Below are 57,338 nucleotides of genomic sequence, written 5' to 3'. Positions count from 1 at the left end.
CACGCCCATCTCGGGGCGCGACTGCTCGCGGCCGCGGAACAGGATCATGGCCTTGACCTTGTCGCCCTGCGAGAGGAAGCCGATAGCGCGCTTCGTCTTCGTCTCGTAGTCGTGCTTGTCGATCTTCAGGCGGAACCGGACCTCCTTGAGCACCGTGTTCGCCTGATTGCGACGGGCCTCCTTCTGCTTCTGGGCGGCCTCGTACTTGTACTTGCCGAAGTCCATGATCTTGGCCACGGGCGGCTTCGAGTTCGGGGCAACCTCGACGAGATCGAGATCGGCGTCTGCCGCCAGGCGCAGCGCGGTCTCGATCGGCACGACACCGACCTGCTCGCCACTGGGTCCTACCAGTCGCACCTCGGGGACGCGGATTCTGTCATTCGTACGGGGATCGCTGATCGCTGGCTCCTCTGATCTCGTGCGGTGGGCGCTCGCCGAGCGACGGAGGGAGATCAGGGCCGCGCAGGCCCGCACCCTTGCAGCTGCCGCGTGAGCGACGGGGTGCCAACGACCCGGTAACCTAGAAGGCGGTGCCGGGTGGGAGTATCTCCTCTTCCGCATCCCGGCAAGTCGCCGAGAACCACAGACAATCCTAGCACACGTACGATTCTCACAGTCAGGACAGCATGAGCGAGAGCCCGCAGCACGACGCATCGATCCCCGGGGCGGATACCGCCGCCCGGGCCGCGCGAGACATCGCCGAGGTTCCGGCGGTCGAGATCATCACCGCCGCCGCCGTGAACCTGCTCAGCGCCGCGGCCGTCAAGTGCGGCCTCTCCGACGATCCCGAGACCGAGACCGACCTCGACGAGGCGCGCAAGCTCATCAACGCGCTCGCCGGCCTCATCACGGCCGGCGCCCCCGAGATCAGCGACTCGCACGCGCGGCCCCTGCGCGACGGCCTGCGATCCGTGCAGCTGGCCTTCCGCGAGGCGTCCCTCATCCCCGACGCCCCGGGGCAGGGGCCGGGCGAGAAGTACACCGGTTCAGTGATCTGATCGGCCCCGCGCTCACCCGAGCAGGGGTACTTCGCCGCCGAGACGGGCGTCGCGCCACAGGTCGACCTGCGCGTCCACGGGCGAGAGCAGCTCATCGATCGCGGCCAGCTCGTCGGCCGAGAAGTCGAGGCGCTCGAGCGCCCGCCAGTTCTCGTCGAGCTGCGAGAGCCGGCTCGCGCCCACCACGAGACTGGTGACCCGCTCATCGCGCAGCGCCCACGCGAGCGCCAGCTGCGCGAGGCTCTGCCCGCGCGCGGCGGCGGCCTGCGCGAGCCCGCGCAGGCTCTCGCGCAGCTCCTCGGTGAGCGCCGACGAGGAGAAACTGCCCGGGCTCGCCGCGCGCGATCCCTCGGGCACCCCGTCAAGGTACTTGTCGGTGAGCATGCCCTGGGCGAGCGCCGTGAAGCCGATCACGCCGAAGCCCTGCTCCGCGGCGGCTTCGAGCAGACCCTCGGTCTCGATCCAGCGGTTCAGCATGCTGTAGGAGGGCTGGTGGATCGCGACGGGCGTGCCGAGCTCCCGCAGCAGTCCCGCCAGCTCGCGGGCGGCGGCGGCGGAGTACGACGACATGCCGACGTAGTGGGCGCGGCCGGAGCGCACGACGAAGTCGAGGGCGGCGGCGGTCTCCTCGAGCGGGGTGCGCGGGTCAGGGCGGTGCGTGTAGAAGAGATCGACGCGGTCGAGCCCGAGCCGCTCGAGCGAGCGGTCGAGGCTCGACACGAGGTGCTTGCGGCTCGCGCCTGCGCCGTGCGGGCCCGGCCACATGTCCCAGCCCGCCTTCGTCGAGATGACGAGCTCGTCGCGGTGCGCCGCGAGGTCGCGCCGCAGGATCCGCCCAAAGTTGCGCTCCGCCGCCCCGTAGGGCGGACCGTAGTTGTTGGCGAGGTCGAAGTGGAAGATGCCTCGCTCGAACGCTCCGAGCACCAGCTCGCGCTGGGTGTCGTGAGGCCGGTCGTCGCCGAAGTTCTGCCACAGCCCGAGCGACAGGAGCGGCAGGTGCAGGCCGCTCCGGCCGACCCGGCGCACGGGGGTGCGATCGTAGCGGGAGGTGCGCTCATCGAGGTCCATGACCCCGATGATACGGCAGGATGGACGCATGCCCGCTCCCGCCCAGCCCGCCCCCGAGCCCCCGGAGGGACAGGCGCGCGCGGGCCTCGCAGACTCTCTCGGCGTCGGGATCGGGATCTTTCCGCTCGGCGTGGCGCTCGGCATGCTCGTGATGCAGGCCGGGCTGCCGTGGTGGCTCGCCCCCGCCCTCTCGATCGGGATCTTCGCGGGGTCGGTGGAACTGCTCATGGTGAGCATGCTGGCGTCGGCGGCGCCCCTCGTCACGATCGCGGCGACCGTGTTCGCCCTCAACTTCCGGCACGTCTTCTACGCCTTCTCGTTCCCCCTGGGGCGCGTGCGCAGGGGACTCCCCCGCGCCTACTCCGTATACGCGCTCATCGACGAGGCCTACGCCACCTACGCGCTGCTCCCCGCCGAGAAGCTGAGCTCGGCGCGGATCGTGACCGGCCAGCTCGCCATGCAGGCGTACTGGGTCGGCGGCGGGCTCCTGGGTGTGGCGATCGCGGCCGCGCTCCCCGAGCCCATCGAGGGCTTCGAGTTCGCGCTGTACGCGCTCTTCATCGTCATGACCCTCGACGCCGCGCGCAGCCGCAGGGAGATCCCGTCGATCGCGCTCGCGGGCCTCGCCATGACCGCCGCGATCCTCCTCGCCCCCGGCTCGGCGCTGCTGGTCGGCCTCGCGCTCTTCACCGCGCTGCTCGTACTCAGGCACCTGCTCGAGAGGTCGAGGCGATGACCGGCCCCTCCGCCTGGTACCTGATCGCGGCGATCGCCATCGGCGGGGTCATCACCCTCGGCCTGCGCGCGATCCCCTTCGCGATGCTCAAGCCGCTGCGCAGGTCGAGGCTCGTGCAGCGGCTCGGAGCCTGGATGCCCGCGGGGCTGCTGCTGATCCTCGTCATCGCGGTGCTGCGCGACGAGATCATGGCCCGGCCGGGCGAGATCTGGGCCATCGCGGCGGCGTCGGCGGTCACGGTCGCGGTGCACCTCGCCTGCAAGCGGCGCGCGCTGCTCAGCATCGCCGCCGGTACCGCCTGCTACGTGCTGCTGCTCAACCTGCTCTGAGGCCGCGGGCAGAGCAGCGCGACGAGGGTGCGTGCCGAGGCACCGCCCCGGCGAGGCCCTCAGCGCAGGCGCACCCGGAGGGAGTCGACGCGCTCGGCGATGACCTCGCTCGCGGCCCAGCGGCGCTGAGCGGCGGCGACGAGCCGCTGCAGCGCGTCGCGGTCGAGGCCGGGGGCGAGGTGCAGGGTCGCGTCGGTCTCGGCGGCGAGCAGCCGCCCCTCGGGGTCGCCCGGCCCGAGGACGACGTCCACGATGCGGCGGTCCTCCGCGGTCGAGGCGCGGAACGCCGCGAGCACCTCGGGATCCGCCCAGGCCGGGACGACCCGCAGCCCCAGCGCCACGGCCTGGAGCTGGGTGCGCCGCACGCCGAACTCCCGGGCCGGAGTTCCCGGGTCGACGATGATGAGATCGGTGCGCTCCTGGGCCGCGGCGAGCGCGGCCTGCGGGGCGGGCACCGGGATCGGCCTGGCCTCCGCGTTCCAGGCGCGCATCGCGTCGACCGAGCTGAACACCGGCATCACGCGGCGGCCATCGGGCGCCGCGACGGTGACGATGGAGAGCTCCTGCGACTTGTCCACGACCCGCCCCTCGGGGGTGAGCCCGGTGTCGCCCGCCTCGGCGACCAGCGGGATGAGCAGGCGCACCCGGGAGAGCGCCAGGATCGCCTCCGCGTGAGCCGCCGCCAGTCGGGCGAGCGGCTCACCGCCGCCGGGAGACAGGCGCGCAGCCGCCTCCCGCACGGCCGCCACAGCGGAGGCGAGCTCCGCCGGCGTCGCGCCGTCGTCGTCGGCGAAGTCGGTGCCGTGGTGCTCGAAATCGCGCCCCTCCCACGGGAAGCCGGCCGAGTCCGCCGCGCCGCCGGGGACGAGGCTCTCGGGCGCCCCCGTCGAGCGCGGGGCGTCACCGGTGGACGGCAGGCGTTTGATGGCCACGGACCCTGGTCAGCGCCCCGCCACGTCGAGGGCGGCGGGCAGGGTGAACGCGCCGTCGTAGAGCGCCTTGCCCACGATCGCGCCCTCGACGCCGAGCGGCACGATCTCCCGCAGAGCGGCCAGGTCGTCGAGGCTCGACACGCCGCCCGACGCGACGACGGGCCGGGTCGTGCGGGCGCACACGCCCCTGAGCAGCTCGATGTTGGGGCCCCGCAGCGTGCCGTCCTTCGTCACATCGGTGACCACGTAGCGCGGGCAGTTCGCGTCCTCGAGGCGCTCGAGCACCTCCCAGATGTTGCCGCCCTCCTCGGTCCACCCGCGGGCGGCGAGGGTTTCGCCGCGCACGTCCAGGCCGACGGCGATCTGCTCGCCGTAGCGGGCGATCACCGCTCGGGTCCACTCGGGGTTCTCGAGCGCCGCCGTGCCGAGATTGACTCGGCGGGCGCCCATCTCGAGAGCGGCCTCGAGGCTCGCGTCGTCGCGGATGCCTCCGGAGAACTCGATGTTCACGTCTCCGGCGCGCTTGACGATCTTGCGCGCCACCGCGACGTTGCTGCCCCTGCCGAAGGCCGCGTCGAGGTCGACGAGGTGGATCCACTCGGCGCCCTGCGCGATCCAGTCGAGCGCGGCGTCCACCGGACTGCCGTAGCTGGTCTCGGTGCCCGCCTCGCCCTGGGTGAGGCGAACGGCTTTGCCGTCGACCATGTCGATGGCCGGCAGCAGCTGCAGTTTGGGGCCGTGCGCGAGCTCGCTCATGAGGGAATGTCTCCTTGGTGGGGTCGGAGGTTCAGAGTGCGGAGATCCAGTTGCGCAGCAGCTGGATGCCCGCGTCGCCCGATTTCTCGGGGTGGAACTGGGTGGCGCTCAGCGGGCCGTTCTCGACGGCGGCGACGAAGCGCTCGCCGTGCTCGGCCCAGGTGACGAGGGGGCGAGCGGCCCCCGGTGCGATGGCGGCGGCACCCGAGCGGAAGCGCTCCGCGTCTGCGTCCGATCGGCCGCCGCGCCCCTCGAGCGTCCACTTGGTGGCGGCGTAGCTGTGCACGAAGTAGAAGCGCTCGTCGGCTATGCCGCGGAAGAGCAGCGACCCCTCCGGCGCCTCGACGGTGTTCCAGCCCATGTGCGGCAGCACGGGGGCGCGAAGCTCGCGCACCGTGCCGGGCCACTGGCCGAGCCCCGCGGTCTCGACGCCGCGCTCCACGCCGCGCTCGAACATCACCTGCTCGCCGACGCAGATGCCGAGTACGGGGCGCCCGCCCGCGAGCCGGCGATCGATCAGCTCGTCGCCGCGCACCGCGCGCAGCTGCCGCATCACGGCGTCGAAGGCTCCCACGCCGGGCACGAGCAGTCCGTCGGCCGCGGCGACGGCCTCAGGATCCCGCGTCAGATCGACCTCGGCGCCCGCCTGCGCCAGCGCCTTCACGGCGGAGTGCACGTTGCCCGACCCGTAGTCGAGCACCGCGACGCGGGGCTTGGCCCGCCCGGCACCGTCGAGAGCGACGACCCGCTTCGCGGTCACAGCGCTCCCTTGGTCGAGGGCACGCCCGCGACGAGCGGATCCTTCGCCTTCGCCCGGCGGAACGCGCGCGCGAACGCCTTGAACTCGGCCTCGGCGATGTGGTGCGGATCCCGGCCCTCGATGAGCCTGAGGTGCACGGTGAGGCGCGCGTTGAGCGTGAGCGCCTCGAAGAAGTGCCGCACCATGGAGCCGGTGAAGTGCCCGCCGATGAGGTGGAACTCGTAGCCCGCGGGCTCGCCGGAGTGCACGAGGTACGGCCGGCCGGAGACGTCGACGACGGCCTGCGCGAGCGCCTCGTCGAGCGGCACGAGCGCGTCGCCGTACCGGGAGATGCCGCTCTTGTCGCCGAGCGCCTCGAGAATCGCCTGGCCCAGCAGGATCCCCGTGTCCTCGACCGTGTGGTGCACGTCGATGTGGACGTCGCCCCGGGCGCGCACCGTGAGGTCGGTGAGCGAGTGCCGCGCGAACGCCGTGAGCATGTGATCGAAGAAGGGCACCCCGGTGTCGATGTCGGAGGCGCCCGTGCCGTCGAGATCGAGGCTCAGGCCGATCTGCGACTCGCTCGTGGCGCGTTCGAGCGAGGCGGTGCGTGCGGAAGCGGTCATGTGCTCGATTCTACCGGGGTGAGCGCCGCGATCGCCTCGACGACGGCGGTCGTCTCCGCCTCCGTTCCCGCGGTGATGCGCAGGTGGCCGGGGATCCCGAGGTTGCGCACGAGGATGCCCTGCGCGCGCAGGGCCTCGAACACGGCGGCGGGGTCGGCGAAGCCTCCGACCAGCAGGAAATTCGCGCCCGAGGGGTGCACCTCGTATCCCAGCCCCGCGAGCGCCTCGGCGAGGCGATCCCGCTGGGCCCGGATGTCTGCGACCGTGGCGAGCATCGTCTCCGAGTGCCGGATCGCGGCCGTCGCCGCCGCCTGGGTGAGCGCCGAGAGGTGGTACGGCAGCCGCACGAGGCGCAGGGCGTCGATCACGGCGGGATCGGCCGCGAGGTATCCGAGGCGCACGCCGGCGAAGGCGAAGGCCTTGCTCATCGTGCGCGACACCAGCAGGCGGTGGCGCCCGGCGAGCAGCGCCACGGCGCTCTCGCGCTCGGCGTCGAACTCCTGGTAGGCCTCGTCGACGATGAGGATGCCGTCGAAGGCGTCGTAGGCGGCGAGGACCGCCTCGCGGTCGAGCGGCGTGCCGGTCGGGTTGTTGGGACCGCACAGGATCGCGACGTCGGGCCGGTGCTCGCGCAGCGCGGCCACGACGAGCTCCGGCGTGAGCGCGTAGTCGTCGGGGCGGGGCACCTCGATCCACCCGGTGTCCGTGCCCGACGCGAGCAGCGGGTACATCGAGTAGGTGGGGGTGAAGCTCAGCAGCGAGCGCCCCGGGCCCCCGAAGGCCTGCAGCACCTGCTGCAGCACCTCGTTCGATCCGTTGGCGGCCCAGAGCTGCTCGGGCGCGAGCCCGTGGCCGAGGTAGCCGGCGAGCGCGGCGCGCAGTTCGGCGAAATCGCGGTCGGGGTACCGGTTGGCGCCCCGCACCGCGCGCTCGAGCGAGTCGACGATGTCCGCGACCACGCTCTCGGGGATCGGGTGCGTGTTCTCGTTGACGTTGAGACGCACCGGCACGACATCCTGAGGAGCCCCGTACGGCCGTTTGCCGACGAGGTTCGCGCGGAGGGGCAGATCGCTCAGGGTGGTCACCAGGACAGTCTATTGCGATACTGAGACCGTGAAGAGTCAGCCGCTGCGCGTCCGCCTGATCAACGACTACCAGCTCGTCCTCGAGGGGCTCCGGGCCATGCTGGAGCCCTTCTCGGAGCGCGTGCGCGTCGTCGAGATCGACGTGGACGACTCCGCTGATCGCCAGGTCGATCTCACGCTCTACGACACCTTCGGCCAGGCCCAGGCCGACCAGGACGAGATCGACAGGGTCATCGCCGATCCCACGGCCGGCGCGATCGTGGTGTACTCGTGGAACACGCAGGGGACCCTCGTCGACAAGGCGCTCGACAAGGGGTGCCGAGGGTACCTCGAGAAGTCGCTGAGCGCCGCCGAGCTCGTCGACAACCTCGAGCGGATCGGCGGAGGGGAGATCATCGCCCCGAGGGTTCGGAGTCGCCCCGCCGATGAGCCTGAGCCGCACTCGGGCGCGTGGCCGGGACAGCGGGAGGGCCTCAGCGCACGCGAAGCGGAGGTGATCGCGCTGATCACGCAGGGCCTCACCAACCCGGAGATCGCCGATCGCAGCTACATCACGCTCAACTCGCTCAAGTCCTACATCCGTTCGGCGTACCGCAAGATGGGCGTCGAGCGCCGCTCCCAGGCCGTGCGCTGGGGCATCGAGCACGGCATGCTGCTCCCGAAATCCGAGTGATTCTAGGGCAGACGCACTCCGAAAAGTACACCCCTCGGGGTGGGGGGCTCCATTGCTACAGTCGGCTTCGGCAGGGCCGACCCTGTCCGGTCCACTCGGTTCGGCGCGCGGGCGAGGAGGAGCGCGCGGCGCCCCTCTCGAGTTCGCGCTGCTCCTCATCAAAAGGCGCGTGCTTGGGAACTCTCATCTACGGGAAGACGCGGGGGTTCGAGTTCGAGGACCGAACGCTCGAGCACGTGCGCTTCGTGGTCTCCGCGAAGCTCCGCAGGAAGGAGTCGTTCTTTCTCACGTGGGCGCCGTCCGGCCCCGGCGCCACCGGCTCGGTCTCGCTCTGGATCTCGCCGGACATCCCGATCTCCTTCCGCCTCCCGGAGACCGGCCGGGCACCCCTGTCGAAGGAGTGGATCGAGGCCATGCTGAAGATGTCCCACACCAACCGGGGGCTGGTGGTCATCCCGGAGCGCGCAGCAGGCGGGGGCGGCGTCCGCTAGCGGCCCCGCTCGTCGACGGCGCGTCCGCTCCCCGCGTGCCTGAGGCGGGCGGCGTCCGCAACGACTACGATGAGGCCGTGACCCCGCTCGACGTGCTGGCCCTCATCGGAGAGATCGTCTCCTGGATCGGCTTCGGTGCGGGCGTACCGCTTCTCCTGTCGGGCTGGACGCTCCGCTTCTCCGACGGCACGTGGGAACCCGTCGAGATCGCGGTCGTGCGCGCGGGCGATGCGCTTCGGGCCCGGTGGTTCGCGGGCGGCGACTTCCGGGAGCGCCGTCTCCGGCGGGGCGAGGCGCACCTCGGCGAGGGCTGGCATCGAGGGTACGCGAGCAGCCGCCGGCCGGATCGCCTCCGGTTCGTCGAGCCGCCGGCGACCGCAAGGGTCTGCCTCGCGGCGGGCTGGGCGCTGATGGCGGCCGGGCTGATCGGTCTCGTCGCGTCGTGGATTCCGGCGTTCCTCTGACCCCGCCGGATCCGCGCGGGCACAGCCCCCGCTCAGCGGTCTCGCCGTAAGGTGAATCATGCTCCCGGTGGCCGACGTGGTGATCGTGATCCTGCTGCTCGTCGCCGCGGGAGCGGGCTTCCGCGCCGGCCTGTTCTCCGCGCTCGGGATGATCTGCGGCCTCATCGCGGCGGCCGCGGTCTCTCCCTGGGCGCTGCCGTTGATCGCCCGGCAGATCCCCGAGGGCGGGTGGCGCAGCGTCGCCGTGATCGGCTCGGCGCTCCTGCTGCTCGCCGTCGGAGCCGCGATCGGCTCGAGCATCGGATCGCTGTTGCGCCGCGGCGCGGATCGCATGCGCCTGCGCCCGCTCGAACGGTTGCTCGGCGGCGCGCTCGGTCTCCTGGCCGCCGTCACCTCGGTGTCGCTCATCGGGGCGGGCGTCGCCTCTTCCGGCATTCCGGGAATCTCCTCCGCGGCGGCGTCCTCCTCGGTGCTGCGGATCATCGATCGCTTCACCCCCGATCCCCTGGTGGCCGCGATGGCGCGACTCCACTCGGCGGTGCTCGGCGACACCGTGCTGCCCACGGTCGACGGCCTCATCGCCGAGAACGCCGTCACCGCGTCGCCCGATCCGTCGGAGGTCGACACGGGCGACCCGGCCCTCGCCGCCGCCGCAGAGTCCGTGGCCCGGGTCTCCGGCATCGCCTACGGGTGCGGCACGGTTCCCACCGGCACCGGCTTCGTCGCCGCGGAGGATCGCATCGTCACGAACGCCCACGTGGTCGCCGGGATCGAGACCCCGCTCGTCGAGCTGCCGGGAGAACCGGCCCGTGACGGCAGGATCGTGTACTTCGACCCGGTCGACGACCTCGCCGTCATCGCCGCCGACGTCGAGGCCCCGGCCCTGCCGATCGCCGACTCGCTGGCGCCCGGCAGCAGCGGAGCGGTGCAGGGCTACCCGTACGGCGGCCCCTTCCGCACCGTGCCGGCGGGCGTCCTGTCGACCGGCACCTCGGAGATCGCCGACATCTACGGGGGCGCTGCCGCTCCGCGTGCCGTGTACCGGCTCGCGGCCGCGGTGCAGCCCGGCAACTCGGGCGGCCCGCTGCTCACGGAGTCAGGTGCGGTCGCGGGGGTCGTGTTCGCCCGCGACGCCGCGCGCGCCGACATCGGGTACGCCATGACGGTCGGCGAGCTGCTGCCCGTGCTCGCGACCCTCGACGCGAACGCGGAGGCCGTCTCGTCGGGGCCCTGCATCGGGTGAGCCGGTAGCATGCCCGGCGTGGGACACCTCGAGCAGCGGCGCGGCACCGGCCGCGCGCACGCCCCGTTCGCGCGTCTCCCCGCCCCGCACGGCGTGACGCTCGCGTGGGCGGCGGTCCCGGCTCGCTCGGCGCCCCCCGCGACCCTCCGAACGGCCGCTGAGCCGGCGGGGCGCGATCGCGGCGACGGCTCGAGAGCGCGGGAGCGCCGCGCGGTGTCGCGCGCCCTGCTCCGGACGCTGCTCGAGGAGCGGATCGGCCCGGCCTTCGCGCTGCAGCAGCAATGCGGCGCCTGCGGCAGCTCGGCGCACGGTCCGCTGCGGGTCGTCGGGGCGGTGCGCGGCGTCGAGGTTCCGCTGGTGAGCGTCAGCTACGCGCACCCGGTCCCTTCCGGCGACGGGTTCCCCGGCGCCGCGGCCGCTGAGGACGGGATCGCGGTGGTCGGGATCGCACCGCCCGGCGCCACCGCCTTCGGGGTCGACGCCGAGCTGGACACCGACGGCGCGCGGCGCGCGGTCGCCGAGGCGCTCGGCACGGCAACGGGGATCCGGGAGTGGACCCGGCTCGAGGCCGTCTCGAAGGCGCGCGGCTCGGGGCTGCCGGGCGCCGGTCCCGACTCCGCGGCGGAGACCGGTCCGGAACAGCGGATCTTCGACCTCGAGTTCCCCGCGCTCTCCGCCACGGCGGTGCTCAGCGTCGCACTGACCCCCGCTCGACGCGCACCGGGCCGCCGCTAGGCACCGGGAGGCAGGACGGGCAGCTCGGGAAGCCCGGGCGCCTCGAGCCACGCCGTCCACAGCGCGTCGAGCGGCGAGGGGCTCAGCCCCTCGGCGAGGGAGACGAACTCCGCGGGGAGGACGAGCCGGTGCCGCCGGGACACCGCCCAGTCGTGCAGCAGCACCCGGAAGGCCGTCGGGCCCATCGTGCGGCGCAGCGCCTCGAGCAGCAACGCGCCCCGCTTGTAGACCCGGTCGTCGAACATATCGGCCGGACCGGGGTCGGCGAGCAGCAGGTCCTGCGGCAAGCGACGCAGTTCCGCGTGATGGGTCTCGGCGAGCGACGCGATGGACGGGCCGCCGGACGCCTCGGACCAGATCCACTCCGCGTAGCAGGCGAAACCCTCGTTCAACCAGATGTCTCGCCACCGGGCGATCCCGACGCTGTTGCCGAACCACTGGTGGGCGAGCTCGTGCGCGATGAGCCGCTGCTCCGAGGCCGCCGTGTGGTTGATGCCGAACGTGGCCATGCCCTGGGCCTCGAGGGGGATCTCGAGCTTCTCGGGCGCCACCACGATCGTGAGATCCTCTTGGGGGTAGGGCCCGAACCAGTCCTCGTAGACCCGCATCATGCGCGGCACCGGTGCGAACGCCGCACGCACGAGCCTCGCCTGCCCGGGCGAGGTGACGAGACGACCGCGCGCATCCCGGCCGAAATCGTACGCCGCGTACTCGCCCACGTGGAGCGCGACGAGATAGCTCGGCGTGGGCACCCCGATCGAGAACGACCGGACGCGGCGGCCGCCTCGCGTGCGCACGGCGCCGGGCGCGCCCGTGGCAGCGGCGAAGAACCCGGCGTCGGTGGCGATGTCGATCTCGTAGCTCGCACGATCGTCGAGGCGATCGTTGCACGGGTACCAGGTGGGCGCGCCGGTGGGCTGCGACGCGACGAGGGAGCCGTTCTCGAGCTCCTCCCAGCCGATGCGCCCCCAGCGGGAGCGCCGGGGCCCCGGCCGACCGGCGTAGTCGATCGCGAGTTCGAGGCGCTCCCCCGCGACGAGCTCGCGTCCGAACCGCAGCCGGAGCCCGTGCGAGTCGTGCTTGACCTGCGCGTGGACGCGCCCGTCCACGCGCACTTTCGACGCGCGCAGGCCGACGAGGTCGAGTCGCAACTCCCTCGTGGGCTCGAGCACGCGGGCGTCCAGTCTCGCGCGCCCCGCCAGCCGGTTGACGCGGGGCCTGTAGTCGAGGTCGAGCCGGTAGCGTTCGACGGCGTACCGGGGGTCGCCGCTGCGGGGAGTGTAGGAATCCACCGCGCGGCTCACCTCGTCGACTGGTATGCGCGCACCTTGACCGCCCGCCACGGGCCGATGGGGTTGCCGCTCCAGCGCGACCCGACCGGCACGCTCTCACCGCGCATGACGAGCGAAGCGGGGCCCACGGTCGCGTGCGCGCCGATGGTCGCGGCGGGCAGGATCACGCTGTGCGGGCCGAGCGTGGCCCCGGCCTCGAGTTCGACGGCATCCATGCTCATGATTCGATCATGGAACAGGTGCGTCTGCACGACGCAACCCCGATTCACGGTGGATCCGTCGCCGAGGGTGACGAGGTCGGGCTCGGGAAGCCAGTAGGACTCGCACCAGACGCCGTGCCCGATCTTCGCCCCGAGGGATCTCAGCCAGACGGCCAGCGCGGGCGTTCCCGAGGCGGATCGCGCGAACCAGGGCGCGGCGAGCATCTCGGTGAAAGTGTCGCTCACCTCGGTCCGCCACACGAAGCTCGACCACAGCGGCTGCTCGCCGGCCCGGATCGGTCCCACGATCACCCACTTCGCGATACTCGTCACGGCCGCCGCGACCGCGCCGGCGGCGAGCATCACGATCCCCGAGAGCAGGAGCGTCCAGAGAGGCCCCACGATCCCCCACAGCCACGCGAAGGTCAGCAGCACCGCGACCCCGAGCGCGCAGGTCGCGAGCACCGGGACGATGCGGCACAGCTCCCACAGGGCCCGGGCCACCCGCAGCCCCGCGCGCGGGTGGTAGGTGCGCTCGTCCTCCCCGCCCTGCTCGACCCGGCGCAGTCTCGCCGGGGGCGAGCCGAGCCACGAGGATCCGGCCTTCGCCTTCTGCGGCGCGACCGAGAGCACGGCCACGAGCGAGTGCTTCGGCACCCGGTTGCCGGGTCCCGCCATCCCCGAATTGCCGAGGAACGCCCGCTTGCCGATGCGCACGCGGGCGATGCGCAACCAGCCGCGGTGCAGCTCGTAGGAGGCCACCATGGTGTCGTCGGCGAGGAATGCGCCGTCGTCGATCCTCGTCATCTTGGGCAGCAGCAGCACGGTCGAGGCCTCGACGTTCCGGCCGACGCGCGCCCCGAGCAGTCTGAGCCATACGGGGGTGAACAGGCTCGAGTAGAGCGGGAAGAGGAAGGTGCGGGTCGCGTCGAGCAGCCGCTCGGTGGTCCACACCTGCCAGCCGACACGGCTGTGAACGGGGAAGGTGCCCTCCCGGAGCCCCGCCGAGAGCAGCCGCACGAGCACGACGACCGCGCCGGCGTAGACGAGGCCGGCGGAGAGCACCGCCGGCACCAGCCAGGCGAGCGCCCCGAGGAACGCCCGCGCGGGGTCTTCGGCGTCGCGGATCCCGAGCGCGACGATCGCGCCGCCCGCTGCGAACGCGACGAAGGGCAGCAGCGCAAGCCCGACCGAGGACACGCCGTAGGCGAGCAGCCACACCGCGCGTTGCCGGGGCGCCTCCTCGGGCCAGTCCGGGGCGCCGCCGCGCTGCGCGCCCGCGGCTCCGACGCGCACCGCCGGCGACCCCGCCCAGCGCTGCCGCGCTTTCACCCGGCCGAACACCGCCGAACCGGGCGCGATCTCGGCGCCGTCGTCGATGCGCGTTCCGGGCGCGAGCGTGCTGCGAGCGCCCACCGTGACGTCGTCGCCGATGCGCACGGCGCCCACCCGCAGCAGGTCGCCGTCGATCCAGTAGCCGGTCAGGTCGACCTCGGGCTCGACGGCGCTGCGTCGGCCGAGTTCGAGCATGCCGGTGATGGGCGGCAGCGTGTGGAGGCTGACGCCGCCGCCGATCTTCGCCCCCAGCGCGCGGGCGTAGAGCGTCACCCAGGGCGCGCCTGCGAGACCCACCGCATCGATCTGGGCGGCGAACTGCTCGGCGAGCCACAGCCGCATGTGCGTGACGCCGCCGCGGGGATAGTCCCCGGGCCGGAGCCCGCGCAGCAGCAGGCGCGCCACGAGCGCGGCGCCGCCCATGCGTCCGAACGGCGTCGAGACGAGGAGGATCGCGATGAGCAGACTCCACCACGGCACCGAGGGGAGCACCGCGAACGCTGCCGGATCGGCGGCGCGCAGGATCGTCCCGGCCGTGAGCAGGTACACGAGCCAGCGCACCCCGCTCGCGACGAACAGCGGCACGCCCGCCAGGGTCTGCGCCCACTGCGTGCGCCTCGGGGTGGGGCTCGGCTGGTGAAAGCTGGCGGGATCCTGCGCCGAGTCGGTCGCGACGACCGCCTTCGCCATGGCAGCGAGGCGGGGGACATCGTAGATGTCGGCGACGGTGAACTCGGGCACCCGGGCGCGGATGCGCGAGACAAGCTGAGCCGCCGCGAGAGAACCGCCGCCGAGGTCGAAGAAGTCGGCCGCGGCGTCCGGCACCGGAACGCCCAGCACGGCCTGCCACTGATCGGCCAGCCAGCGCTCGGCATCGGTGCGCAACCCGTTGCTGCCCCCGCCCATCGGCTCCGCCGACCCGGATGCTCCGGCGGGCAGCGGCCACGGCAGGGCAGCGCGGTCGACCTTGCCGGAGGTGCGCACCGGCAGCGCATCGACCACGGCCAGCAGCGGCATCACGCCGGCCGGGAGTCGCGCTGCGAGGTGCTCGCGAGCGAGGGCGCGGTCGATCCGATCGGCGTCGCTGCGCGCCCCCTCCTCGCCGTCTCCTCCCTCCACGACGAGATAGCCGACGAGCACGGGCACCCCCGCTCCGCTCTCGCGCACCGCGGCCGCGGCCGCCGTGACGCCCGGCAGTTCCTGCAGCGCGTTCTCGACCTCTCCGAGCTCGATCCGGCGTCCGCCCACCTTCACCTGATCGTCGGCGCGGCCGAGGAAGACGAGTCCCGTCGTCTCATAGCGCACCAGATCGCCCGAGCGGTACGCCCGGCTCCAGCCGAGAGTCGGCATGGGGGCGTACTTCTCGGCGTCCTTGGACGGATCGAGATAGCGGGCCAGGCCGACACCGCCGATGATCAGCTCCCCCTGCTCGCCCGGCCCCACCCGGCGACCCTGCGGGTCGACCACCGCGAGGTCCCAGCCGTCGAGCGGCAGGCCGATGCTGATGGGGCTCGCACCGTCGAGGCGGCACCCGCAGGACACGACCGTCGCCTCCGTGGGACCGTAGGTGTTCCACACCTCGCGGCCGTCCTCGACGAGGCGCGCCGCGAGCTCCGGGGGGCAGGCCTCGCCGCCGAAGATGAGCAGGCGGACGTTCTCGATAGCTTCAGCCGGCCACATGGCGGCGAGCGTGGGCACGGTCGAGACCACGGTGATCCCCTGGCGCACCAACCACTGGGCGAGATCCTCACCGGACCTCACCAGCGCCCGCGGCGCCGGCACCAGGCAGGCGCCATGGCGCCACGCGAGCCACATCTCCTCGCACGACGCGTCGAACGCGACCGAGAGCCCGGCGAGCACGCGATCCCCCGGCGAAAGCGGATCGTCGCGCAGGAAGAGCTTTGCCTCGGCGTCGACGAAGGCAGCGGCGGAGCGGTGCGTCACCGCGACCCCCTTGGGCACGCCCGTCGACCCCGAGGTGAAGATGATCCACGCGTCGTCACCGGGACCCGGCTCCTGCGCGTCGGCGACCGCGCGATCGCCGCTCGTGCGAGCCGGGGCCGGCTCGTCATCCACGGCGTCCCGCGGCGCGTACCCGCCGTTGCCCATGATCCCTCGTACGCGGGCCTCCCCGAACACGAGGCGCGCGCGCTCGTTGGTGTCGTCGGCGTCGACGGGTACGTAGGCCGCACCCGCGCGGATGATCGCGAGGATGGCGATATACAGACGCTGCGACCCCGAATCGATGCGCACCCCCACCCGGTCGCCTCGGCGCACGCCGGCCTCGCGCAGTTCTGCGGCCCCGGCCTCCACTGCCGCGAGAAGCTCGGTGTAGCTGAGCGCCCCCGAGCCGTCGTCGATGGCGGAGGCGTCGGGGTGCCTCGCCGCGGTCGCTCGGAGAATATCGATGAGCGTGCGCTCGGGGGCGGCGCTCGAGCCTCGGGTGAGGGGAGTCTGGTCGTGCGCGGGAGTCTGGTCGTGCGCGGGAGCACCCGCCTGCGAGGGCTCGCGAAGAGAGGGAGGCGGCGCTGGGGCTGGGACTGGGACTGCGGCGTCCTGCGGCCCGGTGCCGGGCGCGCGGTCACTCGACGGCGTCGTATTCAATTGCGGTGGTGCTCTTTCGAGAGGCGGGTCAGGATCCCTTCGAATATCTCATCGCGAAACCGCCGACCGACCTGAGAAACGCAGAGTTCTTCACGCGTGCACGAGCTGTTCACCTCAGTCGCGGCGGCACGACAGGCCTCGCACACCGCAGAAAGCGCCCCGGCCACTCCCTCCCGATCACGCTCTCACGGGCCCCTAGATGCCCAACTGATCCTCCGGTACCGTGACCGGGCTCTCGGCATAGCGCATCGGCACCGCGAGGGGCTGACCGGCAACGACGCCGGAGTCGTCGAGCTGATTGAGCTGCACGATCTCAGCGACCAGATCACGGGGATCGGCCGAGGGATCGAGCTGGGTGGCCACTTCCCACAGCGAGGAGCCGGGCTGCACCACCACGTACTGGAACTGCTGGCTGCTCCCGGAATCGGAGGCGATCGCCCGGGGCGCCCCGATCGCTGCGAGGAACGCGAGGAGGCCCGCGACGAGCACCGTCGCCACCCCGCCGAACACCACCCGTCCCCGACGGGTCAATCGCAGCCTGCGGGCCCCCGCGACGGAAGCATCCGAAACCGCGGCGCCCTCGCCCGTTCGGGGGGCCAGAGTCATCTGTGCGCTCATGAGTGGTGTCCCTTCTCCTCCATGCCGCCGGCTGCGCCGCGCGAACACGTGTTTCGAATATATATTCGATGCATCGAAACCACAAGCCCCGGATTCGAACACATGTTCCGCTTTTTTCCGCGACACTCGAACGTGTGTTTGCCCGTGTTCGAACTCAGCGGCTAAAGTTTCGAGCAACGGGATCACTGAATCAGCAACCACCGACATTCATGGATTCCGCTCCCCGAACCGCGACGAGAAAGGACGGCGATGAGCAATGCAGCCGCGCAACCTTCCGCGAAGCCCCTGAGCGAGAAGCAACGGGCGATCCTGGAATACATCGCACGCTCCGTCGAGAGCCGCGGCTATCCGCCGAGCATGCGCGAGATCGGCGACGCCGTCGGGCTCTCCTCGCTCTCCAGCGTCACCCACCAGCTCAGCCGGCTCGAGCTCGCGGGGTGCATCAGACGCGATCCGAACCGCCCGCGTGCACTCGAGCTCCTCGTCGAGCTCGCCGAGACCAGCGGCGCGATCTCCGACTCCCCCGCGCAGCAGCCGGAGGAGGCCGCCTACGTACCGCTCGTCGGTCAGATCGCCGCGGGCGTACCCATCACCGCCGACCAGCAGGTCGAGGAGATCGTGCCCCTCCCCCGGCAGCTGGTCGGCGACGGTCAGCTCTTCATGCTGCGCGTGGTGGGCGAATCGATGATCGACGCCGCCATCTGCGACGGCGACTTCGTGGTGGTGCGCCAGCAGCGCGAGGCCGAGAACGGCGACATCGTCGCCGCGATGCTCGACGGCGAGGCCACGGTCAAGGTCTTCCGTCGTCGCGACGGCCACACCTGGCTGCTTCCCCGCAACAGCGCCTTCGAGCCGATCCTCGGCGATCACGCCGAGGTGCTCGGGCGCGTCGTCGCGGTGCTCCGCTCGGTCTGAGGGCCCCGGAGCCCCGCTTCGCCTTCGCGAGGTCCGGGCAGCCGGCGCAGCGGAATCGTTCAGGCGAGCGACAGGTTCGCGCCACCGGTCGTTCATCGATTGCAGCCCGGCCGTTCGAACGGCCTCGGTACCTTGTCGCTTGTCACCGAAGACGCGACACACGGAAGGACACACACGACACCATGACTGCACACCTCAGAAAACGGGGCGCACGCGCCGCCGCGGCGCTCGCCATGGCCGCGCTCATGGCGGGATCCGGGCTCCTGCTCGCCGCACCCGCCAACGCCGTCGAGGGCGACCGCATCACCGACAACGGCGGTGCGGCGCGCTTGGACGGCGACCGCACCCAAGCGCTGCGCGACGCGCTCGTCGACGGCCCCGCCAAGAACGTGATCCTGATCATCGGAGACGGCATGGGCGACTCCGAGATCACGGTGGCCCGCAACTACACCCAGGGCGCCTCCGGGTCCTTCGCCGGCATCGACGCGCTCCCCCTCACCGGCCAGTACTCGACCTACTCCGTGACCAAGGACGGCACCGTCGACTACGCCTCGGAGTCGGCCTCGACCGCGAGCGCCTGGTCGACCGGCACCAAGGCTGTCGACGGCAGCCTCAGCGTCGACTACGCGGGCAACCCGCAGTCCACTCTGCTCGAGCTGGCGAAGGCCAACGGCAAGAAGACCGGCAACGTCTCGACCTCCGCGATCCAGGACGCCACCCCCGGCGCAGAGGTCGCGCACATCTCACAGCGAGGCTGCTTCGGCCCGGACGAGACGAGCCAGCGGTGCACGCCGGAGGCGGTCGAGAACGGCGGCCTCGGATCGATCAGCGAGCAGCTGCTGAACGTGCGCCCCGACGTCACCCTCGGGGGCGGCTCGGAAAGCTTCAACCAGACCGCGAAGGGCGGCCAGTGGAAGGGCCGCACGCTCGTCGAGCAGGCTCAGGAGCGCGGATACCAGCTGGTGAACGACGCGGCGGGTCTGAACGCGGTGACCGCGGCCGACCAGCAGCAGCCGCTGCTGGGCCTGTTCGCCGACGGCAACTTCCCGGTTCGCTGGCAGGGCCCCCAGGCCACCGTCGGCGGCGGCGACCTCGCCCCGCAGGCCTGCACGCCGAACCCCGAGCGCCTCGACACGGGGCTCTCGCTCGGCTCGCTCACCTCGAAGGCGATCGGCCTGCTCGACAACCAGAAGGGCTTCTTCCTCCAGGTCGAGGGCGCGAGCATCGACAAGCAGGATCACGCGGCCAACGCGTGCGGCCAGATCGGCGAGACCGTCGACCTCGACGAAGCCGTGCAGTCGGCACTCGACTTCGCGAAGACCAACGGCGACACCCTGGTGCTGGTGAGCGCCGACCACGCGCACACCAGCCAGATCCTGGGCAGCACGCCCCCCGGGGCGAGCGTCAACCTGCTCACCCAGGAGGGCCAGTCCATGATCGTCGGCTACACCAACGCCGAGCCGGGTTCTTCGATGCAGCACACCGGCTCCCAGGTACGGGTCGCCGGATACGGGCCGGGCGCCGGGAACGTGGTGGGCCTGCTCGACCAGACCGACATGTTCTTCATCTCCGCGAACACCCTCGGGCTCAACCGGGATCTGCCGGCGCTGAGCGCTGACGCCACGATCTCCGCCAGCGCCTCGGAGGTGAAACCGGGCGAGGAGTTCACGGTTGCCGTCGAGGGCATGGACGCCGACTGGCAGGCCAGTGCGTCCCTCGGCTCGGAGGCTCTGGGACAGCAGGACGTGAAGAACGGCTCCGCGACCTTCACGGTGACCGCTCCGAAGACCCTCGGCGAGCAGACCGTGACGGTGACCGGCTCGAAGACCGGCACGAGCCTCTCCACGGCCGTCTCGGTGGTCGAGACCCCGGCTCCCGCCCCGGCCCCGGGCCCCGAGCAGCCCTCGGATCCGCCCGCGGGCGCCGGCGGCGGCTCGGGCGGCGGCGGCGGTCCGCTCGCGACCACGGGCGCGCAGCTGCCGATCCTGCTCGCCGTCATCGCGCTGCTCGCGCTCGGCGGCGGCGCGGCGATCGTCGCCAGGCGGCGCCGAGTCGGCATGAATCTCTAGGGGCTGAGCCTCCCGAAGAGACCGGGCCCCGGAGGGGCGGTGCGGATCCGCGCCGCCCCTCCGGGGCCTTCGCGATCCCGAGCGCGAGCGGAGCCGCTCGGTGGCGCGCCGCCCGGCCGGGTCGCCGATCCGGGGCGGCGGCCTCTCACCGCACCGGATCGGGGGTCAGCAGCGCCAGCTCGCGCAGCACCGCGAGCACCTGCTCGTGCCGGTTGAACGTGTAGAGGTGGATCGACGGGGCGCCGCCCGCCAGCAGTTCCCGCGCCAGCGCGACGGTGTGCTCCACGCCCAGCTCGGGCGCGTATCCTCCGAGCTCCTCGATCTCCTCCTCGAGCCCCTCGGGCGCCGGCCGGCCGGCGAGGGCTGCGACCTTGCGCAGCTGCGCGCTCGTCGACACCGGCATGAGACCGGGCAGGATCGGGATCGCGAGCCCCGCCGTGCGCGCATCGCTCGCGAACGACAGGTACTCCTCCGCCCGGAAGAACAGCTGCGTGATGGCGAGCTGCGCCCCGGCCTCCTGCTTCGCGATGAGCCACTCGATGTCCTCGGCGCGCGAACGCGACAGCGGGTGCCCGTTCGGATAGGCCGCGACCGCGGTGCGCCCCACACTCGTGAGCGGCGGCCGTTCGGCGCGGGCCTCGGCGATCAGTTCGGCGAGTTCGAGCGAGCTGAGCGAGCCGGCGACGCGCGGGTCGTCCTCGCTCAGCCCGCGAGGCGGGTCCCCCCGCAGCGCGAGGAAGTCGTGCACGCCGGCGTCCATGACGCGGTGGATGGTCTCGCGCAGCGCCTCGCGGCTCTCGCCCACCGTGGTGAGGTGCGCGAGCGGCAGCGCGTCGGTGTGGTCGCGCAGGTACCTGAGCAGGTCGAGCGAGGCGTCCCGATTCGAACCGTTGGCTCCGTAGGTCACCGAGATGAAATCGGGGCCGGCCGCGGAGAGGTGCTGCACCGCGTGCCCCAGCGCGAGCGCGGCGGCGCCGCTGCGGGCGGGGAAGACCTCGAAGGAGAACCTCGCCCGGGTCGGGGTGCTCCCCGTCAGCAGCACGGCGCTCACGACGGGCCCCCGTCTCGCGGGGCGGGCTCACGCCGGGAAGCCCCCCGGGCGGCGCCGTGTCCTGCGTGGGAGACCGGCTCCGCCGGAGCGCCCCCGCTCAGCTCCTCGCTCGCGAGCACGGTGCCCCTCACCCGCGCCGCGATCTTCGCGAATGCGACCTCGCGAGCGAAATCGGGGGATCCGTGCCGGGGCTTCTCATCGATGAGGTACGGCGAGAAGCCGCAGTCGTCGGTGGAACCCAGCAGCTCCGCCGGAACGAACCGGGCCGCCCGCACGAGCTGCTCCCGGATCTCCTCCGCGGTCTCGAGCCTGGGGTTCACGGGGCTCGTCACGCCGAGCAGCACGCGCGGCGCAGCGGCGGACGTTCGTGAGCGGTGGCGCAGCTGCCGCCCGACGAGACGGGCCACCCGATCCGGGTCGCCCTCGCTCGCCGCCTGCACCAGGAAGTACCCCGCCTCGATCTGGAAGAGCTCGGGAATCAACGCTGCGTAGTCGACGTCGGCGCTGTGCGCCGAGTCGTTGTCGTTTCCGGGGCAGGTGTGCACGCCGACCGCGGCGCGCTCGGCGTCGGGCAGCAGGTCGAGCACCCGGTTGATGAGCTCGATGAATCCGCCGAGCGCCTCGGGACCGGCCCACGGGGCGCGCACGTCGCGGCGCAGCGCGAGCCGCCCCTCGGTGAAGTCGATCGTGACGCGCGAGGCGCCGGCTGCGAAGCACCGACGGATGTCCTCGGCGCAGCCCGCCACGACGTCGTCGAGGAACTCCTCGCGGGCATACCCGGCGAGGCCCTCGGCGGGCACCGTGAGCGAGAGCATCGACGGGGAGATGACCGCCTGCTTCAGCGGGAGATCGGTGAGCTCGCGCGCCGCCGCGACGTCGTCCGCCGCCCAGGAGCGGAAGGCGAAGGGCGCCCGCGCGAGGCTCGGGATGACCCGGTGGTGCCCGTCGGCGAACACCGCGAACACCGGCCCCTCCTCCACGTCCTCGGTGCCGAGCGGGTAGCTCGCAAAGCTCTGCCGGCGTTGCTCGCCGTCGCCGACGATCGGCGATCCGGTCGCAGTCAGCCGCTCGAGGGTGTCGCGCACCGCGCGATCCTGCTCCGCCCGCAGCTCGGCCCGGGCGATGAGGCCGGTCTCGGCGTCGAGCACCGCCCGCTGCAGGCGGGCGGGCCGCGGCAGAGAGCCGACGGACTCGGTGGGGAGCCCGCCGGCGGGCCAGGGGTCGGCGGCCCCGGGGTCGTCCCCCGGCGCCGCGCCGCTCGCCTCGCCGCAGCCCGGGAGGGTCACGCCACCCCCGCGCCGCTCAGCCGGGCCTCGCGGACGGCCCGCGCCGCCCGCACGAGGTTCGTGAGGCTCGCCACGGTCTCCTCGTAGCCGCGGGTCTTGAGGCCGCAGTCGGGGTTGACCCACAGCTGCTCGCCCGGGATGCGGGAGGCCGCGATCCCGATGAGCTCGGTCTGCTCCTCGACGCTCGGCACGCGGGGCGAGTGGATGTCGTAGACGCCCGGCCCGATCCCGCGCGAGTAGCCGTGCGCGCCGAGCGGCTCCACCACGTCCATGCGGCTGCGCGCCGCCTCGATGCTCGTGACGTCGGCGTCGAGCCCGTCGACCGCGTCGATGATCTCGCCGAACTCCGAGTAGCAGAGATGGGTGTGGATCTGCACCTCGGGGGCGGCCCCCGAGGTCGCGAGGCGGAAGGAGCCGACCGACCAGTCGAGGTACGGCGCCTGGCGGTCGGCGTCGAGCGGCAGCAGCTCGCGCAGCGCCGGCTCGTCGACCTGCACGATCCTGATGCCCGCCTCGACGAGGTCGCCGATCTCGTCGCGCAGGGCGAGTGCCACCTGCGAGGCCGTGTCGGAGAGGGGCTGATCGTCGCGCACGAACGACCAGGCGAGAATCGTGACCGGCCCGGTGAGCATGCCCTTGACGGGCTTCTCGCTGAGCGACTGGGCGTACGAGGACCACTCGACGGTGATGGGGGCGGGCCGCGAGACGTCGCCCCACAGGATCGACGGGCGGGTCGCGCGAGTGCCGTAGGACTGCACCCAGCCGTGCTCGGTCACCGCGAAGCCGTCGAGGTGCTCGGCGAAGTACTGCACCATGTCGTTGCGCTCCGCCTCCCCGTGCACGAGCACGTCGAGCCCGATCTGCTCCTGCAGGCGGATGACGCGCTCGATCTCCCCGCGCAGAAAGCCGTCGTACGCCAGCTGGTCGATCTCGCCGCGGGCGAACGCGGCGCGCGCCCCGCGGATCTCGGAGGTCTGCGGGAAGGATCCGATGGTCGTGGTCGCCAGCTGCGGGATGCCGAGCGCGCGCTGGGCCTCGCGGCGCTGCTGCTCCGGGGCGCGGCGACGGTCGGCGTCGGTCACGCCCGCGACGCGGCTGCGCACGCCGTCGACGCGCACGCCGGGCGCTGCCGCGCGATCCGCCAGCACCCGATCGACCTCGGCCAGCTCGGCCTCGATCGCAGCCGCACCGTCGGCGGCGCCGCCCTCCGCGAGTCCGCGTGCCAGGATCGCCACCTGCTCCACCTTCTGATCGGCGAAGGCGAGCCACGACTTCAGGCGCGGGTCGAGCTTCGACTCGTCGTTCACGTCGTGCGGCACGTGCTGCAGGTTGTTCGAGGTGCCGATCACCGTGTCGATGCCGGCGTCCTGCAGCCGCGCGGCGAGCCCGAAGGCGGCGCGCAGATCGGTGCGCCAGATGTTGCGCCCGTCGACGACGCCGGCGACGAGCTGCTTGCCGTCGAAGGCCCGCGCGAGCTCGCCCGAGGCGAGCTCCTCCTGCGGCAGCGCTCCGCGCACGAGATCGGCCTGCACCGCCTCGACCGGAAGCGCGGCGAGGCGGGTCAGCGCCCGTGAGGAGTCGCCGTACGGGGCGGTGAGCAGGATCGACGGCCGATTGCCGGCGGCGCCGAGCACGCGGTAGGCCCGCTCCACGAGCGCGAGCGTCTCCTCGCGCGGGACCGGCAGCGAGTCGGAGACGAGTGCCGGCTCGTCGAGCTGCACCCAGTCGGCCCCGGCCTCGGCGACCGACTCGAGCACAGAGGCGTAGGCCGCGAGCGCGTCGTCGAGGCGGTCGATCGGGCTGAAGCCCTCGCCCGCCTCGTCGGACGCCTTGGCCAGCAGCAGGTAGGTGATGGGACCCACGAGCACCGGGCGGGACTGGATGCCCTGCGCCCGGGCCTCGGCGATCGGCGCCACGAGGGCGGCGGCGTTCGCGGCGAACGCCGTGCGCTCGTCGATCTCGGGCACGCTGTAGTGGTAGTTCGTGTCGAACCACTTGGTCATCTCGAGCGGCTGGTGGTCCTTGTCGCCGCGGGCCAGCGCGAAGTAGACGGCGAGGTCGCCGCCCTCCACGTCGGAGAAGCGGGCCGGGATCGCGCCGAGCGCCAGCGTGGCGTCGAGCAGCTGGTCGTAGAAGCTGAAGCTCTCGGGCACGGCGCCGCCGCGGGCCGGCAGGCCGAGCTCGACCAGTCGCGCGCGGGTGGCGGCTCGCAGCTCCCGGGCCGCCTCGGCCAGTTCGGCCTCGCCCGTGCCGCCCCTCCAGAACGACTCGACGGCGCGCTTGAGTTCGCGGCGGCGACCGAGGCGAGGGTAGCCGAGGATCGTGGCGTTGGGCAGGGGCGTCGTTGCGGGCATGCGGGTCCTTCGCGTCGGGAACTGGGATCGCGCCCGAGCAGGGGCGGGCGCAGCGGAACGGGGACCAAGCTACACGCTCCGCCCGGCACCGGCGCGGGATGTTGCAGCATATGTCGCGGGGACGGCCTCGTCCGGGGCGCGCACCGGCCGACTGGATTTCTTGATCCGAGTACAACTATTCTGATGAGGTGACTTTCCAGACCGCCCGCACCGCACCGCAGCCTCCGTCGTCCCCGCCGACCGCGCCACCGCGGGTCGAGATCTCGATCGCGGGCCTCGACCCCGGCTTCGTCCCCTACGACGAGGGCCTGCGACTGCAGCGCGAGGCGGCCCGGCGCGCCCGGGCGCGCGATCCCGAACGCCCCTCGGAAGCCCGCGGCACCGTGCTGCTCCTGGAGCACGAGCCCGTCTACACGGCGGGGCGGCGCGCAACGCCCGACGAGTATCCGACCGACGGCAGCCCGGTGGTCGCCGTCGACCGCGGGGGCCGCGTCACCTGGCACGGTCCGGGCCAGCTCGTGGGCTACCCCGTCGTCGTGCTTCGTCCCGGCGTGGGAGTCGTCGACTTCGTCCGCCGCCTCGAGGGTGTGCTGATCGACGTCTCCTCCGAGTTCGGCGTCTGCGGATACCGGGTCGAGGGCCGCACGGGCGTCTGGGCGCGAGGCGCGTCCGGCGACGAGAAATACGCGCAGATCGGGCTGCACGCCAAGGACCGGCTCATGACCCACGGCTTCGCGCTCAACTGCAGCAACTCACTCGAGCCCTTCGCCCGCTTCGTTCCCTGCGGCATCGCCGACGCCGGCGTCGCGTCGCTCAGCACCCTCGCCGGCACGGCGGTCACCCCGTCAGACGTGGTCCCTGTGCTGCTCCCCCGCCTCCTGGCCGCGCTCGAGGAGGTCGTCGCGTGAGCGCGAGGAACATCGGCACGCCGCTGTCCGAGGCGCTCGAGGCCCGGCAGGCGGGATCCGATGCGGCCGGGCGCCCCGCCCCGCCCCGCCCCGCCGGGCCCGACGGCCGCCCGCTGCTGCGCATCGAGGCGCGCAACGCGCAGGTGCCGATCGAGCGCAAGCCCGAGTGGATCAAGACGCGGGCCCGGACGGGCCCCGAATACACCGAGCTGCGCGGCCTGGTGGAGCGCGAGGGGCTGCACACGGTGTGCCAGGAGGCCGGCTGCCCCAACATCTACGAGTGCTGGGAGGATCGCGAGGCCACGTTCCTCATCGGCGGCTCCATCTGCACCCGGCGCTGCGACTTCTGCATGATCACCTCGGGCAAGCCGCTGCCCCTCGACCTCGACGAACCGCGCCGCGTCGCGGAGTCGGTGCGCACCATGAACCTGCGCTATGCGACCATCACCGGCGTCACCCGCGACGACCTCCCCGACACCGGGGCCTGGCTGTACGCCGAGACGATCCGCCAGATCCACGAGCTCAACCCCGGATCCGGCGTCGAGGTGCTCGCCGACGACCTCGGAGGCCGTCCGGAGGATCTGGCGCGGGTCTTCGAAGCCGCTCCCGAGGTGTTCGCCCACAACCTCGAGACGGTGCCCCGCATCTTCAGGCGGATCCGCCCCGGCTTCCGCTACGACCGCTCGCTCGGCGTGCTCTCGCAGGCGGTCGCGGCGGGCATGGTCACGAAGTCCAACCTGATCCTCGGGATGGGCGAGACCCGCGAGGAGATCACGGGCGCCATGCGGGATCTGCGCGACGCGGGCTGCCACATCCTCACGCTCACGCAGTACCTGCGCCCCTCGAAGCTCCACCACCCCGTCGACCGGTGGCTGCGGCCCGAGGAGTTCGTCGAGCTGAAGGCCGAGGCCGGCGCCATGGGGTTCGCGGGGGTGCTCGCCGGGCCGCTCGTCCGCTCCTCCTACCGCGCCGGACGGCTGTGGGGCGAGACCATGGCGAAGCTGGGTCGCGAGGTGCCGCAGCACCTCGCGCACCTCGCCGAGCGCACCGCGGCGTCGTTCCCGCAGGCGGTGTGACGCGGGTCGCGCGGCACGCCGCGGCCCGCGCGCGAGGCTACGCCACGTACGGCTCGAGCTTCGCGAGCATCTCCGCGGTCACGTACGCGCGTACGCGCGTACCCGCCTCGACGTACTCCGTCGACAGCACGCGGTTGCGCTCGTGCATCTCGGACACCAGCTCGCCGCGGTCGTAAGGGATCACGGCGGTGACCTCGCGATCCGGAACCGGCAGCGCCGCGTCGATGCGCCGCCGCAGCTCCTCGACCCCCTCGCCGGTGCGCGCCGAGACGAACACGGCGCCCGGCACCAGCCCGTGCAGCACCAGGCGCTGCGAGTCGTCGAGCAGATCGGACTTGTTGAAGGCCACGAGCTCCGGGATGCCCTGCGCGCCGACCTCGGCTATCACGTCGCGCACGGTGCGCAGCTGCGCCTCGGGATCGGGGTGGGATCCGTCGACCACGTGCAGGATCACGTCGGCTTCGCCCACCTCCTCGAAGGTGGAGCGGAACGCCTCGACGAGCTGGTGCGGCAGATTGCGCACGAAACCGACCGTGTCCGCGTAGGTGAAGCGGCGCCCGTCGGCCGTCTCGGCCTGGCGCACGGCCGTGTCGAGCGTGGCGAAGAGCTGATTCTGCACCAGCTCCTGCGTGCCGGTCAGGCGGTTCAGCAGCGACGACTTCCCCGCGTTCGTGTATCCCGCGATCGCGACCGACGGCACCTCCCCGCGCTTGCGGCCCGCGCGCTTGGCGTCGCGAGCCGGGGCGAATCCGGCGATCTGCCCGCGCAGCTTCGACATGCGGCTGTGGATGCGGCGGCGGTCCAGTTCGATCTTGGTCTCGCCGGGGCCGCGGGATCCCATGCCCGCGCCGCCCGAGCCGACCTGGCCGCCGGCCTGGCGCGACATCGACTCGCCCCAGCCGCGCAGGCGCGGCAGCAGGTACTCGAGCTGCGCGAGCTCGACCTGGGCCTTGCCCTCGCGGCTCTTGGCGTGCTGGCTGAAGATGTCGAGGATCACGGCCGTGCGGTCGATCACCTTGACCTTCACCACGTCCTCGAGCGCGCGGCGCTGGGACGGCGCGAGCTCCGTATCGGCGACGACCGTGTCGGCCCCGAGCGCGGCCACGAGCTCCGCGAGCTCCTGCGCCTTGCCCTTGCCGAGGTAGGTGCTGGGATCGGGGGTGCCGCGGCGCTGCAGGAGGCCGTCGAGCACGCGTGCGCCGGCGGTCTCGGCGAGCGCGGCGAGTTCGCGCAGGGAGTTCTCGGCGTCCTCGAGCGGTCCGTGCGAGTAGACCCCGATGAGCACGACGTTCTCGAGGCGCAGCTGCCGGTACTCGACCTCCGTCACGTCCTCGAGCTCGGTCGAGAGCCCCGCGACGCGCCCCAGCGAGGCGCGGTCCTCGCGCTCCATGCGGATCGCCTCGAGATCCTCCGCGAGCCGGTCGTGCGCCTCGTCGCCGAGCGCCTGAGCGCCGGTCGCGAGCAGGTCGGTGCCGCGGTCCCGGATCACCGTCGCGGATCCGAATCCCGCGGCGCGCGCGAGCACCCGGTCGAGCGGGTCCGAGAAGGTGCCGCCGTCCTCCTCGCCGGTGCCGACGGATTCGGCGTCGAACTCGTCGGCGTCGAACGTGAGGTCTGAATCGTCTGAGAAGGATTTCGTCATCTGGCCTCCAGTGTACGCCGGATCATCCCGGGCGTGTCGGCCGTTCGCCGAGAGCGGGATCGGCCACCCGGATCCCCGGTGCACCCGGCGCACCCGGCGCGGCGTCAACTGGAATACTGGAGGGGTGACGCAGCACTACTTCTCGGAGACGCCCTCGGGCGAGTACCGGCCCCGCGAGATCGAGGTGGTGCTGGCGGGCGCGCCCCGCACCGTGACGACCGCGGGCGGAGTCTTCAGCCCGGAGCACCTGGACCGCGGCACGGCCGTGCTGCTGCGCGCGCTCGAGCGCGAGTCGGGGCCGGCCGGCGAGGGATCGGGCCCGATCCTCGACATCGGCTGCGGCTGGGGGCCGATCGCGCTCTCCGCGGCCCTCGAGACCCCCGGACGGGAGGTCTGGGCCATCGACGTCAACGAGCGCTCCAGAGAGCTCACCCGGGAGAACGCGGCGCGCCTCGGCCTCGCGAACGTGCTCGTCCGCGCGCCGGAGGAGGTCCCGGACGAGCTCCGGTTCGCGGGCATCCGCTCGAATCCCCCGATCCGGGTGGGCAAGGAGGTGCTGCACGGGATCCTGCGCCGATGGCTGCCCCGGCTCGTCGACGGCGGGGCGGCTCACCTCGTCGTGGCTAAGCATCTCGGCGCCGACTCGCTGCAGCGCTGGATCGGCGCGGAGTTCCCGGAGCTGACGGTGGATCGCGCCGCCCGGGACAAGGGCTTCCACGTGATCCGCGCGCAGCGCTGAGGGCGCCCCGGCGGGACGGGCGCCCGGCGCCGGTTATCGGAGCAGTCGCTCTCGCTCGACCGGGTCGGAGGCCACGGAGAGCGCGGCCACGGCCAGACCGTACGCCGCATCCTGCACCGCTCGATCCGCCGACTCCGAGCTGCCGTGGGCGGCGAACTCCGCGGTGTGGTGAGCGGCCCCGCCCACCTCGTATCCGATCATCGGGTGCAGACTCGGCACGATCAGAGAGACGTTGCCGAAATCCGTCGAGGCGACCGCCTGACGGCTGAAGGCCACGGTTCTGCCCCGATCCACCATCGCCTCCTGATACGCGAGGCACAGCGCCTCGTCCTGTTCGAGCTGGGAGAAGCTGTTCCCCGGCTCGGCGATGTCGAGCGCGCAGTCGGTCGCGAGAGCGCCGGCCTGCAGGCACTTCCGGATCCGCGCCGTGATCGTCTCCAGCGCCTCGCGGGTCGGGGCCCGCATCTCGACGCGCCCGCGTGTGCGCTCGGGGATCACGTTCACGGCGGATCCGCCCTCATCGATCACGACCGAGACGATCGAACCGCTCGGCAGCTGCTGCCGCGCCAGCGCGATCGAGGTCTGCGCGATGACCGCCGCGTCGAGCGCGTTGACGCCCTCCGACGGGGCCGCGGCGCAGTGGGCGGCGCGACCGGTGTACTCGAACGACCACATCGTCATCGCCAGGGACGAGTTCCCCACGGAGTCCGATCCCGACGCATGCGCCATGAGCGCGATATGCGCGCCGTCGAGGAATCCCTCGCGGATGAGATCGATCTTGCCGCCGCTCGTCTCTTCAGCCGGGGTCACGAGCGCCGATACGGTCAGGTCGGCTTCCTCGGCGATGTCGGCCAGTGCGAGCGCCGCGCCCAGCGCGGCCGCGGCGTTGACGTTGTGTCCGCAGGCGTGGCCGATATCGGGAAGCGCGTCGACCTCGATGCAGCACACGACGGTGAGAGCGCCGTTTCCGCGCCGCACCGCAAGCGCTGTCGGCGCCGACGGCTGCCGTTCGTCGCAGACGAAACCCGCGTCGGCGAGCTGCTGCGCGATGCGGTGCTTCGCACGGTGCTCCTCGCCGCCGAGTTCGGGATCGCCGTGCAGTTCATGGCTGAGCCGGATCAGCTGCGGGGCGCGCGCCTCGACGGTGGCCGCGATCCGGGCCCTCAGTTCACCGCGCGAGCCCGGCTTCACTCCGTCACCCCGATGGTTCCGGTGGCGCTGACCCGGTACTGCGGGCGACGGTAGCTGAAGCCGGCGATCCCGGCGCAGAGCGCGGCCACGGCGAGCACCACCCAGATGGCCCAGAGGCCGCCCTCGGAGATCTTGCCCGCTTCGGTGACCGACGCGGCCGAGATCATGCGGATCATCGCCGCGCCGACCGCGATGCCCACGGAAAGCGCGAGCTCGTTGAGACCCGCGGCCGATGACGTCTGGTGGATCGGCACCCCCTCGACCGAGAGGGCTCTGGTCGCGGCCTGGTACATGCCGAGCGACACGTTGAACAGGGTGAAGCCGAGGCAGTAGAGCACGAAGCTGCGGTGTCCGAACAGGATCGTTGAGAACCCCGCGGCGAGGATCACGCCCGCGACCAGCATGGTGATGTTCTCCCCGATGACGGACATCATCCTGACCGTGACGAGGGAGGAGAGCAGCGAGGCGATCGAGGTGAGCGCGAGCACCGTGGCCACCCCGAACGGCGAGAGGCCGAAGCCGTAGCCGACCTCCTGGGGGTCCGCGTGGAGGAAGATGCCGTTCGTGCCGAAGTAGCTGATCGTCGCGAAGCCGAAGAAGAAGGTCGAAACCGTGATGGAGCGGATCTGAGGGATCCGGAGCATCGAGAGGTCCAGGAAGGTGCGGCGCTTGGCGGTCTTGCGGCTGTCGATCCAGACCCAGATCGTCAGCAGCGCGACGCCCAGGATGCCGGATCCCAGCGTGCGCACGTCGAACCAGCCCCACTCGGGCCCCATCGCCAGGGCCACGACGAAACCGATCAACCCGAGCGAGCAGGTGGCGAGCGGGAGCACCGCTAGCGGCTGACGGGTCGGCGTGCCGGCGTCGGGGAGCACGAAGGTGGCCGCCAGGGAGAGCACGGCGATCGGCACGGCGATCCAGAGGCCGCGTTGCGGGTCCTCTGCTCCGACGAGGCCGGCGATGAGACCACCGAACCCGACGGTGATCATGAGCACGCCGATCATCACGCTGACGCCGTTCCGGGTGTGCGCGGGACTGGTCGTGCGGAGGATCCCCATCATCAGCGGGATGAAGCCCACCACGCAGGTGAGCAGAACGATCCCGATGGTGATGGTGATCAGCGAGGGCGCCACGGCCATCGCGAGCGCGCCGATGGAGACCGCGACGGTCGACCAGCGCAGCACCAGGCGATAGCCGTAGCTGTCTCCGAGCCGAGACACGATCGGCGTCATCACCGCGAACGACACGTTGGAGATCAGGAAGAGGCCGTTGATGCCGGGGTCGTCGATCCCGATCACCGGCCCCAGCGCCGGCAGCAACGGCGGGAGGTAGCCCTGCGTCACGCCGCTGAGCATCTCGACGACGCCCATGGCGAGGATGATCAACACGATCGAAGGCACCCGTGAATCGGATCGTAGCTGGGAGGTCTGTGCGGTCATAAGAGTCCTTGAACGGGGTGTAGCCGCGGCTCTGCGGCTCAACGCACATCGTGCGAAGCAGCATCAGCGTATGAACGACCGCAGGATATTCTTCTAGAATGCACGAATCAGAAGTCAACGAGCAGATTCTGCACGATTCTGCCAACCTCTCCGAATCCGATCTGGAGCTCATCAACGCGCTGCAGATCGACCCTCGCGCGAGCTGGTACCGGCTCGGCGAGGTGCTCGACGTGGCCCCCTCCACGCTCTCGCGACGCTGGCAGGCGCTCGTTCAGGCGGGGCTCGCGTGGGTGACGACGGCCCCTGGAGCGCATCACCTCGACAGCGGTTCCACGGCCTTCGTGCTGCTCAGCGTGAAGCCCGGCCGCATCCCCGCAGTGCTCGAGGGCCTGAGAGCGGAGCCGATGTTCGGCACCATCTCGCAGATCGCCGGCACGCACGATCTGCTCGTGGACTGCCTCACCCCGACCGCCGCCGACCTGACCGGGCTGCTCTCCCGCGGCGGAGACATCGCCGAGGAGGTCATTCAGCGCGAAGCGATGGTGGCGACTCGACTGCACCGAGACGCCACCCGGTGGCGCGCCGGGGCGATCGAACGGGGGAAGGCCCGGCAGATCGGCGAGGGGGTCGGCGGCCGAGCCGCGTCACCCGTGCGCGACTCGATCGATGCCGGGCTCATCGACGCACTCGGCGTCGACGGGCGGATGAGCTGGACCGAGCTCGGGGAGCGGTGCGGCGTCGCGCCGGCCACCGCCCGACGTCGAGTGGAGAGCCTGCTGGCGGCGGGAGCGTTCTCCCTCCGCTGCGACGCGGCCGCTCCGCTGAAGCAGGGGCGACGCGGCATCACGCTCCTGCTCGACGTTCCCGCGGCACACCTCGAATCCGTGGGGCGCTGGTTCAGCGGGCGGCTCGACTGCCGCGTCTGCGCCGAAGTGGTGGGGCAGGCGAATCTGCTCGTCACGCTCTGGCTGCAGACCTTCGCCGAGCTCCACGCCTGCGAGATCACGGTCACCGGCCTCGCTCCGGGAACTCGAGTCGTCGGACGCCACATCGAGCTCTCCACGGTGAAGCGGGTGGGCGTGCTGCTGGACGAGCACGGTCGAAACCGGGGCCGGGTGCCCCTCACCCTCGTGGACCGCGCGTAGCCCTCGACCGCGGGCATCCCTCGTCATCCCGCGCGCAGAACGACCGGAACCGCACGCTCGCCCTGTCACCCGTCATCCTGCGCGCAGTCGCAGGATCCAGACGCGTGAATCCCGCGACTCGCCTGACGCAGGACGACCGGAAGGCAAGCCTCTGCGCCAGCGCGCACCGGGGCCGCCCGCTACGGCAGCTCGATCTCCCCGCGGTAGACGAGCTCGGCGGGGCCGCTGAGCGAGACGTGCTCGCCCTCCTCCGTGGCGAACATGCGCACCGCCAGGCGCCCGCCCGGGACGTCGACGCGCCAGTGGTTGGGCATGCCCTCGCCGCCCCAGTACCGGAAGGCGAGCGCCGCCGCGGCCGTGCCCGTGCCGCAGGAGAGCGTCTCCCCCACCCCGCGCTCGTGCACGCGCATGCGAATGCAGGCGATGCCGTCCTGCACCAGCGGATCCTCGGGGACCACGAACTCCACATTGGCGCCCCCGGCGGGCGCGGGATCGAGCGAGGGCGCCCGCGTGAGGTCGAGGCCCTCGAGCTCGCCCACGTGCGCGAGCGCGGTGACGACGTGCGGGTTGCCGAGATCGAGACCCAGGCCGGGGCGAGCCACCTCGAGCCCGTGAGCCGAGACCAGCCGTTCCTCGGCGAGCCGCCAGCGCCCCAGGTCCACCGTGTAGCCCGAGACGCCCGCGAGCACGTCCTTCACCCCGGCGCGGGTGCCGATGGGCAGGGTGTCGCGGCGCTCGGGCGCGACGAGCCCCTCGGCGATCAGATAGTGCGCGTAGACGCGGATCCCGTTGCCGCACATCTCGGCGGGAGTGCCGTCGGCGTTCCAGTAGTCCATGAACCACTCCGCCTCGGGCTCGACGTCGAGGATCGCGGCCCCCTCCGGGATCGCCCGCGAGCGCACCGCCCGGATGACGCCGTTCGCGCCGACCCCGAAGCGGCGGTCGCAGAGGAACCTGATCTGCTCGGGGGTGAGCGGGCGCTCGCCCTCCGAGTCGGTGAAGAGCACGAAGTCGTTGCCCGTGCCCTGGCCCTTGGCGAATGAGAGCGTGGTCATTGCTCCAGTTTACGGGACGGCAAGCGGCGGCCGGCCCCGGTCCCGCGCTCAGTACATGATGCTGAGGAAGGGCTCCTCATCGATCCGCAGCGCCGCGTCGAGCTGCGCGACGGCGCAGGCGTCGCCCCGCAGCCGCCCGGCCTCCGCGAGCGAGCGAGCCGCGACGCCGCCGAGGTAGAGCGACGACAGCTCGGCCACTCCGATCTCGATGTCGGCCTCGGCGCCGGTGGTACCGGGGGTGCCGGGGGCGCCCCCGGCGGAGACAGCGCGGCAGGTGCCGTCGGCCGCGCTCTCCACCCGCCACGCTCCGTCGGCGAAGCCGAGCGGGTCCGCGACCCGCAGCACGATATCGAGCGGCGCCGCGAGCCGGCGAACCGCGAGCACGGCCGGCAGGTCGAGGATGCGCAGCCAGCCGTGATCCTCGACCGTCCGGGTCGCGGCCCGCGCATCCGCGAGCAGCCACGGCAGCGGCTCGTCGACCGGTCGGGATCCGGCTGCGACGGTGCCGACGAGATCGTGCTGCAGCGCGAACCGCCACAGCGCCGCGCGCGCCTCGGCCGTCTCGCCGATCAGGTGGCGGATCTCGAGGCGCGAACGCGCCCAGTCGGCCTCGGACCCCGCGATGCGGAAGACCATCGCCCCGCGCATCTCACCGGCGGCATCGAGGTAGCGCACCCCGCGAACGCCTTCCCCGTGCGGCTCCCCCGGCTTCGCCCCCGAGAGCTGCCGCCAGCGGACCGGCCAGCCCGCGATCTCACCGATGCGCGCGTGGCGCGTGCGCTCGTGAAGCCGCCCGAGCGCCTCGGCGGTGGCCTCCCGGTCGAGGTACTGCAGCGAGCCGCTCGGCTCGGCACCCGCCCACCCCGCCCTGCGGGTGTCGACGGTCCAGCGGGCGTGCCAGGTGGCAGGCCCGAAACCGTAGCGCCCGTAGATGGTCGCCTCCGACGCCGTGAGCCCGGCCATGGGAACACCGGCCGAGGCCGCGGCCCGCAGTTCCCCCTCGAGCATGGCGCGAGCGATCCCCCGGCGGCGATGCGTCGGCGCCACCGTGACCTCGCTGACCGCCCACATGGGCAGCTCGCCGCCCGGAACGGTCAGGGGCGCGATCCAGGAGCCGACCGTGGCCACCGGCAGCTCGGCCTGCGGACTCGTCTCGTCGTAGACGCCGATCATGCGGCGCCCCACTTGACCGGGCCGGGAGCCCGCGACCACCCTCTCGGCGGGCTCATCCTCGATGAAGCCTCGAGCGACCGCCCGGATGAAGCCGTCGAACCCCGCCTCGTCGGACGGGTCGACCCGACGGTAGTCGAGGCCTGCCGATCGGAGCCGCTCGCGGGAGATCCGGTCCAGTTCCACGGTTCGTACGTCCGGCTGAATCATGACTCCAGCCTATGGGCCACGGGCTGCCGTTCGGGATTCGACGGGTGGCGCGGCCCCCGGCGCTCAGCCGAGGTCCAGCCTGTGCAGATCCTGCCCGCCGATCCAGGTGATGCCCGGGTAGCGCTTGAACCAGCTCACCTGTCGGCGCGCGTAGCGCCGGGTGAGCGCCTGCGTCTCGGCGATCGCATCGGCGCGGGTCGCGTCGCCGCGCAGCTCGGCGAGCGCCTGCGCATAACCGATGGCGCGGCTCGCGGTCTTCCCGCTCTCGAGGCCGTTCGGGATCAGCCCGCGCACCTCGTCGAGCAGCCCGTCCGCCCACATCTGCTCGACGCGTCCGTCGAGGCGCTCGACGAGGGTCGAGCGCTCGCAGTGCAGTCCGACAACGGCGGTCTCGGCGCACCACAGGGCGGGCTTCTCGGGCAGGGTCACGCGCGCGTCACCGCCGATCATGGCGACCTCGAGGGCGCGCACGACGCGGCGCGGATTGCGGGCGTCGACGGCCGCGGCCGTTGCGGGGGCGAGCTCCCTGAGCCGCGCGAGCAGCGGATCGACGCCGCTCTCGTCGAGTTCTGCTTCGAGCCGCGCGCGCAGCGCGTCGTCCCGAGGCGGGAACGCGAAATCGAAGACGACACTCGACACGTAGAGACCCGACCCTCCTACCAGGATCGCATCGGCGCCGCGCGCGCGGATCTGCTCGATGACGGAGCGAGCCGCGGGCTGGTACCGGGCGACGGCCGCCTCCTCGCTCGGCTCGAGCACGTCGAAGAGGTGGTGCGGGATCCCCCGCCGCTGCGCGACGGAGAGCTTGGCCGTACCGATGTCCATGCCGCGGTAGAGCTGCATCGCGTCGGCGTTGACGATCTCGGCGGGGCGACCGGTCGCGGCGAGGCGCTGGGCGAGAGCGAGTGAGAGCGCCGACTTGCCGGTGCCGGTCGCGCCGACGATCGCCCAGAGGCGGGGCCGCGACCCGGTCTCAGTCACGGGTGCGAATGGTCGGCAGCCCCAGGCTCACCGCCAGCGGAGCTTCGCCGGTCGGCGGCGCGGGCACGCCGCAGCTGTCGGCCCGGCGCCGATCCCACGCATCGCCGGCGCGCGTGCGCCGCACGGCGTAACCGCCCCTTCCGTCGCCTCCTCCGGCTGCGGCGGTCGGGGCGTCGGCATCGGCGATGAGGAAGTGCGGGGCGGCGGCCGTCACCGGTACGGTCACCACGTCGCCGGGCCGCGGCTCCTCGGCTCCCCGAGGCACCGCGAAGTGCACCAGGCGGTTGTCCTCGGCCCGGCCCGAGAGCCGTCGGGTCTCGGCGTCCTTCTTGCCCTCGCCCGCCGACACGAGCACCTCGACGGTGCGGCCGATCTGCGCCCGGTTCTCCTCGAGCGAGATGCGCTCCTGCAGATCCATGAGCCGCTCGTAGCGCTCCTGCACGACCTGCTTGGGGACCTGATGCTCCATGGTCGCGGCGGGCGTGCCCGGCCGGATCGAGTACTGGAAGGTGAAGGCGCTCGAGAAGCGCGACTGCTCGACCACGCGCAGCGTGTCCTCGAAGTCCTCGTCGGTCTCGCCCGGGAAGCCGACGATGATGTCGGTCGTGATGGCGGCGTGCGGGATGCGCTCCCGCACGGCGTCGAGGATGCCCAGGAATCTCTTCGACCGGTAGGAGCGGCGCATGGCCCTGAGGATCGAGTCCGAGCCCGACTGGAGCGGCATGTGCAGCTGCGGCATCGCGTTGGGGGTCTCGGCCATCGCCGCGATCACGTCGTCGGTGAACGCTGCGGGGTGGGGGCTCGTGAAGCGCACGCGCTCGAGCCCCTCGATCCCGCCCATGGCGCGCAGCAGCTTGCCGAAGGCCTGGCGGTCGCCGAACTCGACCCCGTAGGTGTTGACGTTCTGCCCCAGGAGCGTGACCTCGATGGCCCCGTCGTCCACGAGCGCCTGAACCTCTGCCAGGATGTCGCCCGGGCGGCGATCCTTCTCCTTGCCGCGCAGCGAGGGCACGATGCAGAAGGTGCAGGTGTTGTTGCAGCCGACCGAGATCGACACCCAGCCGCTCGACGCGGAGTCGCGCTTCGTGGGCAGCGTCGACGGGAACACCTCGAGCGCCTCGAGGATCTCGACCTGCGCCTCCGCATTGTGCCTGGCTCGTTCGAGCAGCTGCGGCAGCGAGCCCATGTTGTGCGTGCCGAAGACCACGTCGACCCACGGGGCCTTCTCCACGATGACGCCCTGATCCTTCTGCGCGAGGCAGCCGCCGACCGCGATCTGCATGCCCTCGCGCTCGCGCTTGACTCCCGCCAGATGGCCGAGATTGCCGTAGAGCCGGTTGGCGGCGTTCTCCCGCACGGCGCACGTGTTGATGACCACCACGTCGGCGAACTCGGGATCGTCGGCAGAGACGTATCCGGCCGCCTCGAGGGAGCCGGACATGCGCTCGGAGTCATGCACGTTCATCTGGCACCCCAGGGTGCGCACCGTGTAGCTGCGGGGACTCCCGTCGGGCCGGAGAGCTGCGGGTGACGGCGCGATCACGGTGGGGCCGGCTGTTGCGAGACTCATGGGCACCAGTTTACCGGCGTACCGCCGGAGCTCACTGGAAGCGGACGCCGGAGCGGGGACGCGAGGCAGCGTCGAGCGCCTCACGGGCCGCACGCATCGCGGGCTCGCCGGACCAGCCGCGTCGGGCGAGGAAGCCGAGCAGCCGGCGCTCCGCGACCTGAGGATCGAGGCCCTCGAGCTTGGCGGCGCGTGCCCGAGCGGTTTCGCGCAGCAGCGCGAACTCCTCGTCGACGTCGAGCTCGCCCAGCGCCTCCTCGATCGCCGGGTCGGGGAGCTTGCGCTCCCGCAGCTTGACCCGGATCTGCGCTCGGCTCGCGCGCTTGGCGCCGCGCAGCTTCTCGGTGAGCAGCCGCGCCAGACCGAGGTCGTCGAGATAGCGAGCGCTCTCGAACTCCGCGATCACGTCTTCGACCTCGTGGACCCCGTGGCCGAGACGCAGCAGCTCGTCTCGCAGCTCCCCGCTCGACCGAGCCCGGCGGGCCAGGAGGCGAACGCCGTCCGCGCTCGCGGACGGACGCTCCTCCGTCCCCTCCGCCGCTGCAGAGGCGTCCCCTGCGGCGAGAGGCTCCTCCGTCTCCGATGCCGTCCCCTCCGCCGCCGAGCCCTCCGGTGCCGCCCCCTCCGCCGCCGACCCCTCCGGTGCGCCCCGTCCGTGTCGCTTCAGTCGCGAACGCAACTCGACGACCTCGGCGAGGTCGCCCCGATCGGACGCCGTTTCCGAGGGACGCTCCCCGGGAGCCGGCAGAAACCGAACCGCCACGGCGCTAGGCGCTCGCGCGCTGCTGCGGGCTGCTCATCGGGACGACCGGGGCCTCGGCCGTCCCGGTCTCCGGCGCCGTCTCCTCGCCGCGCCCGTTCACGCCGAGCTTGGTGAGGATCTTCTCCTCGATCTCCGTCGCGATATCGGGGTTCTGGATGAGGAAGCGGCGGGCGTTCTCCATGCCCTGCCCCAGCTGATCGCCGTCGTAGGTGAACCAGGCGCCGCTCTTCTTGATGAGCCCCTGCTCCACCCCGTAGTCGATCAGCGAGCCCTCGCGCGAGATGCCGACTCCGTAGAGGATGTCGAACTCGGCCTGTTTGAAGGGCGGGGCCATCTTGTTCTTGACCACCTTGACGCGAGTGCGGTTGCCCACCGCGTCCGTGCCGTCCTTCAGCGTCTGGATGCGGCGGATGTCGAGCCGCACCGAGGCGTAGAACTTGAGCGCCTTGCCGCCGGAGGTGGTCTCGGGGCTGCCGAAGAACACCCCGACCTTCTCGCGCAGCTGGTTGATGAAGATGCACGTGGTCTTCGTGGCGTTGAGGCTGCCGGTGATCTTGCGCAGGGCCTGCGACATGAGCCGGGCCTGCAGGCCGACGTGGCTGTCGCCCATCTCGCCGTCGATCTCGGCCTTCGGCACGAGCGCCGCCACCGAGTCGATGACGACCAGGTCGACCGATCCGGAACGGATCAGCATGTCGGCGATCTCGAGCGCCTGCTCTCCCGTGTCGGGCTGCGCGACGAGCAGCGCGTCGATATCGACGCCCAGCTTCTTCGCGTACTCGGGATCGAGCGCGTGCTCCGCGTCGATGAAGGCGGCGATGCCGCCCGCGCGCTGGGCGTTCGCGATCGCGTGAAGCGTGAGCGTGGTCTTGCCCGACGACTCGGGGCCGTAGATCTCGATGATGCGACCGCGCGGAAGGCCGCCGATGCCGAGCGCCACGTCGAGCGCCACCGAGCCGGTGGGGATCACCTCGACGGGAGCGCGCTCGACGCTGCCCATACGCATGATCGCCCCTTTGCCGAAGTTCTTATCAATCTGCGCGAGTGCGGCCTCGAGCGCCTTCTCGCGATCCTTGGGTGCTGCCATGGTCCTGCTCTCCTTCGTCATGTGCGCGGCCACGCCGCCGGGTTGCTGCCTACCGACTGTCCTGACCCGTGAGGGCGGACAAGGCGCGGTGGCCGATTGCTTCACACCCTAGAAGAAACCACCGACACTGACGCGCCGGACGGCAAATCTGTGGGTGAAAGAGCGAATCAACTCACCTGTGCACGAAGGTAGCACTTTTCGAACACATCTTCGAACACCCCTTGGCGTGTCGCGCGATTCCGCGCATCAGTCGCGAGGGTCGCGCAGACCACGACCGTGGCGGCGCTGCTCGGGGACGCCGAGGTCGACGCAGAGCGCATCCCACACCACGTGCGCCGCGACGCCGCGCTCGAGCGCCTCGTTCGCCGTTCCGTCGAGCGCCACCAGCCAGTGATCCCGCAACAGCACGCCCGCGTAGTCGGCGCCGAACTCCGCGATGCACGCGCGGCGGAACTCGCTCAACCGCATGGAGTCGCCGCTTCCCCGTTCCGCGGCGGCCGCGCCGCCTCGGCGTTCGCCCCGAAACGGCGAAGCGCCCGGACCGCGAGGGCCGGGCGCTCGAACCGCGCGGCGCGCGCGCGGAAGCCTGCTCGTCGCACCGGGTTACGACACCAACTCGGGCGCGTAGTCCGAAACCAGGTCCGCAGGAATCGTGTCGGGAACGCGATTGGCCAGCGGCACCGAGAGGCCCTCGACTACTGCCAGACGCTCGCTCACCTCGCCCATGATCACCGAGAGCGGAGTGTCCAGCGCGTCGGCAACCGCGGCGAGAATCTCACTCGACGCCTCCTTCTGCCCGCGCTCGACCTCGCTCAGATACCCCAGCGCTACGCTCGCCTCTCCAGCGACCTGGCGCAGCGTGCGGCCCTTCTGCAAACGGAAGTCGCGGAGCACGTCGCCGATCTCCTGACGCATCAGCACCATGTAGCCCCTCCTTCACTCGCACGACCGGGATCGTGCTTCCACCATACCCGCTCGCAAGCGGGATTGCCGCTGCGGGAACACCGTTTCAGTCTGATCGATGTCACTGGGAGTAACCCCGGGACTCGCGTGGCTATTCCTGAAACTTCTCTGAACTTGAGCGAATCAGACTCAAGTTTGGGTGAGTTCCGATATCTCGAGGGTCAGCATGTCGAGGGCCGCGTGCACCGCGGCCTCTCGAATCTCGGCTCGATCTCCCGGCAGCATGAAGCGCCGAGCGAACGTGCGCTCACCCGTGCTCAGTCCGATCCAGACCGTACCGGCCGGCTGCCCCGTCTGCGGATCCGGATCGGGACCGGCCGCTCCGGTCGTCGCGATGCCGACATCGGCGGGCAGCGGAGTCGAGCCGGGTGCTCGCGGCACCGCGCACGCCGAACGCACCCCGGAGGCCATCTGCCTCGCCACCGACTCGTCCACCGGGCCCCTGTCGCGCAGCAGTTCGGGATCGACCCCGAGGAGCGACCGCTTCAACCACGTGTCGTAGGCGACGATCCCGCCCGAGAGAGCGCGGGACGCGCCGGGGATGGCCACCAGTGCGTCGACCAGCATCCCCCCGGTGAGCGATTCGGCGACGGCGATCCGCAGCCCGCGCGCCGCCGCCCACTCGATCGCGGCGGCGGCCGCCGCTCGGTGCGCAACGCCCGGTTCGCCGCCCGCACCCGGCTCCTCGAGCCGACTCGGCCCGCCGGAACCGGAGGCGGTCATCGCGTTCCCCGGCGCCCGCGCACGAAGGCGAGGATGTAGTCGATTCCGCTCAGGACGGTCAGCAGCACCGCGGCGGTCATGGTCACGACGTTCGCCCAGTAGGCGAGCGGCGCGGCCGGGCCGAGCACGCTCGCGAGCGGCAGCAGCGCGAGCGTGATGGCGACGGACTGCGCGACCGTCTTCAGCTTGCCCATCCAGGCCGCCGCGACCACGACGTCGTGCACGATCATGAGGCGGTGGACGGTGATGCCGATCTCCCGCACCAGAACGACGACGGTCACCCACCACGGCAGCTCGCCGAGAATCGACAGACCGACGAGCGCCGCTCCGGTGAGGAACTTGTCGGCGATCGGATCGAGCAGCTTTCCCAGGTCGGTGATGAGACCGCGGGATCGCGCGATGTGCCCGTCCCACGCGTCCGTCGCGATGGCCACCACGAAGAACACCGCGGCGGCCCAGCGCAGCGCTCCGTTCTCGCCGCCGTCGGCGAGGAGCATCCAGACGAAGAACGGCGTCGCGAGAATGCGCACGCCCGTGATGATGTTGGGCGCGTTCCAGTTGCTCGGCTTCGTCGCGCCCTGCTGCCCGCTCGTCATCTCAGTCCCGCCCCGTCAGCTGCCAGGCGTCCTCGTCGTCGTCTCCGTCGACCTCCTCGAGGCCGGCCCGGTACTTGGCGACGGGATCGTCGTAGCGGTCGTCGCCGAGCCCGTCGGAGGTCGCGAGCGGCTCGATCACGTCGGTCGGGCTGTCGCCGGAGAGGACCGTCGTATCCGCGGCGTCAGCGGGACCCGCCTGCGGCGCGGACGGCGTCGCTCCTCGCTGCATCCGCTCGGCCGGTGCGGCCGGTGCGGCCGGAGCAGGCCGGGCGGGCGGAGCGGGCGGGGCCTGCGACGAGGGTCCGCCCTTGACACGCGCGATCACCTCGGGCAGCTGCTCGGGCGTCACGAGCACATCGCGCGCCTTGGAACCCTCGGAGGGCCCGACGATGTCGCGGGACTCCATGAGGTCCATGAGCCGGCCGGCCTTCGCGAAGCCGACGCGCAGCTTGCGCTGCAGCATCGAGGTCGACCCGAACTGCGATGTCACCACGAGATCGATCGCCGCGAGCAGCACCTCGAGATCGTCGCCGATGTCCTCGTCGATCTCCTTCTTCTCGGCCGCCTGCGCGACATCGGCTCGGTACTCGGGCTGCGCCTGCGCCTTGACGTGCTTGACCACCTGGGCGATCTCGGACTCGTTCACCCAGGCGCCCTGCACGCGCATGGGCGCTGACTCGCCGTTGAGCAGCATCAGTCCGTCGCCCTGGCCGATCAGGCGCTCGGCGCCCACCTCGTCGAGAATGACGCGCGAGTCGGTGCCCGAGGCCACCGCGAAGGCGTAGCGGCTCGGCACATTCGACTTGATCACGCCGGTCACGACGTTGACCGAGGGGCGCTGCGTGGCGAGCACGAGGTGGATGCCCGCGGCGCGGGCGAGCTGCGTGATGCGCTGGATCGAGTCCTCCACGTCTCGGGGCGCGATGAGCATGAGGTCGGCGAGCTCGTCGACCACCACGAGCAGGTACGGGTACGGCTTGAGCACGCGCTGGCTGCCCTGCGGCAGCACGATCGACCCCGAGCGCACGGCCTCGTTGAAGTCGTCGATGTGGCGGAAGCCGAAGCTCGCCAGGTCGTCGTAGCGCATGTCCATCTCCTTCACGACCCACTGCAGCGCCTCGGCCGCCTTCTTGGGGTTCGTGATGATGGGGGTGATGAGGTGCGGCACGCCCTGATAGACCGTGAGCTCCACCCGCTTCGGGTCGACGAGCACCATGCGCACCTCGGCGGGGGTCGCCCGCATGAGCAGGCTCGTGATCATGGAGTTGATGAAGCTCGACTTGCCCGAACCGGTCGCGCCGGCCACGAGCAGGTGCGGCATCTTGGCGAGGTTCGCCACGACGAAGCCGCCCTTCACGTCCTTGCCGACGCCGATGGTCATGGGGTGCGGGCTGCGCTGGGCCTTGCTCGAACGCAGCACGTCGCCGAGGGCCACGTTCTCGCGATCCTTGTTGGGGATCTCGATGCCGATGGCGCTCTTGCCCGGGATCGGCGAGAGGATGCGCACCTCGTTCGACGCCACCGCGTACGACAGGTTCTTGGAGAGCGCCGTGACCTTCTCCACCTTGACGCCGGGCCCGAGCTCCACCTCGTACTGGGTGACGGTGGGACCTCGGGAGAAGCCGGTGACCCGGGCGTCGACCTTGAACTCCTCGAAGACGCGGGCGATCGCGGCCATGATCTGGTCGTTCGCCTCGGTGTGGGTCCTGGGCGCGTCGCCCGTGGAGAGCGTCGTCTGATCGGGCAGGCGATATTCGGCCCGGCTCGCGGCGGGGTCGTGCGGTGGTGCGACCGCGAAGGGCGTCGTCGGGGCGGCGCCGCTCGCACCGGCCGGCTCCGACTCGCCGGCGTTCGAGAAGTCGTCCCACGAATCGTCGCCCAGCCCCGAGCCGTGGGCCCCGCCCGCGGCTCGCACCGCGGCCTCGGCCTGGTCGAGCTCGTCGAGGAGATCGGAGGGGAACGCCCCGGTCGGCGCCTCGGGAGCGAGCGCGGACTCGAAAGCGCCGTCGGCCTGCGCCTCGGACTCGGTTGCTCCGAGCGCCCCGTCAAGGGCCTCTCGATCGCCCGCGTACTCCGGGGCCTCCTCGCGACCCGATTCGGTGCGACGCCACCAGGGCACGGCGGATCCGTCGCCCTCCTGATCCTCGAGGTCGAAGAGCGGCTCCTGGCCGTCCTTGCGCGATCGGCGGCTCTTCTTCGAGGCCGCCGGCTCAGCGGGCCCGGCGTCGCCCTCCCCGCCCTCGGCCACGCCGAAGAGGAACGCGTACGCCTCGCGCAGGCGGCGGGCGATGCGCCCCGGCGGCGTCTTCGTGACGATCAGCACCGACATCAGCAGCAGCAGCGACAGCACGGGCGTGGCCGCCCACACGGTGAGGAAGAGCAGCGGGGTGCCGATCATCCAGCCGAGCAGCCCCCCGGCTTCGGCCAGGGCGGGCATGCCGTCGCGGGGAACGGGCTGACCGCCGTAGATGTGCGTGAGGCCGGAGACGCTCATGATCGCGAGGAACAGGCCGATAGCGATGCGGCGGTTGTCGTTGACGCTCGAGGGGTGGTTGAACAGCCACATCGCGAAGCCGACCATGACGATGGGCAGGCCGAACGCCACACGGCCGAGCAGGCCGCCGAAGGTCCAGGCGTCGAGCTGCACGGCGACCGGCTGCCCGATGAGGAACCACTCGACCACCGCGCCGATCAGGGCGAGCAGCACCAGGAGCATCGGGATGCCGTCGCGGCGGTCCTCCGGTGCAAGGGGCTCGACGCGGAAGGCGCGAGCGGCGGCGCCGACGCCGTGCGCGAGCCCGTTCCAGGCGCGTCCGATCACGCCCTCGGTGGGCTCCGGCTCCGCGAGCACCCTGGTCTTCGCCGTGGTACGCGAACCCGCGGATGCGGTCGCCCGGGCGCCCGTGGAACGGGCACGCCGCGCCGCGGTTCTGCCCGATTTTTCGCGCGACGAAGCTTTACTGGCCATACTCACAGGGTACGTTCGACCCGCGACATTCGCGAGGTGACGCTCCGAGCACCCCCGTTTCCCGTGCCCGCCCCCGTTGCTTCGTTCGCAGCTGTCAATCCATGAGGACGGGGAGCGAGGCAGCCAGCCGGGGCCGGGGCGAGGCAGCCAGCCGGGGCCGGGGCGAAGCGAGGGCGGGGCCTGGAACGGGAGCGGAAGGAGGAGCAGGGCGGACGGCGCGGACCTCAGCGCCGCCGCAGCCCCCGCACGATCTTCTTCGCGATCGGCAGGCCCTCGGCCCAGATCCTGTAGCCGGGGCCCGGCCGGTCCCACGACCCCGCGAGCAGGTTCTCGTGCGACGCCCAGCCCTTCTTGAACGTGGTCACGCCGTCGTTGATGAGCCCGCCGAAGTCGTAGCGCTCGACCCCGATCGACCTCATGTGCCGGATCACGTGCCACTTCAGCGCGTAGTTGGCGCGCAGGCGCTGCCCGGTCTCGTCCATGCCTCCGTAGAGCTCGAAGGCCGTGCGCGACGACTTGGCCATGAACAGGAACGCCACCGGCCGGTCCTCGACGTACGCCGCCCACACGGGCGAGTCCTCCCCCAGCATCGTGAAGGCGTCGTGGTAGTAGGAGTCTTCGTGCAGCCCGAAGTCGGCGCGCTCGCTCGTACGGCGGTAGACCTCGAGGCACGCGTCGAGCTCATCCGGCGTCGAGACCTCACGGATCGACAGCGACTCCTCGCGCCCCGCCTTGCGCACGTACTGCCGGTGCTTCTTCGACATGTCGGCCATCAGCTCGTCCTCCGAGCGGCGCAGGTCCAGGATCAGCGTGCGCGCGGGCAGCACCGGCGTCCCGGCCTCGCGCCACCCGCCGCCGAGCGGGAAGGATCCCGCGTCCTCGTCGGGCTCGATCGACACCGCGACCGCCCGCCGGGAGCGGTGCACGTACGCGGCCACCGCGTCGGCGACCTCGGCGGGCGACGAAGAGGCGGCGGGGCGATCCGGATCCGCCTCCGAACGCGCGAGCACCGGCCCGCGGGGCGCGTAGACGAAGCCGCCGAGCGGGCCCGGCAGCGCGCGGGTGAGCAGCTGGCAGGCGCCGACGACGGGGTCGGCGGGTCCGGATCCCGAGCGCACGATCACGCGCTCCGCGCTCCAGCGGTGCGCCGACTTGAGCTCGCCCCATCCCCACAGCTGCAGCGGATGCCCGCCGAGCCGCTGCACGGTCTCGTCCCAGACGGCGCGATCGACGCAGGGCGTCACGGTGAGTGTCACGAGCGGTTCCTTCCGAGTCTGCGGGAGATGAAGCCGGTGAGCTCTGCCAGCTCGGGCGAGCGCAGCAGCTTCAGCGCGACGAGGTAGACGAGGCTCACCGCAACCGCGACGATGCCGGCGAACAGGATCGCGAGGCCCGCCCCCTGCACCGGGGCCCAGAGCCGCACCGCCCAGGCCGCGAGCAGGCCGAGAACGAGAGACGGGACCGCGGCGAGCACGAACTTGACGAGGCTCTGCGCGATGCGGCGCCCGTCGATCGAGCCGATCCTTCTGCGCAGCAGCCAGGTCGCGAGCAGGGCCTGCGCGATCGTCGCGAACGACCACACGAGCGCGAACAGCATGCCCCTGAGCTCTCTCGGGGCCAGCAGCAGGAGCAGCGACAGCGCGACCACGATGCCCATCTGCACCGTCGTGAACACGAACGGCGTGCGCGTATCCGAGAGTGCGTAGAAGGCCCGCTGCACGATGAACAGGAAGCTGTAGGCCGCGAGACTCACCATGTACGCCTGCAGTGCGGCGGAGAACTGGTCGACCTGCATCTGCGTGGCGCCGAAGTTGATGATGCGCGCCACGAACGGCGCCGCGGCGAAGACGGCGGTCGCCGCGAGCACCATGACGAGCGAGATCTGACGCGCCGAGGCCGAGAAGTCCTCGCGGAACTCGGCCATGCGGCCGGTCTGCCCCCACTCGGAGAGACGGGTGAAGTAGGCGGTCGCGAGCGAGACCGCGATGACCGAGTGCGGCATCATGAAGATGAGCCAGACGTTGGCCATGGCGCTCGTCGACGGGCCGACGCCGCTGCCGGTGGCGACGATGTTGTTCGTGACGAAGCCGCCGAGCTGCATGACCGTGATCGTGGCGAGGCTCCAGGCGGCGATGCGGGCCGTGCGGCCGAGCCCCATGCCCCGCCACGCGAAGTCGGGGCGGTAGCGGAGACCCGCCTTGCGCCACGAGACGGACAGGATCAGCGCCTGGGCGGCGACGCCGAGCGTCGCGCTGCCGGCGAGCACGCCGATCGAGAGCGGATCCCACTCGAACACCGTGCGCCCGCCCTCGGGGTCGGCGCCGAACAGCACGATGAACACGACGATGCCGGCGATCGCGATCACGTTGTTGAGCACGGGGGCCCACGTGAACGGCCCGAAGACGCTGCGAGCGTTGAGCACCTCGCCGAGCACCGTGTAGAGCCCGTAGAAGACGATCTGCGGCAGGCACCAGTAGGCGAAGGCGGTCGCGAGCGCGAGTTGGTCGGGCGTCCAGGCCACAGCGGTGAGCCAGACGATCCACGGCGCAGCGAGCATCGCGAGCACCGTGATCGTGAACATGCCCACCGAGATGAGCGTGAGGATCTTGTTGATGTAGCCGGCGCCGCCGTCGGGGTTCTTCGCCGCCCTCACGATCTGCGGCACGAGCACGGCGTTGAGCATGCCGCCGAGCAGGATCATGTAGAGCGTGTTCGGCAGCAGGTTGCCGTTCTGGAACGCGTCGGCCGACACCGAACCGACCGAGCCGATCGCGTACGCCAGCAGCACCGCCTTCACGAGGCCCAGGATGCGCGACACCATCGTGCCGGAGGCCATCACCGCGCTCGCGCGCATGAGTCCCGCGGCCATCAGTAGTACGGATCCTTCCGCACGGTCAGCGACCAGCGCCGCGCAACCCGGTCCCCCAGCCGGGTCCACACGGCGTACGCCCGCGGCGCGAGCGGCAGGTCGAAGGCGCCGGCGTAGTCGGTGATCTCGGCGGAGAAGGAGCGCTTGAACTGGCCCACGCCGTACAGCGGGTGCTCCCGATCGTCCGCGCGATCGGAGGGCGGGGCGCCGCACAGATCGTGGGAGACCGCGCCGCGCTCGTGCGCCCAGCGGATCACCTCCCACTGCAGCGCGTGCGAGGCGCCGTAGGCGGTCTTGGCGCGCACCGAGGCGCCGTCCTTGTAGGTGGTCTTGCGGCCGAGCGCGATGGCGAAGGCGCCCGCGATCAGCTGCCCCCCGCGGCGCGCGAGGAACATCTGACCGGATCCGGCCCGTTCGAAGGCCCGCCAGAACTCGCGGTAGTAGCCCTCGGAGCGCAGCACGAAGCGGCCCTCCGCGGTCTCCCGCAGCAGCGCGTAGAGCGCGGCGCAGTTCTCGTCGGTGGCGGGCGCGCGGGCGACCTCGATGCCGTCGCGGCGCGCGCGGCTGATCGAGTTGCGGGCCTTCTTGCCGAGCCCCGCGAGGAGTTCCTCCTCGGAGCGGTCCGGGCCGCCGAGGTCGACGATCACCGTCGACGGATTCGGGATGATGCGCACCGTGTCGCGGTATCCCGCTGCCCGGATCGCGTCGCGGGCGCCGGGGCCGAGGCGCGGCTCGATCTTCAGCAGGAACGCGCCGCGAGAGCGAGCGAGCTCCGCCACCGCCGTGGCCGTCTCGAGCACCGCCGCCGCGTCCTCGCCGGCCGGGCCGGCGGGCAGGTGCCACCACTCCCCCAGCAGCGGCACGCGCTTCGCGAGCGCACCCACCGCCACGGGCCCGCGCCCGGGCCGGTCGACGACCACGCGATGGTCGCGGTAGCCGCCCTCCCGGCGCTTCACGCCCAGGTAGGCGTCGCCCATCCAGACCTCGCCGCCGCCGGGATTCGCCGCGACGAGCGCATCCCAGTCGGCGCGCTCGGCCGCGCTCGCGAGGCGCGCCACGGCACCGCCCGGGTCGGCGGCACCCGGGAGGGATCCCGCCACCGGCTAGACCACCACTACGACGGGCACGATCATGGCCTTGCGGCGCAGCTTCGTACCCACCCAGCGACCGATCGTGCGGCGCGTGATCTGCTGCAGCTGATGGTGATCGGTCACGCCGTCCTTCATCGCGGCCTCGAGCGCGTCGGCGATCTGCGGCTTGATCTTGTCGAAGACGTGATCGTCCTCCGCCACGCCCTTCGCGTGGACGTCGGGGCCCGACACGATGTGCGCCGTCGTCGGCTCGACCACGGTGATCACCGAGATGAAGCCCTCCTCGGCGAGCGTGCGGCGGTCCCGCAGGTCGTCGTCGGTCACCCGGCCCACGCTCTTGCCGTCGACGTAGATGAACTCCGTGTCGAGCTGACCGACCGCGCGGGCCACGCCGCCGACGAGGTCGACGACCGTGCCGTTCTCGGCGATGACCGTGCGGTTCTGCGGCACGCCCGTCTCGATCGCCAGCGCGGCGTTCGCGACCAGCATGCGGTACTCGCCGTGGATCGGCATGACGTTCCTGGGGCGCACGATGTTGTAGCAGTAGAGCAGCTCGCCCGCAGCCGCGTGACCGGAGACGTGCACCTTCGCGTTGCCCTTGTGCACCACGTTGGCGCCCAGCCTGATGAGGCCGTCGATCACACGGTAGACGGAGGTCTCGTTGCCCGGGATCAGGCTCGAGGCCAGGATCACGGTGTCGCCCCGACCCACCTCGACCTGGTGCTCCCGGCCGACCATGCGGCTGAGCACGGCCATCGGCTCGCCCTGGGACCCGGTCGACATGTAGACGATGCGGTGATCGGGGATGTCCCCGCTCTTCTTGAGGTCGACGAGCACGCCCTCGGGCACCTCCAGATAGCCGAGGTCGGCCGCGATCTTCATGTTGCGCACCATCGATCGACCCAGCAGCACGACGCGCCGCCCGTTGGCGTGCGCCGCTTCGAGCACCTGCTGCACGCGGTGCACGTGGCTCGAGAAGCTCGCGACCACCACCTTGCCCGGCGTCTTCGCGATGACCTGCTCGATGACGGGCCCGATGTTCTTCTCGAGCGGGGTGAAGCCCGGCACGTCGGCGTTCGTCGAGTCGGTCATGAAGAGGTCGACGCCCTCCTCGCCGAGCCGAGCGAAGGCGCGCAGGTCGGTGATGCGGCCGTCGAGGGGCAGCTGATCCATCTTGAAGTCGCCCGTGCCGATCACGAGGCCGGCCTCGGTGCGGATCGCGACGGCGAGCGCATCGGGGATCGAGTGGTTCACCGCGACGAACTCGAGATCGAAGGGACCGTACTGCACCCGGTCGCCCTCGGCGACCACGTGGGTCTTCGGTCGGATGCGGTGCTCCTTGAGCTTCGCCTCGACGAACGCGAGCGTGAGCTTCGAACCCACGAGCGGGATGTCCTCGCGCCTCCTGAGCAGGTACGGCACGCCGCCGATGTGATCCTCGTGACCGTGCGTGAGCACGACGGCCACGACGTCGCCGAGGCGATCCTCGATCTTCGTGATGTCGGGCAGGATCAGGTCGACGCCCGGGTGGTGCACCTCGGGGAAGAGCACGCCGCAGTCGACCACCAGCAGCTTGCCGTCGATCTCGTAGACGGTCATGTTGCGACCGACCTCGCCGAGACCGCCGAGCGGGGTGATGCGAAGGGTGCCCTTCTCGAGAGCGGGAGGGGCGTATGGGGGGTTGGGCACTGGGCCTCCTGATTGTTAGCGGGTGGTGCCTGCGATCTTGGGCAGGGCACCGCCGGCAGCCGCGTTGCGGTCCGGCCTGAAGTTCGAGAGATCGATGCCCGGCACGTCGCCCACGAGCGCGAGCTCGTCCTCGATGAGGGCGGCCTCCCACTCCTCCGGGCCCACGAGGGGCAGCCGCACGCGCGGGCTGCCGATGCGGCCCAGCCCGTGCAGGATGTACTTGGCCGCCACGGTGCCGGGCACGTGCGTCATGACGGCGCGCACGAGCGGCTCGAGCCGCTGATGCATGTCGCGGGCCGTGTGCAGATCGCCCGCGTTGACCGCGTCGATGATCGCGCGATACGGCGCCGCGGCGATGTTCGCGGTGACGCCGATGAGACCCGTGGCGCCGATCGCCAGGTGCGGCAGCACGTTCGCGTCGTCACCCGAGAAGTACATGAGATCGGTCTGGTTGAGCACCCGGCTCACCTCCGAGAAGTCGCCCTTGGCGTCCTTGACGGCGAGGATGTTGGGGTGCTTCGCGAGACGCAGGATCGTCTCGTACCTGATCGGCACGCCCGTGCGGCCGGGGATGTCGTACAGGATCACCGGCAGCTTGGTCGCGTCGGCGACCATGCGGAAGTGCGTGAGCAGGCCAGCCTGCGTGGGCTTGTTGTAGTACGGCGTCACGATCATGACGCCGTCGGCGCCGGCCCGCTCGCTGGCCCGGTACAGCTCGATGGCGTGCGCGGTCTCGTTCGAGCCGCCGCCCGTGATGATCTTCGCGCGGCCGCTCGACACCGACTTCGCGACCTCGACGAGCTTGATCTTCTCAGGATCGGTCAGCGTGGACGTCTCGCCGGTCGTGCCGGTCACCACGAGGCCGTCGGCGCCGCTCGCGATGCAGTCGTCGATGTGCTTCTCGGTCGCGTCCCAATCGACCTCGCCGTCAGCCTGAAACGGCGTGACGAGCGCGACGAGCACCTGACCGAAGGGGTTTTCCTGGATTGCCACCTGACCAGGGTACCGGACCGAGCATCGAAGCTCCGCCCACCGGCTCCGGGTTTCTCCTCCGGCGAGGCGTCCGCCCGCGCCGCGCACCCGCCGGATCACTCATCGGACGGCCCGCCGGATCGCCTGCCGGGCCCGCCGACGGCGAGATCGTAGGCCTCGCGGAGCCACGCCCGCACCTCCTCGTCCACGGGGTCCGCTGCATCGAGGCGCACGCGGTGCGAGCACATGCCCCCCGCCGCTTCGAGACGTCCGCGAGGCTGCGCATCGCCGAGATTGAGGCCCAGGTCGATGCGGTCGCGGGCCGCCGGGGTGATCACGGCGAAGTTCTTGGAGCGGCGCAGCGCCACGCTGCCCTTCTTCGGGTCGACCGCGACGTCCGTGCCGAGCGTCGACGCGAAGGCCACGAGCCGATCGTAGAGCGGACGGAGCGCGGCCTTCGCACCCGCGTACTGGGCCTCGACGAGCGCAGCGGGATCCTGCGGCGCGTCTCCGCTCCCCGCCAGGCGAGCCAGCAGGTTGGCGTTGCCATGCGTGAGACCCCGCTCCGACTTCAGCCAGGCGACCATCTGGCCATGCCTCATCCCGCCCGCCCGCAGCGGCCCGAGTTCGTCGAGCCACTCGCTCCGCGACCTTCCGCTCGATCGCTCGATGTTCTGCAGCTGCGTCTCCAGCGCCTGTTCGATGTCCATGCGATGTCCTCCTCACGGCCAGTATGGCCGCGTACAGGCGCGGAGAATTGGACGGGCTTTACCCGGCGTCGCCCGCCGACCGCGTCACCCGCCGCCCGCGTCGCCGCCGATGAAGTACGGGGTGTCGTAGGTCGACGCGGAGAGCGCGGCGAGGTAGAGCTTCGGCGTCAGACCCGTCATCCGCTTGAAGCTGCGGATGAAGTGCGACTGGTCCACGTACGGGCTCTGCCCGACCAGCCGCGTCCAGGTCCACGGCTCCCCCGCGGGCGGCAGCGTCTCGAGCAGGCGGTGCACCATGAGCATGCGCACGATCCGGGAGGGCGCCACCCCGGTGACCGCCCGGAACCTGGCAATCAGCGTCTTGTGCGCGATGCCCAGCTCTCTCGCGACCTCTCCGACCGGCACCGCGGGATCAGCCTCCCACCGGCCGAGCGCGAATCGCACCGTGCGCTGCGCCTCGCGCTCCCGCTCGCCCCTGGAAGCGATCACCCGCGCGACCGCGCGCAGCCACCCCAGCACCTCGGCGTCCTCCGGATGCTCGGCCGGTTCCCCCGCCCCCGTCACCCGGAACCGCGAGGGCACCGCCGAAAGGAGCTCGTCCGACATGCTCGCCGGCACTTCGGACACCCCGGTCCGCGGCACGATGCCGAGGCGAGACGGGCCGTCGAGCGCGAGCCTCACGCCGATGTGGCGCAGCCGGCTCGGATCGCCGAAGCGGATGACCCGATCGCGCACGCCGGTGAGGAAGACCGTCGGCGTCGGAAGGGGCTCCGCTCCGTCGGGGAGCAGCTCGTAGGGGTCGGAGAGGTTGACGATGATCTCGATCGACGGCATGGGCAGCACGAGCTCAACCGGGTGCGTGCGGGGCATGTCCAGGTACCAGATGCCCGTGACTGCGTCCGTGCCGGCCGCGTCAGCCGCATCGGCGAGCTCGACGTAGTGCACGCTCAGGCGCGCAGCCAGCGCTCGAAGCGGTACTCGAGGCCGGTCCGGGACACGGCCGGTGCGCCAGGATCCGCCAGCGCCCACTCGGCGCCGATCTCGGGCGCGAAGGTATCGGCGTCGGGCACGTCGAGCTCGATCCGCGTGACCGAGAGCTCGTCGGCGAGCGGCATGGCCGCCCGGTAGAGCTGGCCGCCGCCCATGATCCAGGCCCGCTCCGCGCCGCGATCGCGCACCTCGTTCAGGGCCGCCTCGAGGGAGTTCGCCACGACCGCCCCGGGCGCGTCGAATCCGGTATCCCGCGTCACCACCACGTTCTCGCGACCCGGCAGCGGCCGGAAGCGCCCGGGCAGCGACTCCCACGTGCGGCGGCCCATGACGACCCGAGCCCCGAGCGTCTCGCGCTTGAAGTGCGCGAGATCCTCCGGCAGGTGCCAGGGCATCTCCCCACCCCGGCCGATCGCGCCGCAGCGCGCCTGCGCCCAGATCATGCCGATGCGCACGCGGGCGCCGCGCCCGCTCACACCGCGACCGGGGCCTTGATGCCCGGGTGATGCCGGTAGTCGATCACCTCGAAGTCGTCGAGCGCGTAGTCGAAGATCGAGTCGGCCCTGCGGATCTCGAGGCGCGGGTAGGGGTGGGGATCCCGGGCCAACTGCTGCTCGACCTGCTCGACGTGATTGTCGTAGATGTGGCAGTCGCCGCCCGTCCACACGAGCTCGCCGGGCTCGAGGCCGGTCTGCTGCGCCACCATGAGCGTGAGCAGCGCGTAGCTCGCGATGTTGAAGGGGACGCCGAGGAACATGTCGGCGGAGCGCTGGTAGAGCTGGCACGACAGCCGGCCGTCGGCGACGTAGAACTGGAAGAACGCGTGGCACGGGGCGAGGGCCATCTCGTCGAGGTCGGCGACGTTCCAGGCCGAGACGATGAGGCGCCGCGAGTCGGGGTTGCTGCGGAGCTGCTCGACGACCCGCGAGATCTGGTCGATGTGCTCGCCGCCCGGAGCCGGCCACGACCGCCACTGCACCCCGTAGACCGGGCCGAGATCGCCGTTCTCGTCGGCCCACTCGTCCCAGATGGTGACCCCGTGCTCCTCCAGGAACGCGACGTTGCCCTCGCCGCGCAGAAACCACAGCAACTCCACCGCGACGGACTTGAAGTGCACCCGCTTCGTCGTGATGAGCGGGAACGACTCGGAGAGGTCGTACCGGATCTGCCGCCCGAAGAGGCTGCGCGTACCTGTGCCGGTGCGATCCGATTTGGGGGTGCCGTGCTCGTAGACCTCGCGCAGCAGGTCCTCATAGGGGGTGGGGATCGGGATCGCAGTCACGCCCACGAGTCTAGCGCCGCAACCCGCGTTCCGGGATCCCGACCGCCGCTTCAGTCGCGCCTGATCCGGAGTCCCTTCCGCCCGTGCTTCTCGCTCAGCATCTGCACGTCCGCCCGGGAGACGAAGGTCTCGGGATCCTCCCCGATGTGCCACTCGGCGATGCCGAACGACCACGGGGTGACGTCGATCTCCCGGCGCAGGCGCTCGCCGATCTCCAGCGCCTGCGCCGTGTCGCAGTCGACGAGCAGCAGCGCGAACTCGTCGCCGCCGAACCTAGCGAAGACGTCCTGCGGCCGGGTGCGATCCTGCATCGCGCGCGCGAAGTCCTGCAGCACCCGATCCCCCTCGCCGTGCCCGTCCCGGTCGTTGATGGTCTTGAAGTCGTCGAGATCCACGTACAGCAGCGAGAGCGGCCGCCCTGTGCGCTGCGCGTTCACGACGGCCTTCGGCAGCAGGCGATCGAAGCCGCGCCGATTCCAGACGTCGCACAGCGAATCGGTGATGGAGACCCGATCGAGTCGCTTCTTGAAGTGACCCACCAGCTCCCCCAGCACCGCGCCCGTGAGCGCGAGGGTGGCCAGCACGGGGTAGACGGGCTCCCCGTGCTTCAGCACGATCACCACCGAGTAGGACAGCAGCCAGCTGTACCCGAGCACTCGCGCGACGAGCATCGGCAGGAACCAGACGACGTAGATGAAGAACGGGACGAAGAGCAGGCCCATGTTCAGCGCGCGGATCTCGTTCGGCGAGAGCGCCACCGTGGGCACGACGAACAGCATCGAAAGCGTCATCAGCACCGCGGCCGCCGCAGTCGAGAAGCGCCGGCCGCGGACGAGCACCGCGCAGCCCGCCGCCGCGCTGAGCACGCCGGCGACCACCACGTCGAGACGAGGGACCTCGCCGATGCGGAACACGGTGACGTTGAGCCCGGCGAGCAGGGCGCCGGTGAAGAAGTACAGGGCGGTCGCGATCGAGCGGTCGGTCTGCGCCCTCTTGAACCGCGGCACGCGCCTACCTCCCGCCTCGCGCCGGCCTCAGGAGCCGAGGCCGTCGTCGAAGACCTCGACCGCCGAGGTGTCGTTGCTGGCGTCGGTCCGCGCGAGCACCTCGCCCCTGAAGAAGCCGGGCGACACCCGCGACTGGAGGAACATCAGCACCACGCCGAGACCCAGCACCACGATGCCGATGACGCCGACCAGGCCGACGCCGCCGATGTTGCTGCCCGAGCCGAAGCTCGGATCCATGCTGTCGATCGTGGTCTGCACGAAGACCACGAGCAGCAGGACGCCTCCGACGGCGGGCAGCACGATCTTGGAGATCAGCGAGCCGACGCCCTCCTTGAGCGCGGTCCTGCGGAAGTACCAGGGGCTCGCCAGCGCGGTGATGCCGTAGTAGAAGCACACCATCATGCCGAGCGCGGTGATGGTGTCCCACAGCACGTCCTCGCTGATGAAGCGCATTACGGCGTAGAAGACGGAGGCCACGATCGACGACCACAGCAGCGCCACGTACGGCGACTTGTACTTGGGGTGGATGCGCTTGATCGACGGCGGCAGAGCCCCGTAGTGCGACATCGCGAGCAGCGTGCGCGCCGGCGAGATCGCGGTGGAGTTGATCGAGGCCATCGCGCTCACGAGGATCGCGAGGGAGAGCAGGATCGCGGCCGGACCCATGACGGGGTTCGCGAGCGCCGCGAACACGTTCTCGGCGATGTCGGGGTTGCCGAGGCCCGTCGGGCCGCTGCCGAGCCCGGCGTAGGCCACGGTGGCGGCAGCGGTGCCGACGTAGAGCACCAGGAGAATCGCGATGAGGATCATCGCGGCCTTGCTCTCGGTCGAGAAACGCCCCTTCGAGGGCTTGGTCTCCTCGCCCATCGTGAGCACGGTGTCCCATCCCCAGTACACGAAGATCGAGACCGCGATGCCCGCCGCGAAGGCGCTGAAGCCGTCGACCTCGAACGGGTTGAACCAGGAGAGCTCGGGCACGCGGCCCTGCGCGTTGGCGGGGTCGCCCGCCCCGACGAACATGGCGATGATGAACCAGACGAGCACCACCATCTGGAAGGCGACCGTCACGTACTGGAACGCCTTGGTCGAGGTCATGCCGCGGTAGGAGATGAAGGTGGCGAGCGCCATGAATCCCAGACAGACCAGGATGTTGATGAAGCGGTTGCCGGCCAGATCCGCGATCGCCGGGTCGCCCACCAGGATGCTGATCGACTGGAACAGGAACTCCACTGCGATGCCGGCCAGATTCGAGAGCACGAGCACCGTCGCGGCGATGAGGCCCCACCCAGCCATCCACCCCACCCAGGGTCCGAAGGCGCGGGTCGCCCACGTGAACGAGGTGCCCGAGTCGGGCATGGCCGAGTTGAGCGCCCGGTAGCCGATCGCCACGAGCAGCATGGGGATGAAGCCCATGAGGAAGATCGCCGGGGTCTGGTAGCCGACCTCGCTCGCCGCCGGGCCGACCGCGGAGGTCAGCGTGTAGGCCGGGGCGCAGGTCGAAATGCCGATGACGAGGGCGCCCAGCACGCCCACGGTGCCCGATGGAAGCCCCTTCTTGCTGATGCCGGACACGGAGTCCAGGGTGCGCGTCGCCGGCTCGGGAGCCGAAAGGTCGTACTTGGCCATGTTGTTGCCGCTGCTTTCCCACGCACCGCCGCGTGTTCGTGCGTCCTGCTCGCCGGCGGGGATCGTCGCGAGGTCATCCGGGCCCCGAGCCGCTGGCTTCCGCCGACGATTGTAGGGGCGAACCCCAGGTTTCCCTAAATCGGCCCAGAAGTACCACGAACTTCATCGCGCTCTCGCGCAATGGCTTGTCGAATCGCAGCGCGAGCCCGCTTTCGATCCCCGCACGCGTCGTACACGATTCCGAGCCGCATCCACGCGCGCCAGGATTCCGGATCGCGCT

At 71.6% G+C, this 57,338-nt stretch carries 53 protein-coding genes (2 of these 53 only partly in view); 14 read left to right on the top strand and 39 right to left on the bottom strand.

The window, feature by feature from the left end:
• Positions 1 to 399, bottom strand: the 5' portion of a protein-coding gene (infC, locus tag D1J51_RS01870) for a translation initiation factor IF-3 (RefSeq protein WP_240422783.1). Its footprint begins 204 nt before the window's first position; the window shows 399 of its 603 coding nt (coding positions 1-399); it begins with the start codon at positions 397 to 399; its stop codon lies off the left edge, out of view.
• 227 nt (positions 400 to 626) lie between these two features.
• Here infC and D1J51_RS01865 point away from each other — a divergent pair, with 227 nt between their 5' ends.
• Positions 627 to 998 (top strand): DUF1844 domain-containing protein, encoded by a 372-nt coding sequence (locus tag D1J51_RS01865; protein WP_119073452.1) that lies wholly within the window; start codon positions 627 to 629, stop codon positions 996 to 998.
• Between the two features lie 12 nt (positions 999 to 1,010).
• Here D1J51_RS01865 and D1J51_RS01860 read toward each other — a convergent pair whose 3' ends face one another.
• The gene (locus tag D1J51_RS01860) at positions 1,011 to 2,066 is read right to left on the bottom strand and encodes an aldo/keto reductase (RefSeq protein ID WP_119073451.1); all 1,056 of its coding nucleotides are present in this window, start codon (positions 2,064 to 2,066) and stop codon (positions 1,011 to 1,013) included.
• 28 nt (positions 2,067 to 2,094) lie between these two features.
• Here D1J51_RS01860 and D1J51_RS01855 point away from each other — a divergent pair, with 28 nt between their 5' ends.
• Both D1J51_RS01855 and D1J51_RS01850 read left to right on the top strand, forming a co-directional pair.
• Complete coding sequence (locus tag D1J51_RS01855) at positions 2,095 to 2,802, top strand: AzlC family ABC transporter permease (protein ID WP_162903610.1); 708 nt, start codon at positions 2,095 to 2,097, stop codon at positions 2,800 to 2,802.
• Positions 2,799 to 3,131: a branched-chain amino acid transporter permease gene (locus tag D1J51_RS01850; protein ID WP_119073450.1), complete on the top strand. Its 333-nt coding sequence runs from the start codon at positions 2,799 to 2,801 to the stop codon at positions 3,129 to 3,131. Before D1J51_RS01855 ends, D1J51_RS01850 begins: the two co-directional genes overlap by 4 nt.
• A 59-nt stretch (positions 3,132 to 3,190) precedes the next feature.
• Here the strand turns inward: D1J51_RS01850 and D1J51_RS01845 are convergent, their stop codons facing one another.
• The 5 genes from D1J51_RS01845 to D1J51_RS01825 are packed head-to-tail and all read right to left on the bottom strand — an operon-like array spanning position 3,191 to position 7,269.
• Positions 3,191 to 4,063, bottom strand: a complete 873-nt coding sequence (locus tag D1J51_RS01845) for an SseB family protein (RefSeq protein WP_119073449.1) — start codon at positions 4,061 to 4,063, stop codon at positions 3,191 to 3,193.
• Positions 4,064 to 4,072: 9 nt separating this feature from the next.
• Entirely contained in the window at positions 4,073 to 4,819 is a 747-nt protein-coding gene (priA, locus tag D1J51_RS01840; protein ID WP_119073448.1) for a bifunctional 1-(5-phosphoribosyl)-5-((5-phosphoribosylamino)methylideneamino)imidazole-4-carboxamide isomerase/phosphoribosylanthranilate isomerase PriA, read from the bottom strand.
• Positions 4,820 to 4,850: 31 nt separating this feature from the next.
• A complete protein-coding gene (gene hisH, locus D1J51_RS01835) occupies positions 4,851 to 5,579 on the bottom strand; it encodes an imidazole glycerol phosphate synthase subunit HisH (RefSeq protein WP_119073447.1) in 729 nt (242 codons plus the stop codon).
• Positions 5,576 to 6,184: an imidazoleglycerol-phosphate dehydratase HisB gene (hisB, locus tag D1J51_RS01830; protein WP_119073446.1), complete on the bottom strand. Its 609-nt coding sequence runs from the start codon at positions 6,182 to 6,184 to the stop codon at positions 5,576 to 5,578. Before hisB ends, hisH begins: the two co-directional genes overlap by 4 nt.
• Complete coding sequence (locus D1J51_RS01825) at positions 6,181 to 7,269, bottom strand: histidinol-phosphate transaminase (RefSeq protein WP_119073445.1); 1,089 nt, start codon at positions 7,267 to 7,269, stop codon at positions 6,181 to 6,183. Before D1J51_RS01825 ends, hisB begins: the two co-directional genes overlap by 4 nt.
• Before the next feature lie 28 nt (positions 7,270 to 7,297).
• Here D1J51_RS01825 and D1J51_RS01820 point away from each other — a divergent pair, with 28 nt between their 5' ends.
• The 5 genes from D1J51_RS01820 (at position 7,298) to D1J51_RS01800 (ending at position 10,875) form a co-directional block, all read left to right on the top strand.
• Entirely contained in the window at positions 7,298 to 7,942 is a 645-nt protein-coding gene (locus D1J51_RS01820; RefSeq protein ID WP_240422761.1) for a response regulator transcription factor, read from the top strand.
• Between the two features lie 173 nt (positions 7,943 to 8,115).
• Positions 8,116 to 8,433 (top strand): DUF7882 family protein, encoded by a 318-nt coding sequence (locus tag D1J51_RS01815; protein WP_119073444.1) that lies wholly within the window; start codon positions 8,116 to 8,118, stop codon positions 8,431 to 8,433.
• A gap of 35 nt (positions 8,434 to 8,468) precedes the next feature.
• A complete protein-coding gene (locus D1J51_RS01810) occupies positions 8,469 to 8,897 on the top strand; it encodes a hypothetical protein (protein ID WP_119073443.1) in 429 nt (142 codons plus the stop codon).
• Positions 8,898 to 8,955: 58 nt separating this feature from the next.
• Positions 8,956 to 10,140, top strand: a complete 1,185-nt coding sequence (locus D1J51_RS01805; RefSeq protein ID WP_119073442.1) for a MarP family serine protease — start codon at positions 8,956 to 8,958, stop codon at positions 10,138 to 10,140.
• A gap of 18 nt (positions 10,141 to 10,158) precedes the next feature.
• Entirely contained in the window at positions 10,159 to 10,875 is a 717-nt protein-coding gene (locus tag D1J51_RS01800) for a hypothetical protein (protein ID WP_162903609.1), read from the top strand.
• Here the strand turns inward: D1J51_RS01800 and D1J51_RS01795 are convergent.
• The 3 genes from D1J51_RS01795 to D1J51_RS01785 all read right to left on the bottom strand — a co-directional run bounded on the left by D1J51_RS01795 (position 10,872) and on the right by D1J51_RS01785 (position 16,924).
• Positions 10,872 to 12,167: a M1 family metallopeptidase gene (locus tag D1J51_RS01795; RefSeq protein WP_240422759.1), complete on the bottom strand. Its 1,296-nt coding sequence runs from the start codon at positions 12,165 to 12,167 to the stop codon at positions 10,872 to 10,874. The genes D1J51_RS01800 and D1J51_RS01795 overlap by 4 nt on opposite strands.
• An 8-nt stretch (positions 12,168 to 12,175) precedes the next feature.
• The gene (locus D1J51_RS01790; protein WP_119073561.1) at positions 12,176 to 16,111 is read right to left on the bottom strand and encodes a Pls/PosA family non-ribosomal peptide synthetase; all 3,936 of its coding nucleotides are present in this window, start codon (positions 16,109 to 16,111) and stop codon (positions 12,176 to 12,178) included.
• 390 nt (positions 16,112 to 16,501) lie between these two features.
• Complete coding sequence (locus D1J51_RS01785; protein ID WP_240422757.1) at positions 16,502 to 16,924, bottom strand: LysM peptidoglycan-binding domain-containing protein; 423 nt, start codon at positions 16,922 to 16,924, stop codon at positions 16,502 to 16,504.
• Between the two features lie 249 nt (positions 16,925 to 17,173).
• On the opposite strand from D1J51_RS01785, the gene lexA reads away from it, so the two are divergent.
• The gene (lexA, locus tag D1J51_RS01780) at positions 17,174 to 17,839 is read left to right on the top strand and encodes a transcriptional repressor LexA (RefSeq protein WP_119073439.1); all 666 of its coding nucleotides are present in this window, start codon (positions 17,174 to 17,176) and stop codon (positions 17,837 to 17,839) included.
• Between the two features lie 182 nt (positions 17,840 to 18,021).
• Positions 18,022 to 19,908, top strand: coding sequence for an alkaline phosphatase (gene phoA / locus D1J51_RS01775; RefSeq protein ID WP_162903608.1), 1,887 nt, complete (start codon positions 18,022 to 18,024; stop codon positions 19,906 to 19,908).
• Positions 19,909 to 20,053: 145 nt separating this feature from the next.
• Here the strand turns inward: phoA and D1J51_RS01770 are convergent, their stop codons facing one another.
• Genes D1J51_RS01770 through metE form a run of 3 tightly spaced genes read right to left on the bottom strand, consistent with a single transcriptional unit; the run spans position 20,054 to position 24,599 of the window.
• Positions 20,054 to 20,959 (bottom strand): methylenetetrahydrofolate reductase, encoded by a 906-nt coding sequence (locus D1J51_RS01770; RefSeq protein ID WP_119073438.1) that lies wholly within the window; start codon positions 20,957 to 20,959, stop codon positions 20,054 to 20,056.
• Complete coding sequence (locus D1J51_RS01765) at positions 20,956 to 22,245, bottom strand: uroporphyrinogen decarboxylase/cobalamine-independent methonine synthase family protein (RefSeq protein WP_240422755.1); 1,290 nt, start codon at positions 22,243 to 22,245, stop codon at positions 20,956 to 20,958. Before D1J51_RS01765 ends, D1J51_RS01770 begins: the two co-directional genes overlap by 4 nt.
• Entirely contained in the window at positions 22,242 to 24,599 is a 2,358-nt protein-coding gene (metE, locus tag D1J51_RS01760; RefSeq protein WP_119073437.1) for a 5-methyltetrahydropteroyltriglutamate--homocysteine S-methyltransferase, read from the bottom strand. Before metE ends, D1J51_RS01765 begins: the two co-directional genes overlap by 4 nt.
• A 188-nt stretch (positions 24,600 to 24,787) precedes the next feature.
• On the opposite strand from metE, the gene lipB reads away from it, so the two are divergent.
• Complete coding sequence (lipB, locus tag D1J51_RS01755) at positions 24,788 to 25,507, top strand: lipoyl(octanoyl) transferase LipB (protein WP_119073436.1); 720 nt, start codon at positions 24,788 to 24,790, stop codon at positions 25,505 to 25,507.
• Between the two features lie 113 nt (positions 25,508 to 25,620).
• Positions 25,621 to 26,583, top strand: coding sequence for a lipoyl synthase (gene lipA, locus D1J51_RS01750; protein ID WP_240422781.1), 963 nt, complete (start codon positions 25,621 to 25,623; stop codon positions 26,581 to 26,583).
• 37 nt (positions 26,584 to 26,620) lie between these two features.
• Here lipA and hflX read toward each other — a convergent pair whose 3' ends face one another.
• Positions 26,621 to 28,225: a GTPase HflX gene (gene hflX / locus D1J51_RS01745; protein WP_119073435.1), complete on the bottom strand. Its 1,605-nt coding sequence runs from the start codon at positions 28,223 to 28,225 to the stop codon at positions 26,621 to 26,623.
• Between the two features lie 124 nt (positions 28,226 to 28,349).
• Here hflX and D1J51_RS01740 point away from each other — a divergent pair, with 124 nt between their 5' ends.
• Positions 28,350 to 28,964, top strand: coding sequence for a class I SAM-dependent methyltransferase (locus D1J51_RS01740; RefSeq protein WP_119073434.1), 615 nt, complete (start codon positions 28,350 to 28,352; stop codon positions 28,962 to 28,964).
• A 33-nt stretch (positions 28,965 to 28,997) separates the two neighbouring features.
• Here D1J51_RS01740 and D1J51_RS17780 read toward each other — a convergent pair whose 3' ends face one another.
• On the bottom strand, positions 28,998 to 30,155 hold the full coding sequence (locus tag D1J51_RS17780) for an amidohydrolase (protein ID WP_162903607.1): 1,158 nt from the start codon (positions 30,153 to 30,155) through the stop codon (positions 28,998 to 29,000).
• Entirely contained in the window at positions 30,152 to 31,555 is a 1,404-nt protein-coding gene (locus D1J51_RS17775; protein WP_162903606.1) for an MFS transporter, read from the bottom strand. The genes D1J51_RS17780 and D1J51_RS17775 overlap by 4 nt, the downstream gene beginning before the upstream one ends.
• A 137-nt stretch (positions 31,556 to 31,692) precedes the next feature.
• Here D1J51_RS17775 and D1J51_RS01730 point away from each other — a divergent pair, with 137 nt between their 5' ends.
• Positions 31,693 to 32,739: an Lrp/AsnC family transcriptional regulator gene (locus D1J51_RS01730; RefSeq protein ID WP_119073433.1), complete on the top strand. Its 1,047-nt coding sequence runs from the start codon at positions 31,693 to 31,695 to the stop codon at positions 32,737 to 32,739.
• A 179-nt stretch (positions 32,740 to 32,918) separates the two neighbouring features.
• Here the strand turns inward: D1J51_RS01730 and dapF are convergent, their stop codons facing one another.
• The 23 genes from dapF to D1J51_RS01615 form a co-directional block, all read right to left on the bottom strand.
• Entirely contained in the window at positions 32,919 to 33,794 is an 876-nt protein-coding gene (gene dapF / locus D1J51_RS01725) for a diaminopimelate epimerase (RefSeq protein WP_119073432.1), read from the bottom strand.
• A 48-nt stretch (positions 33,795 to 33,842) separates the two neighbouring features.
• Positions 33,843 to 35,174, bottom strand: coding sequence for a GNAT family N-acetyltransferase (locus tag D1J51_RS01720; protein WP_119073431.1), 1,332 nt, complete (start codon positions 35,172 to 35,174; stop codon positions 33,843 to 33,845).
• Between the two features lie 63 nt (positions 35,175 to 35,237).
• The gene (miaA, locus tag D1J51_RS01715) at positions 35,238 to 36,155 is read right to left on the bottom strand and encodes a tRNA (adenosine(37)-N6)-dimethylallyltransferase MiaA (RefSeq protein ID WP_119073430.1); all 918 of its coding nucleotides are present in this window, start codon (positions 36,153 to 36,155) and stop codon (positions 35,238 to 35,240) included.
• On the bottom strand, positions 36,148 to 37,725 hold the full coding sequence (gene miaB / locus D1J51_RS01710; protein WP_119073429.1) for a tRNA (N6-isopentenyl adenosine(37)-C2)-methylthiotransferase MiaB: 1,578 nt from the start codon (positions 37,723 to 37,725) through the stop codon (positions 36,148 to 36,150). The genes miaA and miaB overlap by 8 nt, the downstream gene beginning before the upstream one ends.
• 31 nt (positions 37,726 to 37,756) lie before the next feature.
• A complete protein-coding gene (locus D1J51_RS01705) occupies positions 37,757 to 38,485 on the bottom strand; it encodes a regulatory protein RecX (protein WP_119073428.1) in 729 nt (242 codons plus the stop codon).
• Between the two features lie 4 nt (positions 38,486 to 38,489).
• Positions 38,490 to 39,572, bottom strand: a complete 1,083-nt coding sequence (gene recA, locus D1J51_RS01700) for a recombinase RecA (RefSeq protein WP_119073427.1) — start codon at positions 39,570 to 39,572, stop codon at positions 38,490 to 38,492.
• Positions 39,573 to 39,818: 246 nt separating this feature from the next.
• Positions 39,819 to 40,040, bottom strand: a complete 222-nt coding sequence (locus tag D1J51_RS01695; RefSeq protein WP_119073426.1) for a DUF3046 domain-containing protein — start codon at positions 40,038 to 40,040, stop codon at positions 39,819 to 39,821.
• Positions 40,041 to 40,175: 135 nt separating this feature from the next.
• Positions 40,176 to 40,496 carry a helix-turn-helix domain-containing protein gene (locus tag D1J51_RS01690; RefSeq protein WP_119073425.1) on the bottom strand — a complete coding sequence of 107 codons (321 nt, stop codon included), beginning with the start codon at positions 40,494 to 40,496 and terminating at the stop codon, positions 40,176 to 40,178.
• A 168-nt stretch (positions 40,497 to 40,664) separates the two neighbouring features.
• Positions 40,665 to 41,258: a CinA family protein gene (locus D1J51_RS01685; protein ID WP_119073424.1), complete on the bottom strand. Its 594-nt coding sequence runs from the start codon at positions 41,256 to 41,258 to the stop codon at positions 40,665 to 40,667.
• Positions 41,255 to 41,854: a CDP-diacylglycerol--glycerol-3-phosphate 3-phosphatidyltransferase gene (pgsA, locus tag D1J51_RS01680; RefSeq protein ID WP_119073423.1), complete on the bottom strand. Its 600-nt coding sequence runs from the start codon at positions 41,852 to 41,854 to the stop codon at positions 41,255 to 41,257. Before pgsA ends, D1J51_RS01685 begins: the two co-directional genes overlap by 4 nt.
• Before the next feature lies 1 nt (position 41,855).
• A complete protein-coding gene (locus D1J51_RS01675; protein ID WP_119073422.1) occupies positions 41,856 to 44,822 on the bottom strand; it encodes a DNA translocase FtsK in 2,967 nt (988 codons plus the stop codon).
• 224 nt (positions 44,823 to 45,046) lie between these two features.
• Positions 45,047 to 46,078 carry a lipid II:glycine glycyltransferase FemX gene (locus D1J51_RS01670; protein ID WP_119073421.1) on the bottom strand — a complete coding sequence of 344 codons (1,032 nt, stop codon included), beginning with the start codon at positions 46,076 to 46,078 and terminating at the stop codon, positions 45,047 to 45,049.
• Positions 46,075 to 47,691, bottom strand: a complete 1,617-nt coding sequence (gene murJ, locus D1J51_RS01665) for a murein biosynthesis integral membrane protein MurJ (protein WP_119073420.1) — start codon at positions 47,689 to 47,691, stop codon at positions 46,075 to 46,077. Before murJ ends, D1J51_RS01670 begins: the two co-directional genes overlap by 4 nt.
• On the bottom strand, positions 47,691 to 48,791 hold the full coding sequence (locus D1J51_RS01660) for a lipid II:glycine glycyltransferase FemX (protein WP_119073419.1): 1,101 nt from the start codon (positions 48,789 to 48,791) through the stop codon (positions 47,691 to 47,693). The genes murJ and D1J51_RS01660 overlap by 1 nt, the downstream gene beginning before the upstream one ends.
• Before the next feature lie 3 nt (positions 48,792 to 48,794).
• On the bottom strand, positions 48,795 to 50,471 hold the full coding sequence (locus D1J51_RS01655) for a ribonuclease J (RefSeq protein ID WP_119073418.1): 1,677 nt from the start codon (positions 50,469 to 50,471) through the stop codon (positions 48,795 to 48,797).
• Positions 50,472 to 50,486: 15 nt separating this feature from the next.
• Positions 50,487 to 51,464, bottom strand: coding sequence for a 4-hydroxy-tetrahydrodipicolinate synthase (dapA, locus tag D1J51_RS01650; protein WP_119073417.1), 978 nt, complete (start codon positions 51,462 to 51,464; stop codon positions 50,487 to 50,489).
• A 95-nt stretch (positions 51,465 to 51,559) separates the two neighbouring features.
• Complete coding sequence (locus D1J51_RS01645; RefSeq protein ID WP_119073416.1) at positions 51,560 to 52,153, bottom strand: DUF5655 domain-containing protein; 594 nt, start codon at positions 52,151 to 52,153, stop codon at positions 51,560 to 51,562.
• 84 nt (positions 52,154 to 52,237) lie between these two features.
• Entirely contained in the window at positions 52,238 to 53,098 is an 861-nt protein-coding gene (locus D1J51_RS01640) for a helix-turn-helix domain-containing protein (protein ID WP_119073415.1), read from the bottom strand.
• Positions 53,099 to 53,100: 2 nt separating this feature from the next.
• The gene (locus D1J51_RS01635) at positions 53,101 to 53,586 is read right to left on the bottom strand and encodes a dihydrofolate reductase (RefSeq protein WP_205547644.1); all 486 of its coding nucleotides are present in this window, start codon (positions 53,584 to 53,586) and stop codon (positions 53,101 to 53,103) included.
• A 29-nt stretch (positions 53,587 to 53,615) separates the two neighbouring features.
• Positions 53,616 to 54,416 carry a thymidylate synthase gene (locus D1J51_RS01630; protein ID WP_119073555.1) on the bottom strand — a complete coding sequence of 267 codons (801 nt, stop codon included), beginning with the start codon at positions 54,414 to 54,416 and terminating at the stop codon, positions 53,616 to 53,618.
• A gap of 59 nt (positions 54,417 to 54,475) precedes the next feature.
• A complete protein-coding gene (locus D1J51_RS01625) occupies positions 54,476 to 55,432 on the bottom strand; it encodes a GGDEF domain-containing protein (RefSeq protein ID WP_119073414.1) in 957 nt (318 codons plus the stop codon).
• Positions 55,433 to 55,459: 27 nt separating this feature from the next.
• A complete protein-coding gene (locus D1J51_RS01620) occupies positions 55,460 to 57,058 on the bottom strand; it encodes an APC family permease (protein WP_119073413.1) in 1,599 nt (532 codons plus the stop codon).
• A 134-nt stretch (positions 57,059 to 57,192) separates the two neighbouring features.
• Positions 57,193 to 57,338, bottom strand: partial view of a tetratricopeptide repeat protein gene (locus D1J51_RS01615; RefSeq protein WP_240422753.1) — the 3' end only. The gene runs 331 nt beyond the window's last position; only the last 146 of its 477 coding nucleotides appear in the window; the start codon falls outside the window, past its right edge — the gene reads right to left on this strand; the stop codon is at positions 57,193 to 57,195.

This window comes from Leucobacter sp. wl10 (assembly GCF_003569785.1).
Taxonomy (GTDB): Bacteria; Actinomycetota; Actinomycetes; order Actinomycetales; family Microbacteriaceae; genus Leucobacter.
The sequence above is the reverse complement of the archived record's forward strand: the minus strand, read 5'-3'. Positions and strand labels throughout refer to the sequence as shown.

What these genes read in the sequence shown, in the direction of transcription:
- D1J51_RS01645 (WP_119073416.1), bottom strand. Translation starts at nt 52,153, where the DNA reads ATGGACATCGAACAGGCGCTGGAGACGCAGCTGCAGAACATCGAGCGA.
- hisB (WP_119073446.1), bottom strand. Translation starts at nt 6,184, where the DNA reads ATGACCGCTTCCGCACGCACCGCCTCGCTCGAACGCGCCACGAGCGAG.
- D1J51_RS01695 (WP_119073426.1), bottom strand. Translation starts at nt 40,040, where the DNA reads ATGCGGTTGAGCGAGTTCCGCCGCGCGTGCATCGCGGAGTTCGGCGCC.
- hflX (WP_119073435.1), bottom strand. Translation starts at nt 28,225, where the DNA reads ATGACGAAATCCTTCTCAGACGATTCAGACCTCACGTTCGACGCCGAC.
- lexA (WP_119073439.1), top strand. Translation starts at nt 17,174, where the DNA reads ATGAGCAATGCAGCCGCGCAACCTTCCGCGAAGCCCCTGAGCGAGAAG.
- phoA (WP_162903608.1), top strand. Translation starts at nt 18,022, where the DNA reads ATGACTGCACACCTCAGAAAACGGGGCGCACGCGCCGCCGCGGCGCTC.
- recA (WP_119073427.1), bottom strand. Translation starts at nt 39,572, where the DNA reads ATGGCAGCACCCAAGGATCGCGAGAAGGCGCTCGAGGCCGCACTCGCG.
- dapF (WP_119073432.1), bottom strand. Translation starts at nt 33,794, where the DNA reads ATGACCACGCTCTCATTCGCCAAGGGCCAGGGCACGGGCAACGACTTC.
- D1J51_RS01860 (WP_119073451.1), bottom strand. Translation starts at nt 2,066, where the DNA reads ATGGACCTCGATGAGCGCACCTCCCGCTACGATCGCACCCCCGTGCGC.
- D1J51_RS01730 (WP_119073433.1), top strand. Translation starts at nt 31,693, where the DNA reads ATGCACGAATCAGAAGTCAACGAGCAGATTCTGCACGATTCTGCCAAC.
- priA (WP_119073448.1), bottom strand. Translation starts at nt 4,819, where the DNA reads ATGAGCGAGCTCGCGCACGGCCCCAAACTGCAGCTGCTGCCGGCCATC.
- D1J51_RS01785 (WP_240422757.1), bottom strand. Translation starts at nt 16,924, where the DNA reads ATGAGCGCACAGATGACTCTGGCCCCCCGAACGGGCGAGGGCGCCGCG.
- D1J51_RS01635 (WP_205547644.1), bottom strand. Translation starts at nt 53,586, where the DNA reads ATGATCTGGGCGCAGGCGCGCTGCGGCGCGATCGGCCGGGGTGGGGAG.
- D1J51_RS01675 (WP_119073422.1), bottom strand. Translation starts at nt 44,822, where the DNA reads ATGGCCAGTAAAGCTTCGTCGCGCGAAAAATCGGGCAGAACCGCGGCG.
- murJ (WP_119073420.1), bottom strand. Translation starts at nt 47,691, where the DNA reads ATGGCCGCGGGACTCATGCGCGCGAGCGCGGTGATGGCCTCCGGCACG.
- D1J51_RS01865 (WP_119073452.1), top strand. Translation starts at nt 627, where the DNA reads ATGAGCGAGAGCCCGCAGCACGACGCATCGATCCCCGGGGCGGATACC.
- D1J51_RS01720 (WP_119073431.1), bottom strand. Translation starts at nt 35,174, where the DNA reads ATGATTCAGCCGGACGTACGAACCGTGGAACTGGACCGGATCTCCCGC.
- D1J51_RS01620 (WP_119073413.1), bottom strand. Translation starts at nt 57,058, where the DNA reads ATGGCCAAGTACGACCTTTCGGCTCCCGAGCCGGCGACGCGCACCCTG.
- miaB (WP_119073429.1), bottom strand. Translation starts at nt 37,725, where the DNA reads ATGAGTCTCGCAACAGCCGGCCCCACCGTGATCGCGCCGTCACCCGCA.
- metE (WP_119073437.1), bottom strand. Translation starts at nt 24,599, where the DNA reads ATGCCCGCAACGACGCCCCTGCCCAACGCCACGATCCTCGGCTACCCT.
- pgsA (WP_119073423.1), bottom strand. Translation starts at nt 41,854, where the DNA reads ATGACGAGCGGGCAGCAGGGCGCGACGAAGCCGAGCAACTGGAACGCG.
- D1J51_RS01805 (WP_119073442.1), top strand. Translation starts at nt 8,956, where the DNA reads ATGCTCCCGGTGGCCGACGTGGTGATCGTGATCCTGCTGCTCGTCGCC.
- D1J51_RS01850 (WP_119073450.1), top strand. Translation starts at nt 2,799, where the DNA reads ATGACCGGCCCCTCCGCCTGGTACCTGATCGCGGCGATCGCCATCGGC.
- D1J51_RS01690 (WP_119073425.1), bottom strand. Translation starts at nt 40,496, where the DNA reads ATGGTGCTGATGCGTCAGGAGATCGGCGACGTGCTCCGCGACTTCCGT.
- D1J51_RS01855 (WP_162903610.1), top strand. Translation starts at nt 2,095, where the DNA reads ATGCCCGCTCCCGCCCAGCCCGCCCCCGAGCCCCCGGAGGGACAGGCG.
- D1J51_RS01685 (WP_119073424.1), bottom strand. Translation starts at nt 41,258, where the DNA reads ATGACCGCCTCCGGTTCCGGCGGGCCGAGTCGGCTCGAGGAGCCGGGT.